This window comes from Staphylococcus sp. CWZ226 (genome assembly GCF_018986355.1).
Lineage (GTDB): Bacteria > Bacillota > Bacilli > Staphylococcales > Staphylococcaceae > Staphylococcus > Staphylococcus simulans.
This window is the reverse complement of record NZ_JAHMSB010000001.1, coordinates 288,358-346,028: the sequence shown is the minus strand read 5'-3', so window position 1 is coordinate 346,028 and position 57,671 is coordinate 288,358. Positions and strand designations below refer to the sequence as shown.

General features: G+C 36.5%; 52 protein-coding genes and 1 riboswitch (2 of these 53 only partly in view). Of the genes, 34 read left to right on the top strand and 18 right to left on the bottom strand.

The features are described from left to right. Nucleotides 1-426: the 3' end of a helicase-exonuclease AddAB subunit AddA gene (gene addA / locus KRR19_RS01675; RefSeq protein ID WP_216733408.1), read on the top strand. It extends 3,234 nt beyond the left edge of the window; the window shows 426 of its 3,660 coding nt (coding positions 3,235-3,660); its start codon lies beyond the left edge, outside the window; the stop codon is at nt 424-426. 161 nt (nt 427-587) lie between these two features. Continuing rightward, nucleotides 588-1,499, top strand: coding sequence for a fumarylacetoacetate hydrolase family protein (locus tag KRR19_RS01670; RefSeq protein WP_002481875.1), 912 nt, complete (start codon nt 588-590; stop codon nt 1,497-1,499). A gap of 175 nt (nt 1,500-1,674) precedes the next feature. Here KRR19_RS01670 and KRR19_RS01665 read toward each other — a convergent pair whose 3' ends face one another. The 3 genes from KRR19_RS01665 to KRR19_RS01655 all read right to left on the bottom strand — a co-directional run bounded on the left by KRR19_RS01665 (nt 1,675) and on the right by KRR19_RS01655 (nt 4,477). Further along, nucleotides 1,675-2,070 (bottom strand): YisL family protein, encoded by a 396-nt coding sequence (locus KRR19_RS01665; protein ID WP_002481876.1) that lies wholly within the window; start codon nt 2,068-2,070, stop codon nt 1,675-1,677. Between the two features lie 134 nt (nt 2,071-2,204). Continuing rightward, nucleotides 2,205-3,527 (bottom strand): CoA-disulfide reductase, encoded by a 1,323-nt coding sequence (locus tag KRR19_RS01660; RefSeq protein ID WP_156666992.1) that lies wholly within the window; start codon nt 3,525-3,527, stop codon nt 2,205-2,207. A 104-nt stretch (nt 3,528-3,631) separates the two neighbouring features. Next, complete coding sequence (locus KRR19_RS01655) at nt 3,632-4,477, bottom strand: Cof-type HAD-IIB family hydrolase (RefSeq protein WP_002481878.1); 846 nt, start codon at nt 4,475-4,477, stop codon at nt 3,632-3,634. A 229-nt stretch (nt 4,478-4,706) separates the two neighbouring features. On the opposite strand from KRR19_RS01655, the gene KRR19_RS01650 reads away from it, so the two are divergent. The 3 genes from KRR19_RS01650 to clpB all read left to right on the top strand — a co-directional run bounded on the left by KRR19_RS01650 (nt 4,707) and on the right by clpB (nt 10,037). Continuing rightward, a complete protein-coding gene (locus tag KRR19_RS01650) occupies nt 4,707-5,015 on the top strand; it encodes a metal-sulfur cluster assembly factor (RefSeq protein WP_002481879.1) in 309 nt (102 codons plus the stop codon). Between the two features lie 302 nt (nt 5,016-5,317). Next, nucleotides 5,318-7,171: an acyltransferase family protein gene (locus KRR19_RS01645; protein WP_083309968.1), complete on the top strand. Its 1,854-nt coding sequence runs from the start codon at nt 5,318-5,320 to the stop codon at nt 7,169-7,171. A 259-nt stretch (nt 7,172-7,430) separates the two neighbouring features. Next, entirely contained in the window at nt 7,431-10,037 is a 2,607-nt protein-coding gene (clpB, locus tag KRR19_RS01640; protein ID WP_216733407.1) for an ATP-dependent chaperone ClpB, read from the top strand. 98 nt (nt 10,038-10,135) lie between these two features. Here the strand turns inward: clpB and KRR19_RS01635 are convergent, their stop codons facing one another. Continuing rightward, on the bottom strand, nt 10,136-10,339 hold the full coding sequence (locus KRR19_RS01635) for a YjzD family protein (protein WP_002481935.1): 204 nt from the start codon (nt 10,337-10,339) through the stop codon (nt 10,136-10,138). A 259-nt stretch (nt 10,340-10,598) separates the two neighbouring features. Here KRR19_RS01635 and KRR19_RS01630 point away from each other — a divergent pair, with 259 nt between their 5' ends. Then, nucleotides 10,599-11,540: a beta-ketoacyl-ACP synthase III gene (locus KRR19_RS01630; protein ID WP_023015800.1), complete on the top strand. Its 942-nt coding sequence runs from the start codon at nt 10,599-10,601 to the stop codon at nt 11,538-11,540. An 11-nt stretch (nt 11,541-11,551) separates the two neighbouring features. Continuing rightward, nucleotides 11,552-12,796 (top strand): beta-ketoacyl-ACP synthase II, encoded by a 1,245-nt coding sequence (gene fabF / locus KRR19_RS01625; protein ID WP_002481937.1) that lies wholly within the window; start codon nt 11,552-11,554, stop codon nt 12,794-12,796. A 438-nt stretch (nt 12,797-13,234) separates the two neighbouring features. Here fabF and KRR19_RS01620 read toward each other — a convergent pair whose 3' ends face one another. Next, nucleotides 13,235-13,609, bottom strand: coding sequence for a DUF3899 domain-containing protein (locus KRR19_RS01620; RefSeq protein WP_107578737.1), 375 nt, complete (start codon nt 13,607-13,609; stop codon nt 13,235-13,237). A gap of 285 nt (nt 13,610-13,894) precedes the next feature. Between KRR19_RS01620 and opp3b the strand changes: the two genes are divergently transcribed. The 8 genes from opp3b (at nt 13,895) to thiC (ending at nt 23,588) form a co-directional block, all read left to right on the top strand. Beyond that, nucleotides 13,895-14,821, top strand: coding sequence for an oligopeptide ABC transporter permease (opp3b, locus tag KRR19_RS01615; RefSeq protein ID WP_023015802.1), 927 nt, complete (start codon nt 13,895-13,897; stop codon nt 14,819-14,821). Then, the gene (gene opp3C, locus KRR19_RS01610) at nt 14,821-15,888 is read left to right on the top strand and encodes an oligopeptide ABC transporter permease (RefSeq protein WP_002481941.1); all 1,068 of its coding nucleotides are present in this window, start codon (nt 14,821-14,823) and stop codon (nt 15,886-15,888) included. The genes opp3b and opp3C overlap by 1 nt, the downstream gene beginning before the upstream one ends. A 14-nt stretch (nt 15,889-15,902) precedes the next feature. After that, nucleotides 15,903-16,985: an ABC transporter ATP-binding protein gene (locus tag KRR19_RS01605; RefSeq protein ID WP_002481942.1), complete on the top strand. Its 1,083-nt coding sequence runs from the start codon at nt 15,903-15,905 to the stop codon at nt 16,983-16,985. Beyond that, on the top strand, nt 16,975-18,018 hold the full coding sequence (locus KRR19_RS01600; protein ID WP_023015803.1) for an ABC transporter ATP-binding protein: 1,044 nt from the start codon (nt 16,975-16,977) through the stop codon (nt 18,016-18,018). Before KRR19_RS01605 ends, KRR19_RS01600 begins: the two co-directional genes overlap by 11 nt. Before the next feature lie 13 nt (nt 18,019-18,031). Then, a complete protein-coding gene (locus KRR19_RS01595) occupies nt 18,032-19,699 on the top strand; it encodes a peptide ABC transporter substrate-binding protein (protein ID WP_002481944.1) in 1,668 nt (555 codons plus the stop codon). Between the two features lie 169 nt (nt 19,700-19,868). Further along, nucleotides 19,869-20,855: an MsnO8 family LLM class oxidoreductase gene (locus tag KRR19_RS01590; protein WP_156666995.1), complete on the top strand. Its 987-nt coding sequence runs from the start codon at nt 19,869-19,871 to the stop codon at nt 20,853-20,855. Nucleotides 20,856-20,873: 18 nt separating this feature from the next. Then, the gene (locus tag KRR19_RS12165) at nt 20,874-21,485 is read left to right on the top strand and encodes a GNAT family N-acetyltransferase (RefSeq protein ID WP_057510793.1); all 612 of its coding nucleotides are present in this window, start codon (nt 20,874-20,876) and stop codon (nt 21,483-21,485) included. Between the two features lie 89 nt (nt 21,486-21,574). Continuing rightward, nucleotides 21,575-21,673, top strand: a riboswitch (TPP riboswitch). Nucleotides 21,674-21,842: 169 nt separating this feature from the next. Beyond that, nucleotides 21,843-23,588 (top strand): phosphomethylpyrimidine synthase ThiC, encoded by a 1,746-nt coding sequence (gene thiC / locus KRR19_RS01580; RefSeq protein WP_207021085.1) that lies wholly within the window; start codon nt 21,843-21,845, stop codon nt 23,586-23,588. A 65-nt stretch (nt 23,589-23,653) separates the two neighbouring features. Here thiC and KRR19_RS01575 read toward each other — a convergent pair whose 3' ends face one another. Both KRR19_RS01575 and trpS read right to left on the bottom strand, forming a co-directional pair. Further along, the gene (locus KRR19_RS01575; protein ID WP_002481949.1) at nt 23,654-23,941 is read right to left on the bottom strand and encodes a hypothetical protein; all 288 of its coding nucleotides are present in this window, start codon (nt 23,939-23,941) and stop codon (nt 23,654-23,656) included. A 144-nt stretch (nt 23,942-24,085) separates the two neighbouring features. After that, a complete protein-coding gene (trpS, locus tag KRR19_RS01570) occupies nt 24,086-25,081 on the bottom strand; it encodes a tryptophan--tRNA ligase (RefSeq protein ID WP_002481950.1) in 996 nt (331 codons plus the stop codon). A gap of 421 nt (nt 25,082-25,502) precedes the next feature. Between trpS and spxA the strand changes: the two genes are divergently transcribed. The 3 genes from spxA (at nt 25,503) to pepF (ending at nt 28,948) form a co-directional block, all read left to right on the top strand. Beyond that, complete coding sequence (spxA, locus tag KRR19_RS01565) at nt 25,503-25,901, top strand: transcriptional regulator SpxA (protein ID WP_002481951.1); 399 nt, start codon at nt 25,503-25,505, stop codon at nt 25,899-25,901. A 312-nt stretch (nt 25,902-26,213) separates the two neighbouring features. After that, on the top strand, nt 26,214-26,933 hold the full coding sequence (mecA, locus tag KRR19_RS01560; protein ID WP_156666998.1) for an adaptor protein MecA: 720 nt from the start codon (nt 26,214-26,216) through the stop codon (nt 26,931-26,933). A gap of 206 nt (nt 26,934-27,139) precedes the next feature. Next, nucleotides 27,140-28,948: an oligoendopeptidase F gene (gene pepF, locus KRR19_RS01555; RefSeq protein WP_216733406.1), complete on the top strand. Its 1,809-nt coding sequence runs from the start codon at nt 27,140-27,142 to the stop codon at nt 28,946-28,948. 342 nt (nt 28,949-29,290) lie between these two features. Here pepF and KRR19_RS01550 read toward each other — a convergent pair whose 3' ends face one another. The 5 genes from KRR19_RS01550 to KRR19_RS01530 form a co-directional block, all read right to left on the bottom strand. Beyond that, nucleotides 29,291-29,620, bottom strand: coding sequence for a hypothetical protein (locus tag KRR19_RS01550; RefSeq protein ID WP_002481954.1), 330 nt, complete (start codon nt 29,618-29,620; stop codon nt 29,291-29,293). Nucleotides 29,621-29,637: 17 nt separating this feature from the next. Continuing rightward, nucleotides 29,638-30,804, bottom strand: a complete 1,167-nt coding sequence (locus KRR19_RS01545) for a C47 family peptidase (protein WP_002481955.1) — start codon at nt 30,802-30,804, stop codon at nt 29,638-29,640. Between the two features lie 237 nt (nt 30,805-31,041). Continuing rightward, complete coding sequence (gene yjbH, locus KRR19_RS01540; protein WP_002480400.1) at nt 31,042-31,827, bottom strand: protease adaptor protein YjbH; 786 nt, start codon at nt 31,825-31,827, stop codon at nt 31,042-31,044. Between the two features lie 15 nt (nt 31,828-31,842). Further along, complete coding sequence (locus KRR19_RS01535; protein ID WP_002480401.1) at nt 31,843-32,214, bottom strand: truncated hemoglobin YjbI; 372 nt, start codon at nt 32,212-32,214, stop codon at nt 31,843-31,845. Between the two features lie 102 nt (nt 32,215-32,316). Next, nucleotides 32,317-32,889, bottom strand: coding sequence for a CYTH domain-containing protein (locus KRR19_RS01530; RefSeq protein WP_156666999.1), 573 nt, complete (start codon nt 32,887-32,889; stop codon nt 32,317-32,319). A gap of 154 nt (nt 32,890-33,043) precedes the next feature. Between KRR19_RS01530 and KRR19_RS01525 the strand changes: the two genes are divergently transcribed. From KRR19_RS01525 to KRR19_RS01490, 8 genes are all read left to right on the top strand, one after another. After that, a complete protein-coding gene (locus KRR19_RS01525) occupies nt 33,044-33,391 on the top strand; it encodes a UPF0738 family protein (protein ID WP_002480403.1) in 348 nt (115 codons plus the stop codon). A 16-nt stretch (nt 33,392-33,407) separates the two neighbouring features. Next, nucleotides 33,408-34,043 (top strand): GTP diphosphokinase, encoded by a 636-nt coding sequence (gene yjbM / locus KRR19_RS01520; protein ID WP_002480404.1) that lies wholly within the window; start codon nt 33,408-33,410, stop codon nt 34,041-34,043. 8 nt (nt 34,044-34,051) lie between these two features. Beyond that, entirely contained in the window at nt 34,052-34,861 is an 810-nt protein-coding gene (locus tag KRR19_RS01515; protein ID WP_057510806.1) for an NAD kinase, read from the top strand. Further along, nucleotides 34,858-35,736 carry an RluA family pseudouridine synthase gene (locus tag KRR19_RS01510; protein WP_023015811.1) on the top strand — a complete coding sequence of 293 codons (879 nt, stop codon included), beginning with the start codon at nt 34,858-34,860 and terminating at the stop codon, nt 35,734-35,736. The genes KRR19_RS01515 and KRR19_RS01510 overlap by 4 nt, the downstream gene beginning before the upstream one ends. Nucleotides 35,737-35,756: 20 nt before the next feature. Continuing rightward, a complete protein-coding gene (mgtE, locus tag KRR19_RS01505; RefSeq protein WP_216733405.1) occupies nt 35,757-37,139 on the top strand; it encodes a magnesium transporter in 1,383 nt (460 codons plus the stop codon). A gap of 10 nt (nt 37,140-37,149) precedes the next feature. Then, complete coding sequence (locus KRR19_RS01500) at nt 37,150-39,012, top strand: monovalent cation:proton antiporter family protein (protein WP_002480408.1); 1,863 nt, start codon at nt 37,150-37,152, stop codon at nt 39,010-39,012. Between the two features lie 156 nt (nt 39,013-39,168). Continuing rightward, a complete protein-coding gene (gene fabI / locus KRR19_RS01495; protein ID WP_002480409.1) occupies nt 39,169-39,939 on the top strand; it encodes an enoyl-ACP reductase FabI in 771 nt (256 codons plus the stop codon). Nucleotides 39,940-40,070: 131 nt separating this feature from the next. After that, nucleotides 40,071-41,315 carry an MFS transporter gene (locus KRR19_RS01490; RefSeq protein WP_060803853.1) on the top strand — a complete coding sequence of 415 codons (1,245 nt, stop codon included), beginning with the start codon at nt 40,071-40,073 and terminating at the stop codon, nt 41,313-41,315. A gap of 78 nt (nt 41,316-41,393) precedes the next feature. On the opposite strand, the gene cozEa is transcribed toward KRR19_RS01490, so the two are convergent. Together cozEa and KRR19_RS01480 are read right to left on the bottom strand one after the other, a co-directional pair. Then, the gene (gene cozEa, locus KRR19_RS01485; protein ID WP_002480411.1) at nt 41,394-42,479 is read right to left on the bottom strand and encodes a lipoteichoic acid biosynthesis protein CozEa; all 1,086 of its coding nucleotides are present in this window, start codon (nt 42,477-42,479) and stop codon (nt 41,394-41,396) included. 193 nt (nt 42,480-42,672) lie between these two features. Then, nucleotides 42,673-44,316, bottom strand: coding sequence for an alanine/glycine:cation symporter family protein (locus KRR19_RS01480; protein ID WP_216733404.1), 1,644 nt, complete (start codon nt 44,314-44,316; stop codon nt 42,673-42,675). A gap of 306 nt (nt 44,317-44,622) precedes the next feature. Here KRR19_RS01480 and KRR19_RS01475 point away from each other — a divergent pair, with 306 nt between their 5' ends. Together KRR19_RS01475 and KRR19_RS01470 are read left to right on the top strand one after the other, a co-directional pair. Continuing rightward, nucleotides 44,623-45,357, top strand: a complete 735-nt coding sequence (locus KRR19_RS01475; RefSeq protein ID WP_002480413.1) for an esterase family protein — start codon at nt 44,623-44,625, stop codon at nt 45,355-45,357. 97 nt (nt 45,358-45,454) lie between these two features. Then, nucleotides 45,455-45,964, top strand: a complete 510-nt coding sequence (locus tag KRR19_RS01470) for a YjcG family protein (RefSeq protein WP_002480414.1) — start codon at nt 45,455-45,457, stop codon at nt 45,962-45,964. A gap of 195 nt (nt 45,965-46,159) precedes the next feature. On the opposite strand, the gene ltaA is transcribed toward KRR19_RS01470, so the two are convergent. Then, nucleotides 46,160-47,362 (bottom strand): lipoteichoic acid biosynthesis MFS flippase LtaA, encoded by a 1,203-nt coding sequence (ltaA, locus tag KRR19_RS01465; protein ID WP_002480415.1) that lies wholly within the window; start codon nt 47,360-47,362, stop codon nt 46,160-46,162. Next, complete coding sequence (locus KRR19_RS01460) at nt 47,340-48,515, bottom strand: diglucosyl diacylglycerol synthase (protein ID WP_057510810.1); 1,176 nt, start codon at nt 48,513-48,515, stop codon at nt 47,340-47,342. Before KRR19_RS01460 ends, ltaA begins: the two co-directional genes overlap by 23 nt. Before the next feature lie 385 nt (nt 48,516-48,900). On the opposite strand from KRR19_RS01460, the gene KRR19_RS01455 reads away from it, so the two are divergent. The 6 genes from KRR19_RS01455 (at nt 48,901) to KRR19_RS01430 (ending at nt 56,517) form a co-directional block, all read left to right on the top strand. Further along, nucleotides 48,901-50,385 (top strand): UDP-N-acetylmuramoyl-L-alanyl-D-glutamate--L-lysine ligase, encoded by a 1,485-nt coding sequence (locus KRR19_RS01455; protein ID WP_057510811.1) that lies wholly within the window; start codon nt 48,901-48,903, stop codon nt 50,383-50,385. Continuing rightward, the gene (locus KRR19_RS01450) at nt 50,366-50,623 is read left to right on the top strand and encodes a YueH family protein (protein WP_023015819.1); all 258 of its coding nucleotides are present in this window, start codon (nt 50,366-50,368) and stop codon (nt 50,621-50,623) included. The genes KRR19_RS01455 and KRR19_RS01450 overlap by 20 nt, the downstream gene beginning before the upstream one ends. After that, nucleotides 50,620-52,182: a peptide chain release factor 3 gene (locus KRR19_RS01445; protein ID WP_057510812.1), complete on the top strand. Its 1,563-nt coding sequence runs from the start codon at nt 50,620-50,622 to the stop codon at nt 52,180-52,182. Before KRR19_RS01450 ends, KRR19_RS01445 begins: the two co-directional genes overlap by 4 nt. A 266-nt stretch (nt 52,183-52,448) precedes the next feature. After that, a complete protein-coding gene (locus tag KRR19_RS01440; protein WP_002480420.1) occupies nt 52,449-53,264 on the top strand; it encodes a TerC family protein in 816 nt (271 codons plus the stop codon). A 185-nt stretch (nt 53,265-53,449) separates the two neighbouring features. Next, entirely contained in the window at nt 53,450-55,141 is a 1,692-nt protein-coding gene (locus KRR19_RS01435) for a S1C family serine protease (protein ID WP_105978560.1), read from the top strand. A 17-nt stretch (nt 55,142-55,158) separates the two neighbouring features. Then, nucleotides 55,159-56,517, top strand: a complete 1,359-nt coding sequence (locus KRR19_RS01430) for a TrkH family potassium uptake protein (protein ID WP_002480422.1) — start codon at nt 55,159-55,161, stop codon at nt 56,515-56,517. Between the two features lie 135 nt (nt 56,518-56,652). Here the strand turns inward: KRR19_RS01430 and hisIE are convergent, their stop codons facing one another. Both hisIE and hisF read right to left on the bottom strand, forming a co-directional pair. Further along, a complete protein-coding gene (gene hisIE, locus KRR19_RS01425) occupies nt 56,653-57,282 on the bottom strand; it encodes a bifunctional phosphoribosyl-AMP cyclohydrolase/phosphoribosyl-ATP diphosphatase HisIE (RefSeq protein WP_057510971.1) in 630 nt (209 codons plus the stop codon). After that, nucleotides 57,273-57,671: the 3' portion of an imidazole glycerol phosphate synthase subunit HisF gene (gene hisF / locus KRR19_RS01420; protein WP_002480424.1), read on the bottom strand. The gene runs 366 nt beyond the window's last position; only the last 399 of its 765 coding nucleotides appear in the window; the start codon falls outside the window, past its right edge; the stop codon is at nt 57,273-57,275. Before hisF ends, hisIE begins: the two co-directional genes overlap by 10 nt.

Genomic DNA, 57,671 nt, shown 5'->3' with positions numbered 1-57,671 from the left:
AATATTATCGAAGATGATGCGAAACAAGACATTCGTATGAAAGAAGTTGTTAAATTCATCAATAGTGATCTTTATATGAAGATTGCGCAAAGTGATCAGATTATGCGCGAAGTACCTTTTGTGGTCAACCAAAGTAAAGTTGATCACGAAATGGATCAAAATGAAGATGTTTCTATTATCCAAGGGATGATTGACTTGATTTACCGACAAGATAATCAGTATTACTTTGTGGACTATAAAACTGACGCCTTTAACCAACGAAAAAGTGAAACAGATGAAGAAGTCGGCGAAAAATTAAAAGCGCGTTATAAAGTACAAATGTACTATTATCAAGCCGCACTTGAGACGATTTTAAACACGAAAGTCAAAGGTTCGCTGTATTTCTTCCAATACGGTGAATTAAGATTAGATGACACTTCGCATTAATTCCAAATGGACAGGGTAGAGATAATTAAGAGGATTAGACGTTTAGTTTGTATTTTCATATTATCACTCCCTATATTTGGAAGTGTTTATTAAATATTTGTTATTTTTCTGAAAATACAGTTATAATGTAAATTAAGATTGAGATGAGGAGCTGATATTGAATGAAATTTTTATCATTCAAATATAATGATGAAACATCGTATGGTGTGAAAGTAAAACGTGAAGAAGCAGCTTGGGATTTAAGAAAAGTTTTCGCAGATTTTGGTGAAGGCGACTTCCATCCTAAGACTTTATTAGAAGGTTTAGAACAAAACCATACATTAGATTTCCAAGAGCAAGTGCGTAAAGCAGTTGTCGCAGCAACAGATAGTCCAAATTCAGAAGACTATAAAGTACAATTTGCAGACTTAGAATTTTTACCACCTGTGACACCGCCGAACAATGTGATTGCATTCGGACGTAACTATAAAGAGCATGCGGATGAATTGAATCATAGTGTAGAACGCTTATACGTGTTCACAAAAGCAGCATCATCTTTAACAGGTGATGAATCAACAATTCCTAACCATAAAGATATTACAGATACATTGGATTATGAAGGTGAATTAGGGGTTGTTATCGGTAAATCAGGCGAGAAAATTCCTAAAGGTTTAGCATTAGACTATGTATACGGTTATACAATCATTAACGATATCACAGACCGTACAGCACAACGTCAACAAGACCAAGCCTTTTTATCTAAAAGCTTAACTGGCGGTTGCCCAATGGGTCCTTATATCGTTACTAAAGATGAATTACCGACACCTGAAGACGTAAATATCGTCACAAAAGTAAACAATGAAATTCGTCAAGATGGCAATACAAGTCAAATGATTCTTAAAATTGATGAATTGATCGCAGAAATCTCTAAATTTGTTGCTTTACATCCAGGTGATATCATTGCGACAGGTACACCATCAGGTGTTGGGGCAGGTATGAATCCGCCTCAATATCTACAACCTGGTGATGAAGTTAAAGTTACAATCGATAATATCGGTACTTTAACTAACTTTATCTCTAAAGAAGAAGAGTAATTAATAATTATCATGCTTTTTAATTAAGCATATTATTATAATAAAGCCCGAGTTGAAATGAATTTGTTTCAACTCGGGTCTTTTAATATCCAAAATAGAAAAATTAATTTTCACTTAAAGTTTAAAAGCAATAAGAAAAGCTCATCACATGTAGTGACGAGCTTTAAATAGTTTATTAATTACCAATGCCGAATAGGCTTGAGATTGGTCCTTCTGGTAAGATAATGCCTAATGCCATTGTGATAATGATTAGAACAATCGTACCCCAGAATAAACCTGTGTGTGAAACTGAACGTTCTTTACGGATTAATGTCACTTCCATTAAAGCAACAACTGCGATACCGCAAATCATTTTTAATGTGAGTAACATATGTGCACTACCTGTTGCAGTAGCGAATTCTACAACAACTTGCCACACACCACTGAATAAGATCAGTACTAAGAACAAACGTAATGCCATGTGCAACGGTTTGTAAGCTTTCTTAGGTGCACCGGGTGATTTAAAACTGAAATAAGCTGCGATAAATAAAATGATACCGATGACCCAGCTGAAAATGTGTAAATGTAACATGTAACTTCCCCATTTCTTCAATATTCCGTATCTATGATAACATATAACCTTAGCTTAATTATAATGATTATAATTATTTTGAATTTATTTTTGAATACTTGATGGTTTTATGGATTTTCTCTAAATAATATATATTATTTAGATTGCGCTTTATAACCCACCATATTAATAATATCTTTAGGTGAACTATAAGGCGGCGCATAAGCTGGTTCAAATTCAGTTAGTTCATCAATGGTCATATTGTTTTGCATGGCCATAGATAGTACATCAATACGTTTATCTGCACCTGCTTTACCGACTGCGGCAGCGCGTAAAATACGACGTGTATCTTTGTCGAAATAGACACGTAAATGGACACGTTCTGCGCCAGGGAAGTAGCTGGCATGGTTGTATTGTTCATTTTCAGTCATACCATAATTAAAGTGTTTCAATTCGTTTGGTGAGATACCGACACTCGTTAAAGTATAATCAAAGAATTTCACCGCATTTGCGCCTAAGAAGCCTTTAAATGGCGGAGCACTGTTTAAAGCGATATGTTGTGCTACAATGCTGGCAGCACGATGTGCACCCCAAGCTAGCGGTACACGTGTTGGTAAGTCAACATGACGATAATAGTAAGAGGCAATGTCGCCAATCGCATAAATGTCTTCAAAGTTCGTTTGGAAGTATGCGTTGACAGGGACATAACCATCGTCATCTAATTTGATGTCAGTATCTTTAAATGATTCATTGTTCGGTACAATTCCGAGACCTTCAATAATCATGTCGAAGTCTTCTTGTTTACCTGATTTGAAGTGCACCGTTTTACCCTCTACAGTGTCAATTTCTTCATTGAGTCGATAATCAATTTTGCGTTCATCCATCGCATCGAAAATCACTTGGTTCATATCTTGATCCATGAATTTATTGACTTTATCTGAGCGGTGGATTAATACCGTTTCTAAACCGTGATGATATAAGTTTTCTAAGACTTCTAATGAAATGTAGCCGGCACCGACAATCAGCACCTTTTTAACATTATTTTGTTTAATGTAGTTTTCAATCGCATCTGTATCTTCTAGGTTACGTAGTGTAAAGGCCATATCAGTGTCCAGTGGGAGTGAGTTTGCGCGACAACCTGGACTTAAAATTAATTTATCGTAATTGTCTGTGAATGTTTCGCCAGTCTCTCTGTTTTTGACTGTCACTTCTTTTTTAGAAGGATCAACATGTGTGACTTCGTGATAGACATGTGCATCGATATCTTTTTGTTCTTTTAAACCTTCAGGTGTGTAATTGAGCAATTGCGAACGATCTGGAATAATACCGCCTAAATAATAGGGAAGACCACAGTTCGCAAAAGTCACATCGCGATCTTTCTCATACACCGTTATCTTATAGTCTGAATTTAATCGGCGTAATTGGCTTGCGACTGTTGCGCCGCCAGCGACACCGCCGACAATAATAATATGTGTCATGTTTTTACCTCCAATATGATGTAATAAAAAAACAAGGTTGATACAAAGTGTCATAATAGATTGTCTTTAAAACACTTGCAAACCTTGAATTGATAAGATTTATATTAACAAGAATGCACGTTTGCGTTTTCTTGATAAGGAATATTTAAACTGAAAAAGTCATTTAAATAACGGCCGATACCGTCTTGGTTGTTAGAATAAGTTGTTTCTTTTGCGATGTGTTTCAGTTCATCTAAGCCGTTATCCATCGCTACGCCATGTTTCGCGTATTTAATCATTTCGGTATCGTTATCTTCGTCGCCGAAAGCGATAATGTGATTACGGTCTACACCGAGTGCATCTTTCACACTATCAATTCCTCTCGCTTTACTTATACCCCGTTTAACAATCTCTATAACTGGGAATGGCGCACCCCAGCGGCGATGTTCAATACTTTCTGCGAAGAAACGTGACAACATTTGTTTTACTCTTGGAATCATATGCTCTTCGGCTTCGATTAAAATAGAAGTCGGTGATTCATTTAATTGGCTGACGATATCTCCAGTCTCAATTTTAGGATTGCCCATAGAGAAACCTTCGAATAGATGTTCATCGTACGTATCGATAAAGACATGGTCTTTTACTTCTGCGATAATATTTTTTACCTGCATATTACGTAATGCGTCAATAATACTTGAGGCCAAGTCTGGATCTAATGTCTCATGTGTGACAGGGAAGTCAGCATCTGTCGGATTATGAACATAGGCGCCATTGAAGTTGACAATCGGCGTATTTAAGCCTAATTGGTCATAATAAGGACGACTGGCTCTGAAAGGTCTGCCTGTCGCAATCATGATATGGTGGCCTTGTTCTTTTAACGTTTGTAAAACTTTAAATGTATATGGTGAAATTTCTTTTTCATCGTTTAATAATGTTCCGTCTAAATCTAAACAAATTAAATAAGGTTCCATAGTATAATCTCCTTGTGCTTAAGTTGATAAATAAATCTAAATGCGGTTTGACGCATGAAATGGATGAATTGAGTATAAACACTGCTCAATCTCCTTATATGAAACATTGTCTATAAATAGGCTGATTCATTTTTTTGTGAATGTATTCCTATAATAGCATTTTATTGGAGTTTTGTCGGATATTTGATATATTGATAATAACCATAATTGCATAAAAGAGGTGAATATAATGGATGAAGCATTAAAAGATAATATCTTAGGTGCATTAGAAAACGTAATTGACCCTGAGCTCGGCATTGATATCGTCAACTTAGGTTTAGTATATAAAGTCAATCTCGAAGACGATGGTTTATGTAAAGTAGAGATGACACTAACATCAATGGGTTGTCCTTTAGGACCGCAAATTATTGAACAAATCAAAATGGCGCTTGCAGAAATTCCAGAAATTCAAGATACTGAAGTGAATGTTGTTTGGAATCCGCCATGGAATAAAGATATGATGTCACGCTATGCGAAAATCGCTTTAGGCGTGAGCTAAGAGATATCATGCCAATGATATAAGAAATGAAACGACTTATTTGTTTAAAGCTAATGAAAAATAGCTGAAGACGATAAGTCGTTTTTTTTATCCCGAATTGTACTTGTTCACAAAATTGTTATAAATGAGTTGTGCGATTCATGCTAAATAAAAGATTTATTCAAATAACTATAAAATATCTTGATATTGCAAGAATATTACATTAATATTACAATTGGTAATTATGACACTCACGTGTTCTGTCACATACATAGAGCACAATGAACCACGCAAAATCTTAAATCAGAAAGAAAGGTAAATGCATGACTAATTTGAAACGCAGTTCAGCTCAGAACAGTGCATCACCTGAAAAACCTAAAAAAATGAACTATATGCCTGGTTTAGATGGGTTAAGGGCAATTGCTGTGCTCGGTATTCTTATCTACCATTTAAATAAACAATGGCTTTCAGGCGGATTTCTTGGTGTAGATACGTTCTTTGTTATTTCTGGATATTTAATCACAAGTCTTTTATTAATAGAACATCATCAAACAGGAACGATCAGTTTAAAGCGCTTCTGGTACAGACGTATTAAACGTTTGATTCCAGCAATGTTATTTGTGGTCAGTGTAACTACGATATTCACGTTGTTATTCCAAAGAGATGAAATACTTCGTGTTAAACAAGATGCGATTGCGGCTATTTTTTACGTCTCTAACTGGTGGTATATCGCTAAAGATGTCAATTATTTCGACCAATTTTCATTTGAACCTTTAAAACATTTATGGTCTCTTGCGATTGAAGAACAATTCTATTTATTCTTTCCTTTAGTTTTGATTTTATTACTGGCTAAAGTTAAGAAACATAAACAAATTGTATTGATATTTTGGATTATCTCATTAGCTTCATTATTAGCAATGGTGTGGATTACACATCCTGGCATGAACTTCTCACGTGTGTACTTCGGTACAGATACACGCTTGCAAACGTTATTACTCGGTGTCATTCTTGCATTTTTATGGCCGCCGAACCGTTTGAGAAAAGATCCACCACTTGCGGTACGTATGTCAGTTGATTTGATGGGAGTTATCTCATTAGCAATTTTAATGGCTTTATTTGTCGTTGTAGAAGACCAAAGTTACTGGATTTATAACGGTGGTTTCTACTTGATTTCAGGGATTACACTCTTCTTAATTGCAAGTGTGGTACATCCGAGCGGCTTATTAGCACGCTTTATGGGCAATCCATTATTTGTATATATCGGACAACGCTCATATAGTTTATATTTATGGCATTTCCCAATTATCGTATTATTGCATCGCTACTTTGTAGCAGGACAAATTCCAGTATGGGTGTATGTCGTAGATGTTGTTTTAACATTCATTATGGCCGAAGTGTCTTATCGTTATGTTGAAACACCATTTAGAAAACAAGGCTTCAAAATGTTGTCATTTAGAACGAAATCAAAACGTATTTGGGTTCATTGGCTGGCATTATTAGTCATTGCGATTCCGTTTGCGGTAATTTTAGCAGGTGTCTTTGATCATTACGGTAAAGATAAAACTGCGGATAAAGCGACTCAATTCAATACAAATTCAATTGATAAATATGTGGTACGCCCAGTGCCGTATGGCAAAATTGATTTCTTAGGCAATGGCGGCGGTAAGCAGCCAGAAGAACAAGTTGAAGTATACAATAAAGTGAAACCTTTATTAATCGGTGACTCTGTTATGGTAGATATTGGTGAACGCTTTAAAGAACAAGTACCGCATTCAGTCATTGATGGTAAAGTCGGACGTAATATGTACCAAGCTAAACCATTAATCGAACAAAATTACAGTCACTATAATAAAAAAGGCGACCAAGTCATTATTGAATTAGGTACGAATGGTGACTTCAATAAAGAACAATTAGATGATGTCATCGCATCATTCGGTAAAGCGGACATCTATTTAGTCAACACACGTGTGCCGCGTTCTTATGAAGGACACGTTAACCAATTGATGAAAGAAGCGGCTAAAGAACATAAAAACGTTAAACTCGTAGATTGGTATAAACGTTCTGCAGGACATCCTGAATACTTCGCATATGACGGTATTCATTTAGAGTATCCAGGTGTTAAAGCATTATCTGATGAAATCATTAAAACAATGGGTCTCAGTAAAAAAGACAAGTAAATAGAAACGAATACAAGAACTGAAATCGGAAAATGAACGCTGATTTCAGTTCTTTTCTTATATTTAGAGTGAGTTTGTTATAGGTAAAAGTTTTGTGGTAAAGCATATGAATAATGATTTAAAAAGAAGAGAAAAATTTACTGAAACGAAGCGTTATAAGTTGAAAAATAAAGGGTCGATGCTCTATACTATGTATAAGGTCAAAGAAAGTCAAAGTCAAAAGGACTTGCAAGCATACTGAGTAACAGAGGTGAAGAGAATGGATGCAAATAAGATGACCTATGCCGTGCAAGAAGCGTTACAACAAGCGATTCAACTTGCACAAGACTATGAACAACAAAATGTAGAAATAGAAGCGGTGTTATTAGCTGCCTTAAAAGAAACAGATAGTTTATTTAATAGTGTATTAGAACGTGCCAATATTGATACGAGTGAGTTAGCGAACGCATATGATTCAAAATTAAAACGCCATGCGACAGTTAAAGGCGATAATATTCAATATGGTCAATATATCGGCAATGAAACCAATACGCTTTTTAATAAAGCAGAAGCTATTATGAAAGACTATGATGATGAGTTTGTATCAATGGAACATGTGTTGTTAGCAGCCATGGAAGTTGATGAGACAACTAAATCATACGTCGGAAATAAAAATGAAGTAATCAAAGAAATTATTAAGAAGATCAGAGGAGGAAATCACGTGACATCACAAAATCCAGAAGCGAACTATGAAGCACTTGAAAAATATGGTCGTGATTTAGTAGAAGAAGTCCGACAAGGAAATATGGATCCAGTTATCGGAAGAGATGAAGAAATTCGTAATACGATTCGTATCTTAAGTCGTAAAACGAAAAATAACCCTGTCTTAATCGGGGAACCAGGTGTCGGTAAAACTGCGATTGTTGAAGGATTAGCACAACGAATTGTGAAAAAAGACGTGCCGGAATCCTTATTAGATAAAACAATCTTCGAATTAGACTTAAGCGCATTAGTGGCTGGTGCAAAATACCGTGGTGAATTCGAAGAACGCTTAAAAGCAGTCTTAAAAGAAATTAAAGATGCTGACGGTCGTATTATTCTCTTTATCGACGAATTGCATATGCTAGTCGGTGCAGGTAAAACAGATGGTGCGATGGATGCAGGCAACATGTTGAAACCGATGTTAGCACGTGGTGAATTACACTGTATCGGTGCAACAACTTTAAATGAGTATCGTGAATATATTGAAAAAGACTCAGCATTAGAACGTCGTTTCCAAAAAGTAAACGTGTCTGAACCTGATGTAGAAGATACGATCTCTATTTTACGTGGATTGAAAGAACGCTATGAAGTGTATCATGGTGTACGTATTCAAGACCGTGCATTAGTTGCTGCGGCAGAATTATCAGATCGTTATATCACAGATCGTTTCTTACCAGATAAAGCAATTGACTTAGTAGACCAAGCATGTGCGACAATTTGTACAGAAATGGGTTCTAACCCAACAGAACTCGACCAAGTCAACCGTCGTGTAATGCAGTTAGAAATTGAAGAAAATGCGCTACAACATGAATCAGACAGTGTCAGCCAACAACGTTTGAAAGAACTTCAAGAAGAGCTTTCAAATGAAAAAGAAAAACAAGCAGCGTTACAATCTCGTGTAGAACAAGAAAAAGAAAAAATTGCGAAACTACAAGAAAAACGAGCAGAGCTTGATGAAAGCCGTAAAGCATTAGAAGATGCTGAAAATAACTATAATCTTGAAAAAGCAGCGGAATTGCAACACGGTAAAATTCCTCAATTAGAAAAAGAATTACGTGAATTAGAAGATGCGTTCCAAGATGATCAAGTTGGTGATGAAGAACGTATTATCCGTGAAATTGTGACAGATGAAGAAATCGGAGATATCGTCAGTCAATGGACAGGTATTCCAGTTACAAAATTAGTGGAAAGTGAACGTGACAAATTACTACACTTAAACGATATCTTGCATGAACGTGTCGTAGGTCAAGATAAAGCCGTTGATTTAGTTGCAGATGCGGTTATCAGAGCACGTGCAGGTATTAAAGACCCTAACCGTCCAATCGGAAGTTTTTTATTCCTAGGACCAACAGGTGTCGGTAAAACAGAGCTTGCGAAAGCTTTAGCTTCTAGCTTATTCGATTCAGAAAAACACATGATTCGTATCGACATGAGTGAGTATATGGAAAAACACTCTGTCTCTCGTTTAATCGGAGCGCCTCCAGGCTATGTCGGTCATGATGAAGGCGGTCAATTAACAGAAGCAGTGCGTCGTAATCCTTACTCAGTTATCTTATTAGATGAAGTAGAAAAAGCACACTCTGATGTCTTCAACGTGTTATTACAATTATTAGATGAAGGTCACTTAACAGATTCTAAAGGCCGTAACGTAGACTTCAAAAACACAATCATCATTATGACAAGTAACATTGGTTCGCAAATCTTACTTGAACAAGTGAAAGAAACAGGTGTAATTACAGAAGACACAGAAAAAGCAGTCATGAATAATTTAAATCAATTCTTCAAACCTGAAATCCTGAACCGTATGGATGATATTGTATTATTCCGCCCATTATCAGTAGATGACATGAGCTTGATTGTAGAAAAAATCTTAGCAGAATTGAATATCCGCTTATTAGATCAACGAATTTCAATTGAAGTGTCAGACGCAGCGAAAAAATGGTTGGGTGAAGAAGCATATGAACCGCAATTTGGTGCGCGTCCATTAAAACGTTTTGTACAACGTCAAATTGAAACGCCATTAGCACGTATGATGATTAAAGAATCATTACCAGAAGGTACAACAATTAAAGTTGACTTAGATGATGATGGTTTACAATTTGATGTAGAAAAAGCACAAATATAATGATTAATATAAAGAAACAGCCGTATCGCATTTGATACGGCTGTTTTCATACATAAAAAATCCAGCAAGAACTTTTGCTGGATGCGAAATGCGGGCTGTTATTGTTTACTGTCTTCTTCTGCAGCAGATGGCTTAATAGGTTTCATTAGTGCGTCTAAAGCAACGATAGCAAGTGTAAAGACAACTGCTAAAACTAATGGAAGAACCATATCTAATGTTCCGCCGCCGGCTAAACTGTTTAACACGAAGTTAACCATTTGAAGCAGCAAAACAGACCAGAATAGTACCATAATGTATTTCATCTGTTGTGCCTCCATATTTCATCTTTAGTTCAATTATAAAATAGAGTGATTGCTTTGTATAGTGAAATCAGGAAATTCGACACAAGAGCCAAGTTGTAGAAGATGAAACAACATCACATTTATTGTGATACGCGCGTTCAAATATTATAATAGTGTAAGCAATGTCATGATGGATACGAATAAAGCACTTGTATTCAAAAAGTAGAATATGATAAATTAATACCTGGTATTAAAATTATTTTTAAGAAGGTGTAGAACCATGAATGTGGGTATTAAAGGTTTTGGAACTTACGTTCCAGAAAAAGTAGTAGACAATGCCTATTTTGAATCGTTTTTAGAAACATCTGATGAATGGATTTCTAAAATGACTGGAATCAAAGAACGTAGATGGGCAGGCGAAGACGAAGAAACATCAGATCTTGCTTATGAAGCAAGTGTGAAAGCAATTGAAGATGCAGGAATTAAACCTGAAGATATAGATATGGTAATTGTCGCAACATCAACAGGAGACTTCCCGTTTCCAACTGTAGCTAATATGTTGCAAGACCGTTTAGGTTTAGGAAAAGTTGCGACGATGGATCAATTAGCAGCATGTTCAGGATTTATGTATTCCTTGATTACTGCCAAACAGTACATACAGTCAGGTGACTATCATAATATTTTAGTAGTCGGTGTGGATAAACTTTCTAAAATTACTGATTTAACAGATCGTTCGACTGCTATTTTATTCGGTGATGGTGCAGGTGCAGCAGTAATCGGTGAAGTATCTGAAGGACATGGTATCTTAAGCTACGAAATGGGTTCTGACGGCAGTGGCGGCAAGTATTTATACTTGAACCACGATAACGGCAAAATCTTTATGAATGGTCGTGAAGTGTTTAAATTTGCGGTTCGTATTATGGGAGAAGCTTCTCGTAATGTAGTGGATAAAGCCGGATTAACTGCTGATGATGTCGATATGTTCGTACCGCATCAAGCGAACATCAGAATCATGGAATCTGCTCGTGAACGCTTAGGTATTCCAAAAGAAAAAATGAGTGTATCAGTAGATAGATTCGGCAATACTTCAGCGGCTTCTATTCCGTTAAGTATTGGACAAGAACTCGAAAACGGCAGAATTAAAGACGGCGATGTCTTAGTGCTAGTCGGTTTCGGCGGCGGCCTGACTTGGGGCGCAATTACATTAAGATGGGGAAAATAGGAGGATAAGGTATGAGCAAAGAGCAACGCGTTGTAATTACAGGAATTGGCGCATTATCTCCATTAGGAAATGATGCAGAAACGTCATGGGAAAACGCTTTAAAAGGTGTTAACGGAATTGATGAGATTACTCGTATTGACACATCTGATTACAATGTTCATTTAGGCGGAGAATTAAAAGACTTCAATGTTGAAGATTATATTGATAGAAAAGAAGCACGTCGTATGGATCGTTTCACACAGTATGCGGTAGTAGCGGCACGTGAAGCGGTACAAGATGCGAAGTTGGATATTAATGATAAAACAGCTGACAGAATCGGTGTATGGATTGGTTCAGGTATCGGAGGCATGGAAACTTTCGAAGTGGCACATAGCCAATTGTTAAATCGTGGACCACGCCGTGTCAGTCCGTTCTTCGTACCAATGTTGATTCCTGATATGGCAACAGGCCAAGTATCAATTGATTTAGGTGCTAAAGGACCAAACGGTTCAACAGTGACAGCTTGTGCAACAGGTACTAACTCAATTGGTGAAGCATTTAAAATTATCCAACGCGGTGATGCAGATGCGATGGTAACTGGCGGTAGTGAAGCGCCGATTACACATATGGCAATTGCTGGATTCAGCGCAAGCCGTGCGTTATCTACAAACAATGACAAAGAAACAGCATGTCGTCCATTCCAAGAAGGCCGTGATGGCTTCGTAATGGGTGAAGGTGCAGGTATCGTAGTGCTTGAGTCGTTAGAATCAGCACAAGCACGTGGTGCGAAAATTTACGCTGAAATCGTTGGTTATGGCTCAACAGGTGATGCGTATCATATCACTGCACCAGCGCCTGAGGGTGAAGGCGGTTCTCGCGCAATGAAAGCTGCGATGGATGATGCAGGTATCGAACCGAAAGATGTACAATACTTAAACGCACATGGTACAAGTACACCAGTAGGTGACTTGACTGAAGTTCTTGCGATTAAAAATACATTCGGCGATGCTGCGAAAAACTTAAAAGTCAGCTCAACTAAATCAATGACTGGCCACTTATTAGGTGCTACAGGTGGTTTAGAAGCTATCTTCTCAGCACTTTCTATTCGTGATAGTAAAGTTGCGCCAACAATCCATGCGGTAACACCAGATCCTGAATGTGATTTAGACTTCGTGCCAAATGAAGCACAAGACTTAGACATCACATATGCGATGAGTAACAGTTTAGGTTTCGGTGGTCATAACGCAGTTTTAGTATTGAAAAAATTTGAAGACTAATTTTAAATAGACCTAAAAATAAGCCAGATGTTTGGACTCTAAATCAGAGTGCAAATATCTGGCTTTTGTCTTTCCTGAAAATACAATTGTATTTTGTGCAGGAGCATTCATATTGAATATACAGATGCGATAGTGTAACAAAACGAATGGATTTTTCAGGTTTAATATACAAAAAGACATGCGATTATTACTATATTTCACTGAAAACCCTACAATGAACGTATTAAATTAATAAGAAATACAAAAAATAGATAAATAACTTATGTTAAATTTTCTTGTTTAGTACTAAAAATTTAGATTTTGTCAATGATGTATAATATGTGAAAAGTTTCCTTTGTATATCCTGAATAGACAATTGAAATTAAGTGGTAAATAAAACTAGCAATTAAATAGGTAGAAAAAACGGCAAAGTGAAATCACTCTGCCGTTTTTTTGTGGTTAAAAAGTGAAAGTCGCCAGCAAACATAAAATGACATAAACCACATTGACTAAAGTTAAATAGATCGTCCAACGTTCTACAATATAGACCTCTCTTTTAACTTGTTTAGGATTAATAAATTCATCATCAACATGTGCTTTACGATGTTTGGCACTAGACATTTGGTAGCGCAAACGCCTGAAACCATAGCTTGTCGCATCAAAGATACCATCTTGAACTAAGATGAAAACGAAGCCGACAATAAAAAGCATCATACTGACAATGAATAAGATGTCGATAAATTGGGTCCACGTATGTTCGCGAAATAGCCAAATAATCAAACTTAAAACAGGTGAGAATATTGCCCAGAAAATCCATCGGAAATGTTTATTCATATCACGATTACCTCTCGATTCATTAAAAATTTAAAAGTAATTCATCAGCATTTATTTAGTAATAACTATAAAGTTTTTTTAATAGAAATACAAGAAACAAAAAGCACGTAATCTATTGATATTGCTATATTTGTTACACATGTGTGACGGAACTTTTTGTTATAACATTTAAATTATTCAAAAAATTGTGTTGATTTTAAATGTAAAGTACCGATATACTAATATTAAAATATTTCTGATAATTAGAAGGGAATGTTTAATTTGAATCTATAAGGGGGATTGTCAATGCTTAGATATATACTCAAGCGTTTTGGGTACATGCTTATTTCTTTGTTTATCATTATGACTATCACTTTCTTCTTAATGAAATTGATGCCAGGTTCACCGTTTAATGATGCAAAGTTAAGCGCAGATCAAAAGGAGATTTTGAACGAGACCTACGGTTTGAATGATCCAGTCATTGTACAATATTTGCACTACTTAAAGAACGTAGTCACAGGAGATTTTGGGGTTTCATTCCAATATCATAACCAACCAGTGTGGGATTTAATTCAACCTCGTTTGATTCCGTCAATTGAAATGGGACTTGCGGCGATGGTCATCGGGATTGTTTTAGGATTGATTTTGGGTGTTGCAGCAGCAACAAAACAAAATACATGGGTGGATTACTCAGCGACAGTTATTTCAGTTATCGCTGTTTCAGTACCATCATTCGTATTAGCAGTATTATTACAATATGTGTTCTCAGTAAGATTAAGATGGTTCCCAGTAGCAGGTTGGGAAGGTATTTCAACAGCTATTCTGCCATCACTCGCACTTTCAGCAGGCGTACTTGCGACAGTCGCACGATACATACGAGCGGAAATGATCGAAGTGCTGAGTTCTGATTATATTTTACTTGCGAGAGCCAAAGGGAATTCAATGATGCGTGTGCTATTCGGCCATGCATTACGAAATGCGTTGATTCCAGTTATCACAATCATCGTGCCGATGTTAGCTGGAATTTTAACAGGGACACTTACAATCGAGAATATCTTCGGGGTTCCAGGACTAGGGGATCAGTTCGTAAGATCGATTCAAACGAATGACTTCTCTGTCATTATGGCAACCACTCTTTTATTCAGTACGTTATTCATCGTATCGATTTTCATAGTGGATATTTTATATGGAATTATCGATCCGCGTATTAGGATACAAGGAGGTAAGAAATAATGGCAGAAGACAAAAAACAACACTTGCATGGAGATTACTCCAATGCAACGTTATCACATACGACAGATGGCGAGAATGCGCCTGACTTTATCTTAGTAGAACAAGATATTGATAAAGAACCAGAAATTCAACGTGAAAGTAAAAACTTCTGGCAAGATGCTTGGAGCCAATTAAGACGAAATAAACTTGCAGTAGTCGGGATGATCGGATTAATTTTAATCATCATCATGGCACTTGTCGGTCCTTTAATCAGCAGCCATGATTATGCTGAACAAGATGTAGACCGCAGAAACTTACCAGCAAAAATACCTGTCTTAGACAAAATACCTTTCTTACCGTTTGACGGTGTAGGTGCAGATGGCAAAGACGCATATAAAGAAGCTGGTGTGAAAGAGAACTTCTGGTTTGGGACAGACCAATTAGGCCGTGACTTATGGTCACGTACTTGGCAAGGTGCACAAGTATCATTATTCATCGGTGTTGTTGCCGCCGCATTAGATATCTTTATCGGTGTAGTTTACGGGGCAATATCCGGATTCTTTGGAGGACGAACTGATGACGTCATGCAGCGGATTATAGAAATCATCGCTTCTATTCCGAACTTGATTGTCGTAATTTTATTCGTATTGATTTTCGAACCTTCAATTTGGACAATTATTTTAGCAATGGCCATTACAGGATGGATTGGCATGAGCCGTGTTGTTCGTGGTGAGTTCTTAAAATTAAAAGGACAAGAATTCGTATTAGCATCACGTACATTAGGGGCTTCTAAAGGGAAATTGATTTTCCGTCATATTTTACCAAATACATTAGGAGCAATTGTTGTAACTTCAATGTTCACAGTACCAAGTGCAATTTTCTTCGAAGCATTCTTAAGCTTCATCGGTATCGGTGTACCAGCACCTAAAACATCACTTGGTTCATTAGTAAATGACGGACGCGCGATGTTATTGATTCATCCACATGAATTATTTATTCCAGCATTGATTTTAAGTTTATTGATTTTATTCTTCTACTTATTCAGTGATGGATTACGTGATGCATTCGATCCGAAAATGCGTAAATAAGGGAGGCAAAAAGGATGTCAGATAAAATATTAGAAGTAAACGACTTGCATGTCTCCTTTGATATTGATGCTGGAGAAGTGCAAGCTGTACGTGGTGTAGACTTTTATTTGAGAAAGGGAGAAACCCTTGCGATTGTAGGTGAATCAGGTTCTGGTAAATCAGTGACAACGAAAGCACTGACAAAACTCTTCCAAGGAGATGCTGGCCGAATTAAAAAAGGCGAAATTTTATTCTTAGGTGAAGACTTAGCACAAAAACCTGAAAAAGAATTAATCAAATTAAGAGGTAAAGACATCTCTATGATTTTCCAAGATCCGATGACGTCGTTAAATCCAACGATGCAAATAGGTAAACAAGTGATGGAACCTCTGATTAAACATCGTAACTATAGTAAATCACAAGCAAAAAAACGTGCGCTAGAGATTTTAGAAATGGTAGGTTTACCAAACGCGAAACAACGCTTTAAAGCTTATCCTCACCAATTCTCAGGTGGGCAAAGACAACGTATTGTCATTGCGACAGCACTCGCATGTGAACCAAAAGTATTAATCGCAGATGAACCGACAACAGCATTAGACGTGACAATGCAAGCACAAATTTTAGACTTGATGAAACGTCTGCAACAAAAAATTGATACATCAATTATTTTCATTACGCATGACTTAGGTGTCGTCGCAAATATCGCAGACCGTGTTGCAGTTATGTACGGTGGACAAATGATTGAAAGAGGAGAAATTGATGAAATATTCTATGACCCTCAACATCCATATACTTGGGGACTGTTATCTTCAATGCCTGACTTAGAAACAGGTAATGATATTGAATTAACAGCAATCCCAGGAACACCGCCAGACTTACTGCACCCACCAAAAGGAGATGCATTCGCACCACGAAGTCAATATGCATTAGATATCGACTTTGAAGAAGAGCCGCCATGGTTCAAAGTATCACCGACACACTTTGTGAAATCATGGTTGTTAGATGAAAGAGCGCCGAAAGTTGAACCGCCAGAGCTTGTGAAACAACGCCAAAGAAAAATGGCGAATAAGTTTGATAAACCACAACGACAAGAGGGGGTGGCGTTCAATGAAGGATAATCGTGAACAAAAATTTAACGAATCAAATACAGCGCTAGAGCAACAAAAAAATATTGAACAAGAACAAAGGGAAACAGCTGAACAACGTCATCAAGAACCGTCACAAGAAGTGTTGCTTGAAGTTAATAACTTAAAACAATACTTTAATGTCGGAAAGCGTAATGAAGTTCGTGCTGTTGAAGGTATCTCATTCAAGATATTCAAAGGGGAAACATTCGGCTTAGTAGGAGAATCTGGTTGCGGGAAGTCAACCACTGGTAAAGCCTTAATTAAGTTGAATGATGCGACAGCTGGAGAAGTTTATTACGAAGGGGTTAACATACAAGATATTAAAAAGCGTAAAGATATGTTGAAATTCAATAAGAAAATCCAAATGATTTTCCAAGATCCATACGCTTCATTGAACCCGAGATTAAAAGTGATGGATATCGTTGCAGAAGGTATTGATATTCATAAATTAGCAAAGAATACGAAAGATCGTAAAAAACGCGTATATGACTTATTAGAAACAGTAGGTTTAAATAAAGAACACGCAAACCGTTATCCGCATGAGTTCTCTGGTGGACAAAGACAACGTATCGGTATTGCACGTGCTTTGGCAGTTGAACCAGAATTCATCATCGCAGATGAACCGATTTCAGCGCTAGACGTTTCAATTCAAGCACAAGTGGTCAACTTATTGTTGAAACTTCAACGTGAGAAAGGTATTACTTTCTTATTCATTGCCCATGACCTATCTATGGTGAAGTATATTTCAGATAGAATTGCGGTTATGCATTTCGGTAAAATTGTAGAATTAGGGACTGCGGATGAAATCTATAATCATCCTTTACATCCTTACACACAATCTTTGCTATCAGCAGTACCTCAACCAGATCCTGAAAGTGAACGTACAAGAACACGTATTGTCTATAAAGAAGATGCTGAAAAGAATGATGAACGTTCATTACAAGAAATCAATCCAGGACATTATGTCTTTGTGACAGATGAGGAAGCGCAAGAATTAAAACAAAGATTACAACAAACAGTGTAAGGGGGATAAAGCGATGAAGAAAAAATTAATTTCATTAGCCATGATGCTTGCTGCAGCAGCCCTCATACTCAGTGGGTGCAGTCAAGGCGGCGGTATTTATGATGATAAAGGGCAAGTTTATCGTTCAGTATTATCACAAGATATGAGTACACTAGATACAGTGCTTGCGACAGATACAGTTTCATTTAATGTTTATAATCAAGTTTATGAAGGGCTATATTCATTAGATGAAAAAGACCAAGCGATTCCAGCAATTGCTAAAAAAATGCCGAAGAAAAGTAATGGCGGTAAAACTTTAACAATTGAAATGAGAAAAGATGCAAAATGGTCTAATGGTGATCCAGTAACTGCGAATGACTTTGTGTTTGCATGGAAAAAGGCACTTAAACCTGAAACGGCTTCTGAGTATGCATATATTATGTATGACTTGAAGAACGCACAAAAGATTAACGAAGGCAAAATGTCTCCGGATAAATTAGGCGTTAAAGCTTTAGATAAACATACACTTCAAATTGAATTAACTAAGCCATTACCTTATTTCGACCAAATGCTTGCGTTTGGTACATACATGCCGCAAAATGAAAAAGTTGCGAAAAAGTATGGTAAAAAATATGGAACAACTGCTGATAAAGCTGTCTATAACGGACCTTTTGAATTAACAGACTGGAAAGTTGAAGACAAAATTTTAATGAAAAAGAACGACAAGTATTGGGATAAAAAAGCAGTCAAGCTTGATAAAATCAGCTTTAAGGTTTTAAAAGACCAACAAGCAGGTGCATCATTATATGACACTGGTTCTGTAGATAATACTGGTATTACATCAGAACAAGTGGAAAAATATAAAGATAGTCCCGCACTCTTTAAACGCTTAAAAGCTTCAACGTTCTTCTTGAAACTCAATGAAAAAGAACAAAAAGAATTCAAAAACAAAGATATGCGTTATGCAGTAGCACAATCTATTAATAAAAAAGCATACGTAGATAATGTTTTAGGAGATGGTTCTAAACCATTTGATGGCTTTACAGCGAAAAAGACAGCTTTATTACCTGACGGCAAAGATTATGCGACGACTGTAAAATCACCCCTTAAGTTTAATCCAAAAGAAGCCAAAGCTCATCTTGAGAAAGCGAAAAAAGCTTTAGGCAAGGATGAATTCACATTCACATTAAATACTGAAGATACACCAAGTTCTAAAATTTCAGCGCAATTTATTAAGTCGCAAATTGAAAAGAACTTACCTGGTGTCACAGTTAATATTAAACAATTACCATTCAAACAGCGTGTTACAGCAGAGTTAACAATGAACTATTCTATGTCACTTTCAGGTTGGGGGCCTGACTATCCAGACCCAATGACATTCTTAGATACGATGACAACTGGTAACGCGCAAAACAATACTGACTGGAGTAGTAAAGAATATGATAATATGCTGAAAGAAGCAAACAGTTCTTTATTAAAACAACCAGAAAAACGTATCGATAAATTAAGAGAAGCGGAAGAGTTAATGTTAGGAGAAGCACCAGTTGCGCCGATTTACCAACAAGGTGCTGCTAGTTTACGTAATCCACAACTGAAAGGGATTGTGTATCACCAAATCGGTGGTGAAACTACATTAAAACACGCTTATATCGATAAGAGTATCGATAGAGAAACAGGTAAGAAAAAGAAAGACAAAGAGTAATAAACAAAGGGATAATTTTTCACACAATAAGGGGATTTAAATATTGAAACACGGTCAGTTTTGGCCGTGTTTTTCTTTATGCATAATTTAAGAAAATCGTAGTCTTTGACTTTATGTACGCTTAACCCTAGCATGACAAGTAAGAGAGACAAGAACAGGAGAGGGTTATATGTTGCCGGTCAGTATATTAGACCAAACGCCCATTACTAAAAATCAAACGTCACAAGAAGCTTTAAAACAAACGATAGAACTTGCGCAACTTGCAGATCAATTAGGATATACACGTTATTTAGTCGCAGAACATCATAATTTGAAAGATGTGATTGGAACATCTCCAGAAATCTTAACGATGCATTTATTGAATCAAACTAAAAATCTACGCATAGGTTCTGGTGGTGTTATGTTGCAGCATTATCATCCGCTTAAAATAATCGAACAGTTTCATTTAATGGATGAATTATCTAACCATCGTGTAGATTTGGCGGTAGGAAAAGCACCAGGAGGATATCCTAAGGTAATTGAAATCTTAAAAGAAGAGTTGAAAGAGCACTACTTTTCATTTGATGAGAAATTTGAGATATTGAATCGCTTGAACACTCAAAATTTTGATAATACATCTAAATACGCAGGATTAAAAACGGCCAAACGTCAAAGTGAGACCTCAAGTGTACCTGTATATTTACTGGGCACGAGTTTAAATTCAGTAATACAAGCTGCAGAAGCTAAAGTTGGTGTCATCTATGCATTCTTTATTAACGCTGAACAAGAAGCGCTAGAGGAGGCTTTAGAGGCTTATAAATCACGCTTCCCAGAAGGACGCTTTATTGTAAGTATACCCGCTATGGTTACAGCAGTTGGTGATAATCAATTACCATTTCGATTTTCACAACGTCATTTTGAATTGATTTCTAAAGATGGCAGACGCACGGTTTTAAATACTAAAGCACAAGTTGATGATTATTTATCACAAACTGATGAAACATTTGAAGTGACAGAAAAACGTATGCATATTATTAGTGGGAATAAGGAAGAAGTCCAAAGCAAGTTAGGTGAAATTAATAGGAAGCATATGATTGATGAGTGGATGTTGCACATGCCGATTCCAAATCATAAATTGCGAATGAATACAGTAAGACAACTTGCACCAGCAAACTAGAAAAAAGGAGCGCTACGCGTGAATGATACTATAAAAATAACTTCAGCATCACGTGATTTTGATCAAGCTGGACATTTAAGCTATGTCGCGATTGGTGATATGTGTCATGCGATGTTAGGGAGTCAGAATGACCGATTAATTGAACACTATATGCAGAAAATGTATCGCAAGAAAAAGAATCGCTTCAGCTATGAACTTACACTTCAAGCAACGATTAATGATAAAGTAGCAGGGTTGATGACATGTATGCCATATCGTGACTTAGAACGAAGTTTAGTTTCGACAGTCATTCAAATTGCTTTGTTAAAACACATTTTTGTGTTTCCGCATATTTTGAATTATTATCAATCTATCTTGTCATTAATTCGTATGCAAGAGGGTGAAGATGATGAGTATCATGTCAGTATGTTATCTGTTTCATCCGAGTTTCAACGTAGAGGTGTCGGACAAGCTTTGTTAGAAGAAGCGGAACATAAAGCTAAAGCAGCAGGATTTAATAAGATTTCGCTAACTGTAAATCAAATCAATTACAAAGCAAATGCCTTATATCAAAAGTTAGGTTATGAAAAAGTGGGTGAAGCAAAGGCCTCAATGATTACATTAAATAGAATGAGAAAACACTTAACTTAATAACATAACTATGACTTTTAAAATGTGATACCGCACATTGACTTGTATAATAGATTGTTGAATGTTAGTATAAAAATGTAAATTAAATATCTCATTGCTAGGGGTGCCGAAATGGCTGAAAGATATACCATCAACCCTTTGAACCTGATCTAGTTAGTACTAGCGTAGGGAAGCGTACATAGATGATTAAGAAACAGAAATTCAATATGACGATAGATGGACATAGAGATATGTTTATTTTTAGTTGTATATGTATAAAATCCTTACGCATTCATAAAATTATGAATGCGTTTTCTTATTTGTCTTGTCTTGATGTTTTATAGGCCTCCTAGCAATGATGCAGGGAGGAATTATTTTATGAAACAAGAAGAAATTGAATTGAAAAAAGGTTTTCCAGCAAGCAGACGTGTCTTTAAACAAGGGGCAGATGAAGATATTCGTGTGCCGTTTCGTGAAATTGAACTCAGTGATACGGTGACAGATTACAGCACACAAAAGAACGAACCTCTTACAGTGTATGATACAGCGGGTGTATATCACGAAGAAGGTTATGATGTAGACGTCCAAAAAGGTATTCCGAAATTACGTTCTAACTGGATTGAAGCGCGTGAAGATGTAGAAGCATATGAAGGACGTAAGGTGCAATCGATTGATAATGGCTTTAAAAAAGAAGGTCATCATAAATTCGTTGAAACGCCATTTAAATATCAGCCTAAACGTGCGCAAGAAGGTAAACGTGTGACACAAATGTATTATGCAAAACAAGGTATTATCACAAAAGAAATGAAATTTGTGGCTGCACGTGAAGGTGTGGAACCAGAATTTGTCAGAGATGAAATTGCGAGAGGTCGCGCAATTATTCCTAATAACGTGAACCATCCTGAATCTGAACCGATGATTATTGGTAAAAACTTTCAAGTAAAAATTAATGCGAATATCGGTAATTCTGCAGTGTCTTCATCGATTGAAGCGGAAATTGAAAAATTAGTATGGGCTACACACTGGGGTGCAGATACAATTATGGATTTATCTACAGGTAAAAACATTCATGCGACACGTGAATATTTATTAAGAAATTCACCTGTTCCTGTAGGTACAGTTCCAATTTATCAAGCATTGGAAAAAGTGAATGGTATTGCGGAAGATTTAACATGGGAAATCTATCGTGACACATTAATTGAACAAGCAGAACAAGGTGTAGACTACTTTACTATCCATGCAGGTGTATTACTACGTTATGTTCCATTAACTGTTGATCGTTTAACAGGCATTGTTTCCCGTGGAGGTTCTATTATGGCGCAATGGTGTTTAGCGCATCACGAAGAAAGCTTCTTATATGAACACTTTGATGATATTTGTGAAATCTTAAATCGTTATGATATTGCGGTCTCTTTAGGAGATGGATTAAGACCAGGTTCAATTTATGATGCGAACGATGAAAGCCAAATTTCAGAATTAAAAACATTAGGTGAATTAACAGATATCGCTTGGAAACATGATGTTCAAGTTATGATTGAAGGTCCAGGACATATTCCAATGCATAAAATCAAAGAAAACCAAGATTTAGCAGATTTTTACTGTAAAGAAGCACCGTTCTATACATTAGGACCACTTACAACAGATATCGCACCAGCTTATGACCATATCACATCTGCCATCGGAGCAGCACAAATCGCAAGTCATGGTACCGCAATGCTTTGTTATGTTACACCTAAAGAACATTTAGGTTTACCAAATAAAGACGATGTACGTGAAGGTGTAATTACTTATAAAATTGCAGCACATGCAGCAGATTTAGCGAAAGGCTTGAAAGGTGCATCAGAACGTGATGATGCAATTAGTAAAGCACGTTTTGAATTCCGTTGGATTGACCAATTCAATTTATCTTTAGATCCAGAGCGTGCGCGTGAATATCATGATGAAACCTTACCAAAAGAGTCAGCAAAAGTTGCACACTTCTGTAGTATGTGCGGACCTAAATTCTGTTCAATGCGTATTTCTCATGATTTACGTCAACATCATTTTGATGAGCAAGAAAGACAAGATGCGATGAAAGAAAAAGCGAAAGATTTCGTAGAACAAGGCAGTAAGATTTATCAATAATTAGAAGCAAACTAATAAAGATAGCACCAGTACAAGAAAATTAATGTACTGGTGCTGTTTTTTACTTATAGCGCATGGAAAACCGCAATAAAAACTGTACCGATATAAAAAGTCAAACTCGCGTAAATCCAAAAGTAATTCGTACCGATAGATTCAGCACGTTGTTGAGCATTATGAAAGAACGGAAGGTTACCGTTTTTAATCAATGAAACACCCACAAAGAATGCAAAAACGATAAAGGAACCAATAAATAAAATTGTGTTAATAACCATATCGTAATGTACAAAAAGACTATACCCCACATAAATCGTTGCTGCGATACAAGCTACTGTTCTTATTATTGTAGAAAGCATGTGCTACACCTCTCATTCATCTTATATCGTTATTATATAACATTTAAGTTAATAGAGGTATTACTATTTAGATTGTTCAAGGTTTAAAAAGAGGCAAATAGAAACCGTATACTCAAGAGAAGAATATACGGCTTAAAATACTATTTATCTTTTGCGTTTACGACCTAAGCCCATCGCGTTTTCCATTTTTTGTAATGTACGTGAAGAAGCTTTAATAGCTTTGTCTCGACCAAGATCTAAGATTTCATCTAGTTTATCTGAATGGTAGTAATCGTTATAGCGTTCTTGGAATTCTGTTAAGAAGTTTTTAACGACTTCTGCTAAATCACCTTTAAAGTCACCATAGCCTTTACCTTCATAACGTTTTTCAAGGTCTGAGAATGATTCGTCAGTTAGGCTTGAATAAATAGAAAGAAGATTGCTGATACCTGGTTTATTATCTTTGTCATATTTAATGATACCATCTGAGTCAGTTACAGCACTTTTGATTTTTTTAGCTGCTGTATTTGGATTATCTAATAAAGAGATGTAGTTTTTCGTATTATCATCACTTTTACTCATTTTTTTAGTAGGGTCTTGCAGACTCATGACACGACCACCGATTTTCGGCATACGTACTTCTGGTTTTACTAAGACATCGTTGTAGCGGCTGTTGAAGCGGTCTACAAGATTTCTTGTTAATTCAAGATGTTGTTTTTGGTCTTCGCCGACAGGTACGATATTCGTATTGTAAAGTACGATATCAGCTGCCATAAGTGGCGGATAAGTTAAAAGACCAGCAGGGATACCTTCTGTTTGTTTAGATGATTTATCTTTGAATTGTGTCATACGTTCTAATTCGCCTACAGAAGAAATAGTTGTCAGCATCCATCCTGCTTGAACGTGTGCAGGAACCTCTGATTGAATAAATAATGTTGATTTTTCTGGGTCGATTCCTGATGCTAAGTAAATTGCGGCTAATTGACGGATGCGCTCACGCAATTTCAGTCTGTCCTGCGGTACTGTAATCGCATGTTGATCTACGATGCAGAAGAAACAATTATAATCATCTTGGACTTCACTGAATTGTTTAAGTGCACCGATGTAGTTGCCTAATGTTGGAATTCCACTTGGTTGAATTCCTGAAAATAGAGTTTCCATTTAAGATGCCCACTTTCTTACGTAATATAGTAATGGTTTCATTATAGCAGTATTTTAAATATTTGTAATGTGTGTTAAAATATAGATGTAGCTAAATTTTTAACCTCATACCCGTGTGGCATTTTATATTCAAAATATTGAAAAGCTATCGTCATTTTAGCTATTCGATCTCAAGAATTCGGTATGTTTTAAATTTTCTATAAATAATCCCTTTTTTCTCATTTAATTTTAATGTTGAAAGGGTATACTTTAATCATAGAGTTAAGAGAAGGAAATTTTAACGTGTAGACAAAGTTTAAGTTGAAAGTAACACGAGTTATTTGGACATAGATGAGTACTGCGTTTTGATTTTAGATAAATTCCTTAACTAAATCAACAAAATCAATGAATTTAATTCATGATAAATAGGAGAGTGAGATGTATGGTAACACTATTCACATCACCAAGCTGCACATCTTGCCGTAAAGCGAAAGCATGGTTACAAGAACATGACATTCCGTATACGGAGCGTAACATTTTTTCAGAACACTTAACAATTGATGAAATTAAACAAATCTTAAAAATGACAGAAGACGGAACAGACGAAATTATTTCAACTCGTTCTAAAACATATCAAAAACTAAACGTGGACATTGATTCATTACCACTACAAGAATTATATACAATTATTCAAGATAACCCAGGCTTATTACGCCGTCCGATTATCTTAGATGAAAAACGTTTACAAGTTGGTTATAACGAAGATGAAATTCGTCGTTTCTTACCAAGAAAAGTGCGTACGTTCCAACTACAAGAAGCGCAACGTATGGTAGACTTATAGGATTTAAAATCCAATTAAATGAATGTGAGGGGCTGCAGTGCAAAAGTACTGTGGCTTTTTGCATGTAATAAAAAAGATCAACTACTGATATAAGTAGTTTTTATAGAGTGTTTTCAGGGAATATGTTATTATAATAGGCCAACGGTAGAGCAGTTATGCCTTTATAAACAAATAAATTGTAATTTGCACACCGTTTTTATACAATATGGGTACTATTCTAGGTTGTCGACAAAGTAGACGCTGCCTAGACTCTAGAAAAGTTTGTCTAAAGTCTAGATATTGCTATTCATCGACTGTAAGGAGTGAGATGATATGAGAATAGAGCGCGTAGATGATACAACTGTTAAACTTTTCATAACGTATGGTGACATTGAAGCAAGAGGTTTCAAAAGAGAAGACTTATGGACAAACCGTCAACGTGGTGAAGAATTCTTCTGGTCAATGATGGAAGAAATCAATGAAGAAGAAGACTTTGTAGTTGAAGGTCCATTATGGATTCAAGTACATGCTTTTGAAAAAGGTGTGGAAGTCACTATTTCTAAATCTAAAAACGAAGAAATGATGAACTTAAATGATGATAGTATGAACAGTGAATTCGATCGTCAATTAAACGAATTGCTTGAACAGACTTTCGAAGAAGAGCATGAAGAAGCTGAACAAAAACAGCAATCACGTTCAAATCGCTCTCAAGCAAGAGATCGTTTCCAACAACCACGTCGTACTAATGGTCGTTTAGTTATTGTTAAATTTGAAGATTTAGAATCTGTCATTGATTATGCACATCACCATAATCAACCAACTGATGACTTTGAAGATTTATTATATATGTTGAATAACGATTATTATTATGCAATTCATTTTGATGACAGCGTAGTAGAAGAAACAATCAATGACTTCTACAGTCAATTGTTAGAATTTGCAACGCCAAGTGATCATTCTGAAGTTTATTTAAATGACTACGGTAAAATCATTATGAGCCATAATGTAACTGCACAAGTACGTCGTTTCTTTAACGATACAACAGAAGCATAATATAAATTTAATTGATTAAACCTGTCCTTGTTGGACAGGTTTTTTCTATTTCCTGGGAAATGGAATGACAACGTTGAGGTGTAGAAGTTTTGTTTTGAATTTGTATTGTTTCTTCTATACAAGTTAATAGAGGTAATGACGTGCAAAATAAACGAAATAATGAGAAAATCTAAGTATTGACATTAGCATAAGAGGAGGCTTTTTTTATGAGTCAACAATTAACAAGAGAGCAACAAGAACAAAAATATCCTGAGTATACTTGGGATCTAACAACAATCTTTGAAAGCGATGAAGCATTTGAAGCAGCGTTTAAAGAAGTAGAAGGCTATTTAGGTGCTGAAGAGAAATTCAAAGGGCACTTAGGTGACAGCGCTGAAACGCTATATGAAGCATTAGCTTTAGAAGATAAAATTGAAACTGAACTTGAAAAGGTCTATGTCTATGCACACTTAAAACAAGACCAAGATACAGGCAACGATAAATATACTGGCTATGAAGCTCGTGCGCATCAACTTGCGATTAAATTAAGCTCAAGCTGGAGTTTCTTAGTGCCTGAAATATTACAAATTGATGAAGAGACAATTCAAAAATTCATCGATGAAAATAAAGACTTAGAACGTTATGCCTTTGATTTAAAATTAATCAATGAAGAACGTCCGCATGTCTTAAGTGCAGATAAAGAAAAATTATTAACAGAAGCGCAAGATGCTTTATCAACACCATCTAACGTATATGGTATGTTCAGTAACGCAGATTTAGAATTTGAAGATGCGGTAGATAAAGATGGTAATAAACACCCATTAACTCAAGGTACGTTTATTAAATATTTAGAATCTGATGATCGTGAACTTCGTCGTTCAGCATTCAGAAACTTATATAAAGCTTATGGTGCTTACAACAATACTTTAGCGGCGACATTAACAGGTGAAGTGAAAAAACATGTGTTCAATGCGCGTACACACAATTATAAAACTGCTCGTGAAAAAGCTTTAAGCAACAACCATATTCCTGAAGCAGTTTATGATAACTTAGTTAAAACTGTACACAAATATCTGCCATTATTACATCGTTACACTCAATTACGTAAAGATGTTTTAGGTTTAGAAGATATGAAAATGTATGACCTCTACACACCATTAGTGAAAGATATCAAATTTGAAATGCCTTATGATGAAGCTGTGGAATGGATGTTAAAAGCTTTAGAACCAATGGGTAATGAATATTTAGATGTCGTTAAAGAAGGTTTAAATAATCGTTGGGTCGATGTGTATGAAAACAAAGGTAAACGCTCAGGCGGTTATTCTTCAGGTGCACATTTAACAAACCCATTCATCTTATTGAACTGGTCAGATACAGTCTCAGCCTTATTTACATTGATTCATGAGTTTGGTCACTCAACGCATAGCTACTTCAGCAGAAAATTCCAACCATCTAATCACAGTGATTACTCAATCTTCGTCGCAGAAGTTGCTTCTACAACAAACGAAGCATTGTTGAGTGATTATATGGAGAAAAATTTAGATGATGAGCGCAGATTGCTCTTATTAAACCAAGAATTAGAACGTTTCCGTGCGACATTATTCCGTCAAACAATGTTCGCAGAGTTCGAGCATAAAATTCACCAAATTGAAGAAGCAGGGGAACCACTAACTGCAAATCGCATGAATGAAGAATATGCGAAATTAAATCGTGAATACTTCGGTGATATTGTAGAAACTGATGAAGATATCAGTAAAGAATGGTCACGTATTCCGCACTTCTATATGAATTATTATGTTTATCAATATGCGACAGGTTACAGTGCAGCACAAAGTTTAAGTTATCAAATCTTAAATGAAGGTAAACCTGCAGTAGATCGTTATATCAATGAATTCTTGAAAAAAGGAAGCTCTAATTATCCGATTGAAATCTTAAAAAATGCAGGTGTAGATATGACAACACCAGAACCAATCGAACAAGCATGTAAAATGTTTGAACAAAAATTAGATGAATTTGAAAAACTAATTAAAGCGTAAAGTTTGTGAAATCGTTTACAATATGACAAGTTTGTGACAAAAACGTTTTCATGGGTTAAGCGCCTTGAAATAGGGTTTGGCACGTGGTATATTATGATCATGAAATTAATCACATAACAAACATACCCCTTTGTTTGAAGTGAAAAATTTCTCCCATCCCCTTTGTTTAGCGCCGTGTATTCAGACACGGCGTTTTTTTATGCATAAATTTAATAAAGTGAATTTTAAAGTTTTATAGATACATATAGAAAAGCGCCGGCAGTCATGGTAGGGGTTACCATGAAACTGCCGGCGCCTTGTTTATTGCGCGATAGGTGTAGAGAGATGTATTTTAGATAAGGATTAACCTTTTTCTAAAATGTAAGGCTGAGAACTGCCCATACGATCAGCGTTGATCACTTGATAGCTGACGTGTTGTAAATCCTTTTTCTTTAAACAAATGACAAAATCTGAGTCAGATGTCGGCGTTAAGGCGATTTCGTCATCTGTTGTACTGATAGATTTAATTTCATAAACATCTTCTAAAGTGCTTGGGATTGAATAAAGTATACGTATATCTAAAGAGAGGGTATCGTCTTGACTTAGCCACTCTCCTTGAAAATGATTTAACAGCGTTTCTTCTGAATCAGATAACGAGTTGAGATATTTCACATTAATACTAGTTGTTTCCATATTAGCTATCCGTCCTTTTAGAAACCAACAACAGAACCGTACCAGTGGTAATGGTCACCATTAGACACAGGAATCACGTTACTGTCTGCTGGTTGTAATGAATAATCACGATCCCAAGGATTCCAGAATACAATGACTTGTTGGTTATCTGCAGTAACTGCGTTACCTACAACTGCCATTGCATGTCCAGCATGCATACCTTGAGTCGCTTCAATTTGTTTTCCTAGTATTGCTATACCCTTATTGTCCTTAGTATATTGGTCTACCATATTAAAACTTGGCATTCCATTATAATAAGATGTATTTTTACCTTGAGCACGGCCGTATTGAATCATTTCATCTGCAGTCAAACCAGTGAATTGGAATGCTTGACCAGATAGTCCAGGGTGGATTTGATGCATAACGTCTTGTGCTCTATATTGGCTTGTGTTTTTAGTAGCGTTTAATAATGCAGCCATTGTATAACCTGCACACCAACCATTGTTGCCTTGTTGTTCACGAATTTGGAAGTTAGGTAGTAAGTTGACATATTTAGTCGCAACACTGCTGTGTGTAGCTTCTGTTTGTGTCGCATTAACGGTTTGTTTTAATTCTAAATTCGGAACTGCAGGTGTTGACGGTTTTGTTTTATCATCTGGTAATTTTGTTTGCATGACTAGATCTAAACGTTTGTCATGTTCAATGTAGTAACCGTCTTTATTTGTGAATATTGTAATAGGGGTATTGTTTTGGCGATATTGATTTAATTCGTCAGAGATGAATTTTGAAATACGCACACTATAGTTGGCATTATTTTTATTTGCGTGTACGTCATTTTCACTCTTAGGCGTTACAGTGAGGATATACTTAATTGTGTCGCCTTGCATAACAGGGTAGTAGAAGTTGCCGTCCTCTTGGCCATTGAATTTGTAGATTTTAAAGGAGTGACCGAGTTTGAATTCTCCGTTATTACCGGAACGATCAATTTGAGAAAGGGCTTGTGCATAACTTGAGAAGTGTTGTTTCGCTTCTTGTTTTGCTTGACCCGGAACATCGGTGTTATCAACTTTAATTTTAAGTGAATCGGATGAAGCATTTGCGGTAGTTGTTTGTTGTGTGACGTATGACAATGCACCGCTGATGACCATGATGGCTGCAAGCAGCAACATGGAAGCAGTTTTGAAAAATGTTTTTGCTATATTCAATTGCTATTCCTCCATTCAATAAAATTGATTTGTGAAATATCTCATTTTTAATATAACATAAAAGAATTTAAAAAATAGGGTAGTTTTTAAGTATTTGATATTACTATCGGTTTCTAGTTTGTGATAAGAATAATTGATAATTTTATTAAATGAAAACAATTGAATATGATTGGGTTGTGCGGGTTTTAATAAAATAAAAAAACACTTGTCGCAATGACAAGTGTTCCACTCGAGCTATTATTTAGCTTTCCAGAATTCTCCTTCTGGACTGCTTAATTTTTCGATTTTTTGTTGTAAAGCTAGTTTTTTCAATTCTTTTTGCAGCAATTTTTTCGGCCATTCATAGATTGTTAGTAACTCTTCTAGTGTAACGAATTGCTGTTCTTGAATATACGTTTCAAGTTTAGGCGGTAATTCCTTTTCTATAGGTGTGCCCATTAATTCATTAATGATATAAGTATAAATGTGGTAAGGATATAAGCCTTCGACTTTTAAACCTTCTTCGGTTACATCTTCATTGAAAAAGACAAGAGAAGGTGCATGATCGACTTCCATTTCTCTCGCAATATGCAAGTCGACTTTCAGACTTTCAGTGAGCTTTCCACTCTTTAAATCTTCTTTGAATACGTCATAATCCAAACCTGCATTCTTCGCAGACGCTTCAATCATATTTTCAGTGATAATATCACGTTTCGGTATAATTTCATTTTGCATTAAATGAATAAAACGTTCTGCACGTGCACGCCCTTGAAGTTCAGCAGCTTTATATGCCAATGCGATATTATCGTTTTCAGAACTACTTTGAGCTTGGCACTTCGTCAGTATGCGTAAGGATGGGTTTAATATATGACGAATACGGATATATTGTTTATATTCAACTCTTAATTTAGATAGTATTGCGGATAGTTTAAAACAATCTTCATCAAACGGATCGAAGAAAGAATAAATTTCTATCTTGCTCACAGGTGAAAGGTTCATTTCATCTTGTCTATGATTACATATTAACTTTAACTCTTCAGACATCTCATTCACCTACAATTAATTTTCAGAATTAACCATATGATTTGCGGTCAATCGCAATCTTTCATATAGGTATTCATCAACACCCGCAGGCAGCTCTGCATGTTGAATCGCTTTATTCATATTTTCTAACCAAGCATCTCGTTCAAAGGTTGTTATGCGAAAATCCATATGTCTCATTTTTAACATCGGATGGCCATGTTCTTCAGTATAAAGTGCTGGGCCTCCTAGAAACTGCGTTAAAAATTGTTTTTGTTTTCGACTGGTTTCCGCAAAATCACCAGGGAAGAGGTGGTTGATTCTTTCATCTTGTTCAACAAGAGAATAAAAGTAATCTATCATGTGATATAGACGTTCTTGGCCTATTACTTCGTAAGGTGTCAAAGCCATTTTCTCACCCTGTTTCTTTAATATATATCTAATATAACATGAATTTTTACAATTAAAAGTAATACGACTTTTGACTGAGTGCTACCGAATTGTGCTTAATGATTATTTGTTTTTTACTTCAAAAAAGCGAGCGACTTTATTTTTAGGAATATACGATTGAATATTGAAATCTTGTAAGATTTCTTGAAACTTCTTCAAACCTTCTTCGGGTTGTTCCACTTCAAATTCAAGCTCGAAATCCTCAGTACCAAGGTATTCGCTATGATCTAGTACAAGGAGACCTTCATCAATCTCTGTCTCCATGCGGTGGGTCGTTAATGCCCCTAATACATAAAGTTGTGTAACATCTATACCTGTTTCTTGTAAGACAGAATGAATCGGATCTGGCAGTTTGTCAGGTGTAAGATGCATGTCTTGTTTTGGCACGACTTCAGTCATGTGATTATATTCAGTTAAACCTACTTTAGCAGGTACTTTTAATGTCATTTCATACGTGTCATCAATTTCACGAATTCTGAGTGCCATCAAATGCTCAGCTAAAGCGAAACCCGGTGTATCAATATAATGATTTTTTTGCGTAAAAGGTTTTAATGTATTAAAATATCTATTTCTTAATGCTTCGTATTGATTATGTGTCAGTAGTTGCTTATATTCTATTTCTTGATTAATAGTCATCAGTTCACCTCTGTGACTATATATTATGGACGATTTGAAAACTATTTGAAAGTATTTCAATTTATAGGCTTCGTGATACAAAGCATTTAGGTTGTGTAATGAGTGATGTACATATGTTAAAATAAGTAGGAATAACACAAGGAGGATTTAGGTTATGCGTATTTATGTGAACGAAATAAAAGTGAAAGATGATGGCATTTATTGCTATACAGATAAATCGACAGAAGGGTTGACTGAAGCAGGGCAAATGCTCGTTGATAGTGACAATTACGGGTTTGCTCATATCCTTGATGATGGACAATCCTATTCCTATCTTATCTTTGTGCAAGAGACTTGGTCTATGCTTCATGAAAATAAGGGAAAAGCAATTTATGTAAATGACGATTTAAAATTAGAACAATTTGACCAAGAGTTAGATTATATCTTAAGTAATATCAAAGGGAACTCAAACTATGGTAAGGATTTTGTGGCGGAAGTCGAAAAAACGTTTGAGTTAGAGTGAAGCGGAGTGAATCGCAATGAATCAATGGGATCGATTTTTAGCACCTTATAGACAAGCAGTTGAAGAACTTAAAGTAAAATTAAGAGGTTTGCGTAAAATTTATGATTTAGAAGCCGATGCGTCGCCAATCGAATTTGTAACCGGACGTGTGAAGCCGTTAACAAGTATTATTGAAAAAGCGACTGAGCGCGATATATCATTTGATCATCTGCATGAAGAAATGTATGATATCGCTGGTTTACGTATTATGTGCCAGTTTGTGGATGATATACCCGTTGTCGTTAATCTGCTTAGACAACGCAGAGACTTTAAAGTTGTTGAAGAAAGAGATTATATCAACAATACAAAAGAAAGCGGCTACCGTTCATATCATGTGATTATTCAGTATCCGATTGAAACGTTGGATGGGCAACGTTCGATATTAGCTGAAATTCAAATCAGAACGCTAGCGATGAATTTTTGGGCGACTATTGAGCATACTTTACGTTATAAATACGATGGAGACTATCCTCCTGAAATTCAAAAACGCTTAGAAAATGCGGCAGAAGCTGCCTTTTCACTAGATGAAGAGATGTCTGAGATCAAAGACGAAATACAAGAAGCACAACGTTACTATTCTAAAAAACGTGCGAAAAAACATAATCAAGAGTGAGGTGCTTTATGCGTTATTATATTGTGTCTAAAGGGGACCACAAATCAAACAGCATCAAAGAAAATATGGAAGCACAAATGGAAGCGAGCAATATGATTAAAGATGCCGACGAACCTGAAATTGTTATTTCTGTCGGCGGGGATGGAACTTTATTAGAAGCCTTCCATCAATATTGTCATCGTGTGAATGAAACTGCATTTGTCGGTGTACATACAGGGCATTTAGGATTTTATGCAGATTGGCTGCCGCATGAAGTAGATAAATTAATAGAAGAAATTGCAGATGGAGATTACGAAGTCATTCAGTATCCTTTAATCGATATTATTGTGAACTACAACGATGACAAAGAACCTTCACATCATATCGCACTGAATGAAGCAACGATGAAAACTGAAGATAATACAACACTTGTAGCAGATGTTAATTTACGTGGACAACACTTTGAAAGATTTAGAGGAGACGGTTTATGTATTTCCACTCCTTCAGGATCAACTGCCTACAACAAAGCACTTGGCGGTGCTTTGATTCATCCTTCGTTGCGCGCAATTCAATTGACTGAAATTGCATCCATCAATAACCGTGTGTTCCGTACAGTCGGTTCACCGATTGTTATGCCAGAACATCATTATTGTCTGATTACACCAGTCGATCAACGCGTGATTATGACATCTATCGACCACGTTACAACGAAACATCACAATGTAGAAAGTATTGAATATCGTGTAGCTAAACAGCGTGTACGATTTGCACGTTTCAGACCATTTCCATTCTGGAAACGCGTCCACGATTCATTTATTTCTGACGGCAGAGACGAATGAAATTTCACTATGACATTGAAACACCGGTTTTATTAAAGACTTTTTTACAAGAACAATTTTATTCAAAGAAAATGATAAGTGCCATTAAACAAAATGGCGCTTTACTTGTAAATAAGCAACCTGTAACTGTGCGAAAACAAATGACAGAAGGCGATACGTTAGAAGTTGTGCTGCCTGAAGAGAGACCAAGTCAGAATTTAATCTATTATCATGCACCGTTAGATGTTTTATATGAAGATGATTATTATTTAGCCGTTTCAAAACCTGCACATCAAAATTGTGCGCCGTCTAGAGAACATCCGCATGAAAGTTTGATTGAACAAGTTTTGGCATATTTAAACCCAGATAGTAGTCAAACGGTTATCGTGCCGCATATTGTGACACGACTAGACCGTAATACACAGGGCATCGTATTGTTTTCTAAACATGGACATTTTCATCACAGAATGTCTGACGTAAAAATGGAGAAAATATATCAATGCATTTGTTTTGGATTATTATCTGGAGAAGGCGATATTATTGCGCCAATCGCACGAAAATCTGACAGTATTATTGAACGTCAGGTCAATGAAACAGGCAAGTATGCGAAAACCAGTTACCAAACCCTTTCAGCGTGTAACCGTTTTACATTAAGTCGCGTGCAGCTGCATACTGGACGAACTCATCAAATTCGTGTGCATTTTCAATATATAGACCATCCACTTGTCGGAGACAGTTTATACGGCGGCACACACCCATCCATACAAGGACAAGCGCTTGTATGTACGGATTTAAAGTTTATCCACCCTGTGACACATAAATCGGTAGTTTTAAAGGATAGCGTAAGGCAAAAAGCACTTGAGGACCTTTTTCAACAGCTTTGTAGAGAGAGTTAAGAAGTAAGGAGGAGGCCAAATTGGCAAAAGAAGATGATAAATTTGTAGATGAGCCAGAAGTCTATAACAAAGATTTATTAGATCAGCTCTTAATAGATAATGATATTGATGCATTTAGAGAAGAATTCTTATCCATGCATACGTATGAACAAAGTGAATTCTTCGAAGACAGTGATGATGAAATCAGACAGAAAATGTATCATCTCTTATCACCGAAAGAAGTCGCGAGTTTCTTCGACCAACTCGAGTTAGATGATGACGAGTACGATGAACTCTTTGAACAAATGAAAGCAAGTTATGCGGCGCGTATTTTAGAAGACATGTCTTATGACAACGCCGTAGATATTATGAGTCATTTGACTAAAAGTAAAGTCGCTACTTTATTAGCGTTAATGGATCAGCAAGATGCGAAAGAAATCAAAGCCTTGCTGCATTATGAAGAAGATACTGCCGGCGGTATCATGACGACGGAGTATATTTCTTTAAAGACAACTACACCTGTTAAAGAAGCATTGATGCTGGTTAAAGAACAAGCACCTGATGCTGAGACGATTTACGTTATCTTTGCAGTAGATGATGATAAACATCTCGTAGGTGTCTTATCTCTGCGTGATTTGATTGTCGCAGAAAACGATGCTTATATTGAAGATATTATGAGTAATCGTGTGGTCAGTGTCAACGTGGCAGATGACCAAGAAGATGTTGCGCAAAGAATGCGTGACTATGACTTTATCGCAATGCCGGTTGTAGATTATCAAGACCATTTACTGGGTATAATCACAATCGATGATATCGTCGATGTTATCGATGAAGAGGCATTAGAAGACTACTCTGGTTTAGCCGGTGTCTCTGATATTGATTCAACAGACGATTCAATTTTTAAAACAGCTAAAAAACGTCTGCCTTGGTTGCTCATTTTGACGTTTTTAGGTATGATAACTGCAACTATATTAGGGTCATTCGAGGAAACATTAGAAAAAGTCGCATTACTTGCGGCCTTTATTCCCATTATCAGCGGGATGTCAGGTAACTCAGGGACACAGTCCCTAGCGGTGTCTGTACGTAATATCACGACTGGCGAGATTGAAAATCAAAGCAAGTTCAAAGTGACGCTTAAAGAAGCGGGCTCTGGCTTTGTCTCTGGTTTAGTCTGTGCAACCGTACTCTTTACCATTATTGTAATTTTATATGGTACACCGTTATTAGCACTGATTGTAGGTGGCAGTTTAACGATTGCGATGACAGTCGGTACAATGATGGGTTCAATCATTCCATTGATAATGACGAAACTGAAAATCGACCCTGCTGTAGCTAGTGGTCCATTTATCACAACAATCAACGATATTATCAGTATGTTAATTTACTTCGGATTAGCTACATCATTTATGTCATATCTCACATAAGGAGGGACACATGGAATTTGTATCACTCGTCATTGTTGTCATGGCTGCGTTTTTAACGCCGATTATTGTCAACAGACTTAATATCAATTTTCTACCTGTCGTTGTGGCGGAAATTTTAATGGGATTAATCATCGGACAATCCGGTTTCCATTTAGTTGAACGCGACAACATCTTGAATATTTTATCAACACTAGGTTTTATTTTCTTAATGTTTTTAAGCGGTTTGGAAATTGATTTCAATGCGTTCAAAAGCGATAAAAATGAGCCTGAAAAAGCTAAAAATAAAAACAAGAAGAAAGCACCGGGTCATTTACAATTATCATTATTTGTATTCTCGCTGATTATGATTGTTTCAATCATTTTAGCGTATGCATTTAAATGGTTTGGCTTGATTGATGATGTCTTATTAATGGTCATCATCATTTCTACAATTTCATTAGGTGTGGTAGTACCAACACTTAAAGAAATGAATATCATGCGCACAACCATCGGACAGTTTATCTTGTTAACGGCTGTATTAGCTGACTTAGTTACGATGATTTTATTAACTGTATATGGTGCAATTAACGCTAAAGGCGGCGGCACATTATGGTTGATTTCGATTTTAATTGTCTTTACCATTATTTTCTATTTCCTTGGCGGGATTTTCAAAAAAGCACAATTCCTTCAAAAATTGATGGATGGGACAACACAAATCGGTATTCGTGCAGTCTTTGCGTTGATCATCTTATTAGTGGCATTAGCAGAAGGTGTAGGTGCTGAGAATATCTTAGGTGCCTTCTTAGCAGGTGTAATTGTATCACTGCTTGGTCCTGACGAAGATATGGTAGAAAAACTGGACTCATTTGGTTATGGTTTCTTTATCCCGATCTTCTTCATTATGGTCGGTGTGGATTTAAATATCCCTTCACTGATTAAAGAACCATCAATTTTAATCATTATTCCAGTGCTGATCATCGCATTCTTAGTATCTAAGATTATTCCTGTATATGCGATAAGACCTTGGTTTGATCAAAAAACCACATTGTCTTCTGCCTTTTTACTGACATCTACGTTATCGTTAGTAATCGCAGCAGCTAAAATCGCTGAACAACTTCATACGATTACACCAGAAATCTCTGGGATCTTAATCCTGAGTGCTGTCATTACGTGTGTATTTGTTCCAATTGTCTTTAAAAAGACATTCCCAATGCCGACAGAAGCGACACGTCGTATTAACGTCAGTCTGATTGGTAAGAACCAATTAACGATTCCGATAGCGCAGAACTTGATGTCTGATTTATACGCGATTACGTTATATTATCGTAAAGATTTAAGTGATAAGCGTAATTTATCAAATGATATTACTACTGTTGAAATTGCAGATTATGATGAAGCGATACTTGAAAAGCTTGGACTCTTTGATAGTGATATTATAGTGTGTTCAACCAACGAAGATGAATTAAACTATAAAGTCGCACAAATGGCTAAAGAACACGGAGTAAACCGTGTCATCTGCCGCTTTGAAGAGGGCGGAGAAACTGAAGCTGAATTACGTCAATCAGGTGTTGAAATCTTCAGTAGTTTCTTAAGTAATAAGATTTTGCTAACAGGTTTAATTGAAACACCGAACATGTTGAACTTATTAAGCAACGTTGAAACATCATTATATGAAATTAAAATGCTTAACTATAAATTCGACAACATTCAATTACGTAACTTCCCATTCGACGGCGATATTATCTTCGTACGTATTGTACGTGATAATGAATCGATTGTACCGCATGGTGATACGATGTTACGTTACGGTGACCGCTTGATTGTGACAGGTTCGAAAGAATATGTAGATGAATTGAAACGTGATTTAGAATATTATTCACTCGGTTCAATTTAAACTTAAAACGAAAGTCTAATGAGATGTTAGGCTTTCGTTTTTTATTTCTACGATGCATACCATAGATAATGGTTGAAACAAGTCTATTAGAACAAAAAATGTTATAATACTAATAATCAAAATTTGAATCATTAATTGAGTAAAAGGAGCGTTTTCATGTTTAGTTTAGAAGGAAAAACATACGTTATTATGGGAATTGCGAATAAACGCAGTATTGCTTTTGGGGTAGCCCAAGCTTTAGATGAATTAGGAGCAAAACTAGTCTTTACATACCGTAAAGAACGTAGTAAGAAAGAATTAGATAAACTTGTTGATCAATTAAATCAAAAAGAGCATCTTACGTACCAAATTGATGTTCAAAGTGATGATGAAGTAATCGATGGATTCAAAAAAATCGGTGAAGATGTAGGCCAAATTGATGGTGTCTTCCATTCTATCGCATTTGCGAATGTTGAAGACTTACGCGGTCGTTTCTCAGAAACTTCAAGAGAAGGATTCTTACTTGCACAAGACATCAGTTCTTATTCATTAACAATCGTTTCAAGAGAAGCGAAAAAATTAATGCCTGAAGGCGGCAGCATTGTTACTACAACTTACTTAGGCGGAGAATACGCAGTACCTAACTACAACGTAATGGGTGTTGCGAAAGCCAGCTTAGAAGCAAACGTGCGTTATTTAGCATTAGACTTAGGTCAAGACAATATCCGTGTTAATGCTGTTTCTGCAGGTCCAATTCGTACATTAAGTGCGAAAGGTGTTGGCGGTTTCAACACAATCTTAAAAGAAGTTGAAGAACGTGCACCATTAAAACGTAATGTTGATAAAGAAGAAGTCGGCAAAACAGCTGCTTTCTTATTAAGTGATTTATCAAGCGGTGTAACAGGCGAAAACATCCATGTTGACGCTGGTTTCCACGTAATTAAATAATCATACTCAGTATAGCCCACTATGATAGTCCAAGACTAAAATAGTGGGCTATTTTTTTAATTCGGCTATTCAATTCTTTAAATGAAGTGTATGATAGTTACGGGAATAAAATCAAAAGTGGGTGGACAAGGATGACAGAAAAGATTCATCAACAAGATAAGTCGTATTCAAATAAAATTCTAGCTTCTTCAATGCTTGGATTCGGCCTAGAGAATATGGACATTATGTTTTTAGCCTTTGCGCTATCAAGTATTATTAATGAGTTCCATATCAGTTCTGCAGAAGCCGGTTTAATCGCTTCGATTACGAACTTCGGTATGTTGTTCGGAGGTATTATTTTTGGCGTGCTTGCAGACAAGTATGGTCGTATTCGTATCTTTACATACACGATATTTATTTTTGCGATAGCAACCGCATTACTTTCAGTCTCTTCTAATATTTATATGGTCTATATTTTAAGATTCATTGCCGGTATGGGCGGCGGTGGAGAATTCGGTATCGGGATGGCGTTAGTGGCTGAAGTGTTTAAGAAACAACGTCTAGGCCGTGTTTCTTCAGTAGTCGCAATCGGAGGTCAAATCGGCGCATTGATTGCTGCGCTGTTAGCTGCCGCAATTTTACCGCATCTCGGTTGGCGCGCGCTCTTTTTAATCGGTGTGGTACCTGTGATTTTAGCATTCTACATTCGTCGTAATTTAGATGAAACAGAATCATGGAAACAAGCAAAAGCAAATCGTACGTTAGAAAAGAAAAATCAATCGCCAATCGGTTTATTATTTAACACGAAACATATGGCACATACGACAATCGCATTAACGATTATGTCGAGTGTACAAGTTGCTGGGTATTTTGGTCTAATGAACTGGCTACCGTCTATTCTTCAAAAACAACATGGCTTAAGTGTTTCTAACTCATCACTTTGGACCATCAGTACGATTGTTGGTATGAGTTTAGGTATGTTTGCGTTCGGACAAATATTAGATCGCTTCGGTGCCAAACTTTCTTATACGATTTTCCTTATCGCATCAGCTGCATCTGTCTTTATTTATGTCTTTGCGCAAAGTGCAGTCGCATTACTGATCGGTGGGGCCTTTGTCGGCTTCTTCGTTAACGGTATGTTCGCAGGCTATGGAGCAGTTATCAGTAGTTACTATCCAACACATATTCGTAGTACAGCGAATAATGTCGTCTTCAATATTGGACGTGCATTAGGTGGCTTATCACCGATTGCGATAGGGTATTTAATGGATCATTACGGTATGAGTACAACAATGATTTTCCTTGCCTGTCTTTATATGATTTCACTCGTGATGATGTTATCGCTTAGAAATATGCCGTTGAAAGGCAGAAAAGCGATGCGCGCGAATCAAGCATAACCTAAAAGTAAATAAGTCTTATCAATGTAAAAAGCGTTCAACTTCATTTTAGAGAGTTGAACGCTTTTATAATACTCGTTAATCTTTAACTTCACTTTGTGCTTTCCGCATAATATCTTGACGGTAAACAAAGATATTACGGACGACTGTTTTAATCACTGCGTATAATGGAACCGCAACTAAAATTAAAACAAATCCGCCTAGGTTACCAGCCGCTAAGATAACAATGATAATCGTAAGCGGGTGAATGTTAAGTGATTTACCCATAACATTCGGTGTAATGACATTACCTTCTAATTGTTGGGCAACGAGTGTTACCACACAAACCCAAATAAATGCCGTCGGACTTTGAATAATTCCGATGATTGCGGCAGGTAAGAAGGACATCCATGGTCCTAAGAATGGAATCATGTTTGCGACACCAGCGAATAACACAAGTAAAAGTGTATATTCTAAACCGATAATTGTATAACCGATGTAAAGAATAATTCCTAAAATCACACTCACTGTGACTTGGCCTTGAATGTATGATTGTAATGTATAGTTCACATCTTTTAATAAGTTAGTTACAAATACTTTGCGGTCACCATTGAATAATTTAGCCACTGAAGGTATGAACTTCTCGTGGTCTTTCAACATGTAAATTAAGAAGAATGGCACCATAATCAGTAAGAATAGTGTAGAGATAATTTGAGAGACAATCGCAATCGAATTAGATAGGATATTTGTCACATTATCTCCGAATGATTTGACAACTTTATTAATGCGATCTGTTACATCATTAGGAAGTTTATCCATTTGGTCTAGTGTATATTGTATGATTCCTTGAACTTCTTTTTGAAGTTGCGGTGCTTGTTTAATCAACCCGTTAATTTGGTTAGCGATGAGTGGCGCAACGACTGTAATTGCAGTTGCAGTTAAGCCGATTAAAATCACAAAGATAATCGAAATACTGCCCCAACGCGGAACTTTGCGTTTTTCTAAAAACTTTTGAAGCGGTAAAAAGACATAAAATAAAAAGCCGCTTAAGATAAATGGTAAAATGACTGATTGAATAATGATAATCAGCGGTTTAAAGATAACATGTACTTCCATAATCAATCTGATTAATAGAAATAATATCAATAACATGATTCCCGTTCGGAACCACACCTTATTTAGCATTGATGATGTCCTCCTAAAGAAATAGACTTATAAACCATTATAGACTAAATTAAGTTATTGAAAAAGTCATATTTCTGTAGAAATGTAGATTATTTCCTGAGAAAATTTATGATTATTTCTATGAAATACAAAAGAGGAAACGGTATACGCTTCCTCTTTTTAATCTATTTCAATTGTTTATGTCTATCTCATTTTAAACTTCTTCCAAGTTATTTTGTGGTGGGAGCTTTTTATTTTTAGCACCTTTTTCTTTGGCAACTGCTTCATCTTCATTGAAATGTGCATCCTTTAAACGTTTCGGATAGTCTTCAAGCCAGAATGTCGCAGTTGGCAATTTGTTTGGATCTGGTTTGTAAATCGCGAAGTTACCAGAACCTTTTTGTTTCATTTGGAACTCGTAATCTTTTAAAGCGTCAACCGCAGGACGATGGAGTATCCAAATCGCAATAATATTAAGCCATGCCATCATACCTACACCTAAGTCACCCATACTCCAAGCAACATCAGCTGTTTTAATTGAACCATAGAAAGCTGCGAAAATTAACGCAAAACGTGCAACTGTGAACCAAATTTTTGTCGTAAAGACTGAACTGTTTCTTGTCATATACGCAATATTTGTCTCTGCGATGTAGTAGTATGCGAGTATTGTTGTGAAAGCGAAGAAGAATAATGCAATCGCAATAAAGTATGAACCGAAACCAGAGAAAGCAGGATCAAAGTGATAGCTGCCGCCTTGTAAGGCTTTATCGATACCTGCTTGTGCGTACATTGCTGTACCTGAGTAATCTTTCGTACCGTCAGCGTTTTGAACATAGATACCATTATCTTTGATTAATTCCGGAATACCACCTGGCTTTAAATCGCCGTTTGTTGTATTATATGTGCCTGAAATTAAGATGATTAATGCTGTTGCTGTACATACGAATAATGTATCGACATATACTGAGAATGATTGAACTAAACCTTGTTTGGCTGGGTGAGAGACTTCAGCCGCAGAAGCGGCGTGTGGTCCTGTCCCTTGTCCAGCTTCGTTTGAATACAAACCACGTTTTACACCGATTTCAATCATGGCACCGAAGATACCACCAAACGCTGCTTGCATACCGAATGCTGATTTAAAGATTAATCCAAATAAAGCAGGTACGGCTTGGATATTGATGATAATAATAAAGATTGCCATTAAAATATAAAGAATAGCCATGAATGGTACGACTGCTGTCGCAACATTAGCGATCCATTTAACACCGCCGAAAATAATCAGACCTAAAATGACCGCAATTGTAACTGCAACAATCCAGTTTGGAATTTGGAACGCGTTGTTCATTGAACTTGCGATTGCGTTAGATTGTACCCCAGGTAATAATAAGCCTACTGAGATAACCGTTACAATCGCAAAGACTAAACCGTAAATTTTACCTAGACGTCCTTTAATCCCATATTCAATGTAGTAGGCGGGACCGCCTCGATATTCACCTTTTTCTTCACGTTTGAAGATTTGACCTAATGTTGATTCGATAAATGCACTGCTGGCACCTAAAAATGCGGTTACCCACATCCAAAAGACTGCACCCGGACCCCCAATAAAGATAGCTGTAGAAACGCCGACGATATTCCCCGTACCGACACGTCCAGCTAAAGAGAGTGCAATCGCTTGGAAACTTGAGATTCCAGTCGGTGATTTTTCACCGTGGAACATTAAACGAATCATCTCTTTAAAATGCCTGACTTGAAAGAATTTCATCATCAAAGAAAATAAAATCCCCGTAATCAATAGACCATAAACAAGCGGTTTACTCCACACGATTTCATTAAACCAAGCTACAAAACTTTCTAGCATAATGATTTCCCCCTTAATAAAGCGAAAAAGAAAACGCTTACATTTTACCCCTAAAAAAATAAGCGCATTATGTTCCGCTACTGTATGTGTTTCGACATGCATCAGTGACATTGATTTTTTTCAATTATACTTTGAATAAAAGTTCCGTGCAACACTTTTAATGAAAATAAACATTAAACTTTACAAATAAATACTTATAGGATTAATCGGAATGGCACAATAAAGCTAGTTAATATCTAGCTTATTACCCAATGCGCATAAAAATTGTTAAACTAGAGTTAAATTTAACAATAAGGAGAGAGTATTGTGAGTGAACTAGAACCAGGTGTTGTGACTCAAACACAATTTCATAGTGATATTTTAGAACGTGATATTACGTTATCTATCTACTTACCCAAAAATTATTCACCATTATTTAAATATAAATTAGTGTTCTGTTTTGATGGTTTAGACTTCTTTCGTTTCGGACAAATTCACCGCGTCTATGAACGCTTAAGAGAAGATGAACAAGTAGAACGTGCCATTTTCATTGGTTTCCATTATGAAACCGTGGATAAGCGAAGAGAAGAATTTTCACCCAATGGCAGCCGTGCACCTTTAACTGTCAAAGCAATGGGACAAGAGTTGTTACCGTATATCGATAAAACATTTCCGACATTTAAAGTGGCGAATGGACGTGTGTTGTTAGGTGACAGTTTAGCAGGCTCAATCGCGTTAATGACGGCACTTTCATATCCGCGCTTATTTAATCAAGTCGGTATGTTCAGTCCGATGTTTAATGAAGTCGTCGATTTACTCGCAAATCGTTGTCAGTTTATTGATCAGTTAGATATATGGCAAGCGGTTGGTAAAGAAGAAATTGACTTTGCGTTGCCGACTACTGGTGAACGTGCGGATTTCTTAACACCAAATCGTGAATTAAAAGACTTGTTAGAGAAGTTTAATGTTACACATTATTATGAAGAATTTGATGGGGGACATCGTTGGAAGTACTGGAGAAAGCTAATGGAACCCTTACTTTTATACTTTTTAGCGGAGTAAACCATTCAGTAAATTCTGTAAAGTCACAGTTTTTGGTAACGATTTCATAGAATGTTTGCTATAATGGCCATATAGTTCAATCTAAGGAGGAATTCAAATGATTTTAGGGTTAGCATTAATTCCATCAAAAACATTCCGTGAAAAAATTGATGCATATCGTAAACGTTATGATGAACGCTATGCGCAAATCCCACCTCATATTACAATCAAAGATTCATTTGAGGTTGAAGATAATGATTTTGACAGCGTGAAAGAAGATATTCAATCACGTATCGAAGGCATTGCGCCACTTCACATTCATGCAACGAAAGCATCAAATTTCGCACCTGTAAATAATGTGATTTATTTTAAAGTTGAAAAAACACCTGAATTAGAAGAATTAGATAATCGCTTCAATAATGGTGATTTTTACGGCCAACCAGAACATTCATTTGTTCCGCATTTTACAATTGCTCAAGGTTTAACAAGCCAAGAATTCGAAGATATCTTTGGACAAGTTAAACTGGCTGGTATTGATTACGAAGAAACAATTAGTGAGTTGACATTATTGAAATATAATAATGAAGCTGACAAATGGGAAACAATCGACACATTCAGTTTCAAATAAGCTATGAAGTGTATGAAAGATCTCACAGCATTTCAGTGATAAAAAGTACGAGGCTGAGACATTGTGATATTGAGGGCTCGATAGTGTAGATGTTACTATCTATTTTCAATGTCTTAACCTCTTACTTTTAAATACATATACAAAAAGGCAGCCGATTCTATGTCTGAATCGGCTGCCTTTTTATGACAACTTACATTATTTTGTTGGTTGTTGTTTTTGAATACGCAGGAAATAAATCCCATAGAAAATGGCTAAGAAGACAAAGACGCCTCCTGAGAAGTAGAACGTCATATTCAAGTTATTCGTAAATTGATAAAGCATTCCACCGATAAGTGGACCAATCATAGCACCGACGCCTTGGATGCTGTTAAAGACACCCCAAGTTTCTTCTTGTTCATCTTGCTTAATGAACTTAGCCATGAACGTATTCCAAGCTGGTAATAAAAAGCCATACATTAAACCAATAAACAGTGCGACACCCCACACAAGGTAGATCTGTGTAATGAGTGAAAGACTAAATATGGCAAGTGTATATAATACAAAGCCTGTAAAAATCGCACTGAACATAAATTTATTACCATGATGATCGATGATTTTTGATAAGAATAGCATGGATATAGCGCAACCGACACCACCAATAATCAAAGCTGCCGTATATTCAACCATACTAACTTTTACCACTTTTGTTGCGTAAGTCGGTAAAATCGGTACAAGTGCACTGATTGAAGCACCTTGTAAGATAATACCTGGAAATAGGACACCATTTGAATGTGCCACACGTTTAATTTGCGCAAGTTGTTCTTTTAAACGACGTGTTTTGTAGTTAGTGAGACGGATCTTAACAAAGTAATAAAGTATCCAAGCTACTAACACAACGAGTGCCATTAAGAATGTAAAGTGTGTTGGATGCACTTTAACAATTAGCAGCATGCCAATCATACCTGCTAATAAACCAAATAGCCATGCGAAATAAACATGGCCCATTTGTTTACCACGAGATTCATCACGTACACTAGATAGCATAATGACCCAAATTGGGCTTGAAGCGACACCTAGTAAGATGGAACTCATAATTAAAATAATGGCATTATAAGGGAACCAAATCACTAAAAACAAACTGCCGAAAGCCAGTAAAAAGCCGAGTGTCAATACTGGTTTCGCACCGAATCGTTTTAATAAGAAGCCGACAACAAAGTTTGTTGCGGCATCAGAAATATAATGAATGGAAACTGCAGCTGAGGTTACACCGACAGCTACTGAAGAAACAGTAGGTAAGAACGGAAGGTAACCTAAGACAAACATGCCTCGTGCGAATTCCATAAAGAACAATATAAACAACATAATTATGAAATTACGTTTATAGTTTGCGTTGTATTTACTTGAGGAAGAGCTTTGCATATAATGGTACCTTTCCATAAATTTCTTCTGTTTGTGAAGATTCATCTAAGAGATGAAGTAAGTCTCGGCATAATTTATAGGTAGGGTATTTGACTTTTAAGTCTTGCATACGAGCAACCATTGTATCTAGTTCTTTTTCATCTTGTGTTAAATCTGTAATTAAAGCAATTGCTTCTTCTGTTGTGTCTGCCACTTTACCCATGCCTTTAGACTCAAAGTAAAGTGCATTTTCTAACTCTTGACCTGGCGCTGGATCTAAGAAAATCATCGGCACTTTACGTGCAAGCGCTTCTGATATCGTAATACCGCCAGGCTTAGTAATCATAAGGTTAGAGGCTGCCATCCATTCGTTCATATGATGTGTATAACCTAAAATCAACACATTATGATTGCCTTTAAATTGATGCTTTAAATTACGTTTTAATTCTTTATTGCGTCCGCATACCATTACAACTTGTGTCTCTGGCGTACGTTCTAAAATATCGGCAATCATTGATTCAAAGCCTTTAGATACACCAAATGCACCCGCAGACATTAAAATAGTAGGACGGTTAGGATCTAAGCGATTTTGACGCATCCAAGCGTCTTTATCAATGTCTTCTTCAAATTGTGATGAAATTGGAATACCTGTAACTTTTATAATATCTTGTGGTACGCCGATATCTTTAAATTCTTGTTTTAAGTCTTCTGTAGCGACATAGTAACGTGAAGAGTGGGGCGTTACCCAGTTTTTATGTAAGCGATAATCTGTCATTACCGTCGCAATCGGGATATTCATATTAAATTGTTCTGTTAAAACAGACATGACCGGCGTTGGGAATGTCAGTAAAATCAAATCAGGTTTTTCTTTAATCAACAAATTAATCAATTTGTTTAAACCGTAGTATTTGTAAAAACATTTATCAATGTCTTTTGGGCGGCTATAGTAAAAACGTTTGTATGAATTTCTGAAATATTTAAAACTATTGATATAATACTTTTTGCAAATGGATGTTAAGATGGGATGTGCTTCTAAAAATAAATCATGTTCAATCACAGATAAGTGTTTAAGATTCATTTCATTTAATTGATTCACAACGCTGTTCGTCACTTGCAAATGGCCGTTCCCGAAAGAACCTGTAATTATCAATATCTTCTTATTTTGAGTAACCATGAAACCAGCCACCCTCCAGTTAGTAGATTTAATGTTGTCTATGTGAAGCTAATATATAGAATATATTGCTTTGTCTACAGTGTAACGTATGTTGCAGCCAGATTAAATAATATTGACGCTAACATCACTGAATTATAACACTTATTCACAGAGTATAAAAATATTTTCATACTTTCTTAACATTTGGTTCAATGAAAAAGAGATTCGTGATTTGTAAATTGTGCTTCTCTTATATAGGAAGTATTTGAATTTAATATGTAATTGACAGCGTAATCGATATATTAATAACGTAGAAAAATGTACAATAGAAAATGAACTCACGCATCTAGATTTCTAAAGAAAAAATGTATAATATAGTAGTATTGGAAAAGAAGGGGCGATCGATGTGAAAGCGAACGAATTGTTCGAAAAGATAAAATCGAAACAAGTACTTGGCAGTTTAGATAGAGAAGTAGATGATGTAACAACAGATTCTCGTACTGCAAAAGCAGGCAGTATTTTTGTAGCTTCTAAAGGCTATACAGTAGACAGCCATAAATTTTGCCAAAATGTAGTTGAACAAGGCTGCAAAGTGATTGTAGTAGAACGTGAACAACAATTAACAGGCGATGTGACACAAGTGATTGTGCCGAATACAAGACGTGTCGCAAGTTTGATTGTACATAAATTATATCAATATCCGAGCGAAAAATTGGTAACGTATGGTGTGACTGGTACGAATGGTAAAACATCTATTGCGACGATGATTCACCTAATTCATCGTAAATTAGGAAAAGGCAGTGCTTATTTAGGCACAAATGGATTCCAAATCAATGAAACAGTCACAAAAGGTGAAAATACAACACCAGAAACTGTGACATTGACGAAGAAAGTACATGAAGCAGTAGATGCGGGTGCTGAAGCCATGACATTAGAAGTATCAAGTCATGGTTTAGCTTTAGGTCGTTTAAGCGGTGTTGAATTTGATGTTGCTGTTTTTTCAAACTTAACACAAGACCATTTAGACTTTCATGGCACTATGGAAGCATATGGTCACGCGAAGTCACTCTTATTCAGCCAATTAGGTGAGGATTTAAGTAAAGAAAAATATGCAATCGTCAACCAAGATGATGCATTCTCTGAATACTTGAAAACCGTAACACCATACGAGGTATTTACGTATGGTATTCATAATAAAGCACAATTCCAAGCTGAAAATATCAAAGAATCATTAACAGGTGCTTCATTTGATTTTGTGACACCAGACGGTACATTCCACGTGGATTCACCTTATGTCGGTCAATTCAACATTTCAAATATTATGGCAGCGATGACGGCAGTTTGGAGTAAAGGTACACCAATGCAAGACATCGTGGACGTAGTCAGCCAATTAGAACCGGTTGAAGGCCGTTTAGAAGTGTTAGATCGTTCATTACCAATTGATTTAATCATTGATTATGCCCATACGACAGATGGTATTGAAAAGTTGATTGATGCGGTTAAACCATTTGTGAAACAAAAATTCATTTTACTTGTCGGTATGGCAGGAGAACGCGATTTAACGAAAACACCAGAAATGGGCAGACAAGCAAGTCGTGCAGATTATGTTATCTTTACGCCGGATAATCCAGCGAATGATGATCCGAAAATGTTAACGCATGAATTAGCTAAAGGTGCGACACATGACAATTATGTAGAGTTTACGGATCGTGCTGAAGGAATTCGTCATGCGATTGAAGTTGCAGAACCAGGCGATACTGTTGTATTAGCTTCAAAAGGACGTGAGCCTTATCAAATTATGCCAGGTCATGTTAAAGTACCACATCGTGATGATTTGATTGGTTTAGAAGCGGCTTACAAGAAATTTGGAGGTGGCCCTTCTGAAGATTAGGACACTTCAAACGATAGAAGGTGCAATCGTCTATAGTTATACAGATGAAACAATGCAGAACCAGCTCATTGCGGTTCCTGATATGAGTTGGTCTGCGTTGATAGATAAAAAGGAGTCAGCAGAAGATGTAGAAGAAGACTTAGTAATGGAACTATTTAACTTAATGGATGAAGCTGAAGCGGAAAGCTTAGCGCACGAACTGACTTTAATTCTATTTGATAAAGGAGACGAAAGATGAGTATAAAGGATGAAATTGAATCCAGAAAAACCTTTGCGATTATTTCTCACCCGGATGCCGGGAAAACCACTTTAACTGAAAAACTACTGTTATTTGGCGGTGCCATTCGTGAAGCAGGGACGGTTAAAGGGAAGAAATCTGGGAAATTCGCAACAAGTGACTGGATGAAAGTGGAACAAGAACGTGGTATCTCAGTAACAAGTTCTGTGATGCAGTTCAACTATGATGATTTTAATATTAATATTTTAGATACACCGGGGCATGAAGACTTCTCGGAAGATACGTATCGTACGTTAATGGCAGTCGATAGTGCTGTGATGGTAATTGACTGTGCCAAAGGGATTGAGCCTCAAACATTAAAACTCTTCAAAGTATGTAAAATGCGTGGTATTCCTATCTTCACTTTCATCAACAAACTGGATCGTGTTGGTAAAGAACCTTTCGAGTTGTTAGATGAAATTGAAGAAACTTTGAATATTAAAACGTATCCGATGAACTGGCCTGTAGGTATGGGTCAAAACTTCTTCGGTATTATCGATCGTGAAGATCGTACGATTGAACCATTCAGAGATGAAGAACACTTATTGCATATCAATGAAGACTATGAAATTGAAGAAGAACATCCAATTACAAACGATAGTACCTTCGCACAAGCAATTGAAGAATTTATGTTGGTGGAAGAAGCGGGCGAAGAATTCGATAACGAAATGATGTTAGCAGGTGAATTAACACCTGTATTCTTCGGTTCAGCATTAGCAAACTTCGGTGTACAAAGCTTCTTAAATGCTTATGTAGACCATGCACCGATGCCTAATGGCCGTTTAACAAAAGACGAAGAAGAAGTGAGTCCATTTGCGCCTGACTTCTCAGGATTTATCTTTAAAATCCAAGCTAACATGGATCCTAAACACCGTGACAGAATCGCATTTATGCGTATTGTCAGCGGCGCATTTGAGCGTGGTATGGATGTGAAACTACAACGTACAAATAAAAAACAAAAAGTAACACGTTCAACATCATTTATGGCGGATGATAAAGAAACAATCAACCATGCAGTTGCGGGAGATATTATCGGTTTATATGATACAGGTAATTACCAAATCGGCGATACATTAGTCGGTGGCAACCAAAAATTCAGTTTTGAAGATCTGCCACAATTCACACCTGAACTCTTTATGAAAGTATCACCGAAAAACGTAATGAAGCAAAAACACTTCCATAAAGGTATTGAACAATTGGTACAAGAAGGTGCCATCCAATACTACAAAACATTGCATACCAACCAAATTATTTTAGGTGCTGTAGGTCAACTGCAATTCGAAGTTTTCGAACACCGTATGAATAATGAATATAATGTCGATGTGATTATGGAACCTGTTGGCCGCAAAATTGCACGTTGGGTTGAAAATGAAGAAGATATCCAAGATAAGATGAGTACAGCGCGTTCTATCTTAGTACAAGACCGCTATGAACAAAAAGTATTCTTGTTTGAAAATGAATTTGCGACGCGTTGGTTTGAAGAAAAATTCCCTGAAATTAAACTTTATAGTTTATTATAGGTATCCAATGGGGTATAATTATTTTAAATAAATGAATACCTATGACAGTCATGTCAGAGGGGAGTAACTTACGAAGTTGGATTCAATTCCGCTTCAACATTCTTATCGTCATTACGAAATGCATAGACATTTCCGGTAAAATGGAGTCCGTACAAACAGCTATGGATTCAAGTGAGACCTTTGCTATTTATTTAGCATAGGTCTCTTTTATTTTGTCCACGTTTTTTAGCCAGACGATTGAATTATTTTGAAGGAGTGGTCATTGAATGGATCCGAGTTTAATTTTATCCTACGGATGGGTATTGCTCGTACTCGTATTTTTAGAAGGATTACTAGCTGCGGATAACGCAGTGGTTATGGCAGTAATGGTAAGACATTTACCGCCTGAGCAAAGAAAGAAAGCATTATTTTACGGTTTATTAGGAGCCTTTATCTTTAGATTCTTATCATTATTCCTAATCAGTTACTTAGTAAACTTCTGGTTTATCCAAGCAGCTGGTGCCGTTTATTTACTATATATGTCAGGACGGAATTTATATCAATTCTACAAATCCAAAGGTCATGGACCTGAACAACCAGAAGGTGATGATCATCACTATGATGAGCACGGAACTGAAAAGAAAGTCAGCCCGAAAGCCTTTTGGAGTACTGTTGCGAAAGTCGAATTTGCGGATATTGCCTTTGCGATTGACTCAATGCTTGCAGCAATGGCCATTGCCTTCACGTTGAAACCAGTTGGTATTCATTTTGGCGGTATGGACTTAGGTCAATTTGCAGTAATGTTTATGGGTGGTATGATCGGTGTTATCTTAATGCGTTTTGCGGCAACTTGGTTCGTAGAACTATTAAATAAATATCCTGGTCTTGAAGGTGCAGCCTTTGCGATTGTCGGATGGGTTGGTATCAAATTAGTGGTACTTGTTCTTGCACATCCACAAGTTCATTTAATTCCAGAGCATTTCCCACATTCAACATTATGGCAAATCATTTTCTGGGGTGTCATGATTGGACTTGTTATCTTTGGTTGGTTATCATCTTTACGCCACAACAAAAAGAAAGCAAAAGAACAATCAAATTCATAATACAATATGCAATGACAAACCGTTTATCTTTATTGATTCAAAAGATAGACGGTTTTCGTTTTATCTTCAGATTGAAGTAGAAGAAAAAATCCTCTAAAATTTTTAGTGAAAGCACTAAGTTTACAAGAAATTTACAATAGATTGTGTCATAATAGATAAGAAAGATTGTAGTAGAGGAGGGCGTTATGATGGCAGAAGATAATGGAAAGCGTCAACCAGATGAAAAACAAGTTATACCGAAAAGTCATTATAAACGAAAACGTCGAGAGTTTTTCCATAATGAAGAACGAGAACAACGTGTTGAACAAGAAAAAGAGCAACAAGCACAAGAAAAAGAAAAAGCAGCAATGCAAGCTAAAAACAATGAAGAACGTGTGAAAGACAACTTAAGAAAAGCACGTATTGAAAAATTGACACAAGAAGAAATTCAACATCAACAAGAAATTGCGCAAGGTAAACGTGAGCCTGAAGTAGAAAATGAACAAACAGAGACACCGAAGGCAGAAACATCATCAAAAGATGAATCCTTACATAAAGAACAGCCATCAACATCCACTGCAGGTGCGAAAAAAGAAACAGTGAAGAATGAAAAAGCTGTTTCAAATGTTTCATCAGTCACAGTAGACGATGACACAAAAATTCATGATCCCGCAACATCAGAAGAACCAGCAGAGACAGAATCAGAAACAACACCGCCTCATAAAGATGGCGAACCTGCAAAACGCAGTACACAAAGCAATCAGGCCAAAGCATTCTTTGAAAAACATTGGGCTAAAATCGCAATTGCGGTCGGCGTAATTATTTTATTGCTATTACTCTTTGCGATATTCCATAATCTAAGAAGTGATAATGGAAGTGCCGGTGACGTCGCAACGTTTGATGGCAGTGGCGATAAACAAGAGACAGCTATGATGAAAGCAGCAAAAAGTTCGATTCATTCAGTCGTAACAGTTGAGAACAAAACAAAAAATAAAAGCTCAATTGATAAAGAAACCGCAAATTCTGATAATGAAATTGGTTCAGGTGTCGTCTACAAAAAAGTAGACGACTCCATTTTTATATTGACGAATAGTCATGTAGTCGGCGATAAAAAAACACAACGTATTTTATACGATGACAACAAAGAAACAACAGGGAAAGTCATCGGTAAAGATAAATATTCAGATGTAGCAGTTGTGAAAGCAAACGTTGAAAAAGATAGTGATGTCAAAGCTATACGTATTGGCGATTCTAAACAGCTTCAATTAGCAGAACCTGTTATTACAGTAGGAAATCCGTTAGGAGCTGACTTTAAAGGCAGTATTTCAAATGGTGTCGTTTCAGGTTTAAATCGTAATGTACCTGTAGATATCGATAAAGACAACCACTATGATGTACTGACAAAAGCCTTTCAAATTGATGCGCCCGTCAACCCTGGTAACTCAGGCGGTGCAGTAGTTGATCAAAACGGTAAATTAGTTGGTATCGTCTCTTTAAAAATTGATATGCCGGCAGTAGAAGGCATGGCCTTTGCGATTCCAGTTAATAAAGCTGTGACGCTCGCAAAACAATTAGAAGATAAAGGTAAAATTGATTATCCGAATACAGGTGTTGCTTTATCGAATGTCGCTGATTTATCAGATCAAGAACGTGATCAATTCAAAGTTCCTAAAGATTTACAACAAGGTACTGTAGTCAGAGAAGTAAATCAAAACTCACCAGGTGAAAAAGCAGGTTTAAAAACAGGGGATATTATTGTAGAATTAGATGGTAAAAAAATTGAAGATAATTTAAGATATAGACAGATTGTCTTTGAACACCAAGCAGATTTGAAACCATTATCTGCAAAAATATATCGAAATGGTAAACTAAAAAGTATAACGATTAAATTGAAGTAGTGTTGAGGTGAAAACAGTTGTCCATTTTTAACCAGTTATTTAAAAGATCCAGTCCTCAACAAGGTATTGTCTTATTCTATTTGATTGCGATTATCGCAGCATTTTTGATGTTAAATTTACCTGGCGTGCATAAGCCTGGTGTGCACGTGGATCCCATTGATACATTATTTGTGGCTGTATCAGGGATCAGTGTGACTGGATTGACACCTGTGACGATTGCCGATACATATTCGACTTTCGGACAAATTGTCATTATGATTATTTTAAATATCGGCGGTGTCGGCGTCATGGCATTAGGTACGGTGTTATGGCTCATTTTAGGTAAACATATCGGCTTACGTGAACGTCAGATGATTATGTTGGATAATAACCGCCATACGATGAGTGGTGCGGTTCAATTGATTATTGAAATTGTCAGAGCCGTCTTATTGATTGAACTTGTCGGTGCGCTATTACTAGCCTTTTATTTCTATAGAGATACCGCAGATATCCAATATGCGTTAATGCAGGGCTTCTTCGTTTCAGTGGCCTCTACAACTAACGCAGGACTCGATATTACAGGGAATTCATTGATTCCTTATGCGAATGATTATTTCGTACAAGCGATTGTGATGTTCTTGATTACACTGGGTTCTATCGGGTTCCCGGTACTATTAGAAATTAAAGCGTATATCAGTAATAGAAATCCGAACTTTCGCTTCTCATTATTCGCGAAAATCACAACGATTACGTATTTCGCATTATTCTTATTCGGAACAGTGATGATTTTAATCTTAGAGATGGGCAACACGTTGAAAGACGTCAGTTGGCATAAAGCACTCTTTTATGCCATGTTCCAATCGACTACAACCAGAAGTGCCGGATTACAGACAGTAGACATCTCACAATTTACAGATGCGACCAACTCATTGATGGGGACATTGATGTTTATCGGATCTTCACCAAGTTCAGTAGGTGGGGGCATTCGAACAACGACATTTGCGATTCTGATTCTCTTTATTTTAAATTTCCGTACGGATTCAGAACGTATTACCATCAAAGTATTTAATAGAGAAATCTTGCCGTCAGATATCCAAAAGACCTTTATGGTGTTTAGTGTTGCAACAATCTTATCACTAACATCAATTGTGATTATTCAAGCAGTAGAAGGCAGTAAAATGTCTATTCTTCAAGTCTTCTTCGAAGTCATGTCCGCATTCGGAACCTGTGGGTTATCGCTAGGTCTCTCGAGTGATGGTACAGATATCACCAAAGTGGTCTTGATGGTCTTGATGTTTATCGGACGGGTTGGATTAATCTCCTTCATCTTAATGATTGGCGGCAGAAAAGAGCCTGTCTTGTATCACTATCCAAAAGAAAAAGTACAAATTGGTTAAAAAGTAACCTAGTAGAAATTTAAATCACTTTCAACATCATTAAACATAGAAATAACTACAACAAATAAAGCATGCGTTTGAAGCTCTGGATTGAGCTCAAACGCATGCTTTTTAAATGCTTATTTAAAACAATTTTTACCAGTCTTGAACAGATTTACGTTCACCTTTGAAATTACCGCTTTTTTGATGTCTGCTTTGTAAAACTTGTTTCACATCATCTACAGTTACACCACAAGCGTGGAGTAACACAAAGAGGTGATATAAGACGTCAGCTGTTTCATTAGCTAATTCTTTTTGGTCATTCTTCATAGCAGCAATCACAACTTCAAATGCTTCTTCACCGAATTTCTTCGTGATTTTCTCAATACCTTCATTCAATAAGTAATGAGTATATGATTTGTCATCATCGCTGTTTGCGCGTGATTGCACAATGTCTTCTAAACTATCGATAAAGAAAGGTGTTTCTGTATTGAAACAACTCGTTGAACCTGTATGACAAGTTGGACCATCTGGATTGACGAAGACTAATATTGTATCTTGATCACAATCTAATTTAAGATCAACGACATGTTGGTAGTTGTGAGAAGACTCGCCTTTTTTCCATAGGCGTTCTTTGCTTCGAGAATAAAACCAACACACTTTATCTTCTAAAGTCTTTTGATACGCTTCTTCATTCATATATCCCAGCATTAACACTTGTTTAGTTTGATAGTGTTGTAAGATTGCGGGTACTAATCCTTTTGAAAAGTCTGGTGTTATTGCCATCTGACTTCAACTCCTTCTTCTTTTAGAAATGCTTTCACAGCGCCGACGGTTGTTTCTTTATCATGGAAAATGCTGGCAGCGAGGCCGGCTGAAACATCAGTTTCCTTAAATAAATCCGCAAAGTGTTGCGCATTGCCGCCACCGCCTGAAGCGATAATCGGAATAGATACACGGTCATTGATTAATGATAATAAGCGGTGATCAAATCCTTGTTTGACACCATCGTAATCCATACTAGTCACAAGCAATTCACCAGCACCTAATGCTTCGACTTCTTGAACCCAGTCTAAAGTGCGTTTATCTGTGCGTTGCTTACCGCCATGTGTATAACAGAACCAATCTTGTTTATCTTCTTCCCATTTCGCATCAATTGCGACGCAAATACATTG

Excerpts from the sequence above, each read along its gene's own strand:
- KRR19_RS01445 (WP_057510812.1), top strand. The coding sequence starts at position 50,620 with ATGAGTATAAAGGATGAAATTGAATCCAGAAAAACCTTTGCGATTATT.
- thiC (WP_207021085.1), top strand. The coding sequence starts at position 21,843 with ATGAAACAAGAAGAAATTGAATTGAAAAAAGGTTTTCCAGCAAGCAGA.
- KRR19_RS01660 (WP_156666992.1), bottom strand. The coding sequence starts at position 3,527 with ATGACACATATTATTATTGTCGGCGGTGTCGCTGGCGGCGCAACAGTC.
- fabF (WP_002481937.1), top strand. The coding sequence starts at position 11,552 with ATGAGCAAAGAGCAACGCGTTGTAATTACAGGAATTGGCGCATTATCT.
- mecA (WP_156666998.1), top strand. The coding sequence starts at position 26,214 with ATGAGAATAGAGCGCGTAGATGATACAACTGTTAAACTTTTCATAACG.
- KRR19_RS01480 (WP_216733404.1), bottom strand. The coding sequence starts at position 44,316 with ATGCTAGAAAGTTTTGTAGCTTGGTTTAATGAAATCGTGTGGAGTAAA.
- KRR19_RS01470 (WP_002480414.1), top strand. The coding sequence starts at position 45,455 with ATGATTTTAGGGTTAGCATTAATTCCATCAAAAACATTCCGTGAAAAA.
- KRR19_RS01670 (WP_002481875.1), top strand. The coding sequence starts at position 588 with ATGAAATTTTTATCATTCAAATATAATGATGAAACATCGTATGGTGTG.
- KRR19_RS01460 (WP_057510810.1), bottom strand. The coding sequence starts at position 48,515 with ATGGTTACTCAAAATAAGAAGATATTGATAATTACAGGTTCTTTCGGG.
- KRR19_RS01490 (WP_060803853.1), top strand. The coding sequence starts at position 40,071 with ATGACAGAAAAGATTCATCAACAAGATAAGTCGTATTCAAATAAAATT.
- KRR19_RS01635 (WP_002481935.1), bottom strand. The coding sequence starts at position 10,339 with ATGAAATACATTATGGTACTATTCTGGTCTGTTTTGCTGCTTCAAATG.
- KRR19_RS01645 (WP_083309968.1), top strand. The coding sequence starts at position 5,318 with ATGACTAATTTGAAACGCAGTTCAGCTCAGAACAGTGCATCACCTGAA.
- KRR19_RS01530 (WP_156666999.1), bottom strand. The coding sequence starts at position 32,889 with ATGACTATTAATCAAGAAATAGAATATAAGCAACTACTGACACATAAT.
- KRR19_RS01595 (WP_002481944.1), top strand. The coding sequence starts at position 18,032 with ATGAAGAAAAAATTAATTTCATTAGCCATGATGCTTGCTGCAGCAGCC.
- KRR19_RS01440 (WP_002480420.1), top strand. The coding sequence starts at position 52,449 with ATGGATCCGAGTTTAATTTTATCCTACGGATGGGTATTGCTCGTACTC.
- pepF (WP_216733406.1), top strand. The coding sequence starts at position 27,140 with ATGAGTCAACAATTAACAAGAGAGCAACAAGAACAAAAATATCCTGAG.
- clpB (WP_216733407.1), top strand. The coding sequence starts at position 7,431 with ATGGATGCAAATAAGATGACCTATGCCGTGCAAGAAGCGTTACAACAA.
- KRR19_RS01515 (WP_057510806.1), top strand. The coding sequence starts at position 34,052 with ATGCGTTATTATATTGTGTCTAAAGGGGACCACAAATCAAACAGCATC.
- KRR19_RS01590 (WP_156666995.1), top strand. The coding sequence starts at position 19,869 with ATGTTGCCGGTCAGTATATTAGACCAAACGCCCATTACTAAAAATCAA.
- cozEa (WP_002480411.1), bottom strand. The coding sequence starts at position 42,479 with ATGCTAAATAAGGTGTGGTTCCGAACGGGAATCATGTTATTGATATTA.
- KRR19_RS01665 (WP_002481876.1), bottom strand. The coding sequence starts at position 2,070 with ATGTTACATTTACACATTTTCAGCTGGGTCATCGGTATCATTTTATTT.
- KRR19_RS01620 (WP_107578737.1), bottom strand. The coding sequence starts at position 13,609 with ATGAATAAACATTTCCGATGGATTTTCTGGGCAATATTCTCACCTGTT.
- KRR19_RS01575 (WP_002481949.1), bottom strand. The coding sequence starts at position 23,941 with ATGCTTTCTACAATAATAAGAACAGTAGCTTGTATCGCAGCAACGATT.
- KRR19_RS01510 (WP_023015811.1), top strand. The coding sequence starts at position 34,858 with ATGAAATTTCACTATGACATTGAAACACCGGTTTTATTAAAGACTTTT.
- KRR19_RS01525 (WP_002480403.1), top strand. The coding sequence starts at position 33,044 with ATGCGTATTTATGTGAACGAAATAAAAGTGAAAGATGATGGCATTTAT.
- KRR19_RS01535 (WP_002480401.1), bottom strand. The coding sequence starts at position 32,214 with ATGGCTTTGACACCTTACGAAGTAATAGGCCAAGAACGTCTATATCAC.
- KRR19_RS01500 (WP_002480408.1), top strand. The coding sequence starts at position 37,150 with ATGGAATTTGTATCACTCGTCATTGTTGTCATGGCTGCGTTTTTAACG.
- ltaA (WP_002480415.1), bottom strand. The coding sequence starts at position 47,362 with ATGCAAAGCTCTTCCTCAAGTAAATACAACGCAAACTATAAACGTAAT.
- yjbM (WP_002480404.1), top strand. The coding sequence starts at position 33,408 with ATGAATCAATGGGATCGATTTTTAGCACCTTATAGACAAGCAGTTGAA.
- hisIE (WP_057510971.1), bottom strand. The coding sequence starts at position 57,282 with ATGGCAATAACACCAGACTTTTCAAAAGGATTAGTACCCGCAATCTTA.
- KRR19_RS01550 (WP_002481954.1), bottom strand. The coding sequence starts at position 29,620 with ATGGAAACAACTAGTATTAATGTGAAATATCTCAACTCGTTATCTGAT.
- opp3C (WP_002481941.1), top strand. The coding sequence starts at position 14,821 with ATGGCAGAAGACAAAAAACAACACTTGCATGGAGATTACTCCAATGCA.
- spxA (WP_002481951.1), top strand. The coding sequence starts at position 25,503 with ATGGTAACACTATTCACATCACCAAGCTGCACATCTTGCCGTAAAGCG.
- fabI (WP_002480409.1), top strand. The coding sequence starts at position 39,169 with ATGTTTAGTTTAGAAGGAAAAACATACGTTATTATGGGAATTGCGAAT.
- KRR19_RS01655 (WP_002481878.1), bottom strand. The coding sequence starts at position 4,477 with ATGGAACCTTATTTAATTTGTTTAGATTTAGACGGAACATTATTAAAC.
- KRR19_RS01600 (WP_023015803.1), top strand. The coding sequence starts at position 16,975 with ATGAAGGATAATCGTGAACAAAAATTTAACGAATCAAATACAGCGCTA.
- KRR19_RS01630 (WP_023015800.1), top strand. The coding sequence starts at position 10,599 with ATGAATGTGGGTATTAAAGGTTTTGGAACTTACGTTCCAGAAAAAGTA.
- KRR19_RS01605 (WP_002481942.1), top strand. The coding sequence starts at position 15,903 with ATGTCAGATAAAATATTAGAAGTAAACGACTTGCATGTCTCCTTTGAT.
- KRR19_RS01650 (WP_002481879.1), top strand. The coding sequence starts at position 4,707 with ATGGATGAAGCATTAAAAGATAATATCTTAGGTGCATTAGAAAACGTA.
- trpS (WP_002481950.1), bottom strand. The coding sequence starts at position 25,081 with ATGGAAACTCTATTTTCAGGAATTCAACCAAGTGGAATTCCAACATTA.
- yjbH (WP_002480400.1), bottom strand. The coding sequence starts at position 31,827 with ATGTCTGAAGAGTTAAAGTTAATATGTAATCATAGACAAGATGAAATG.
- opp3b (WP_023015802.1), top strand. The coding sequence starts at position 13,895 with ATGCTTAGATATATACTCAAGCGTTTTGGGTACATGCTTATTTCTTTG.
- KRR19_RS01435 (WP_105978560.1), top strand. The coding sequence starts at position 53,450 with ATGATGGCAGAAGATAATGGAAAGCGTCAACCAGATGAAAAACAAGTT.